This is a genomic window from Pseudomonas sp. GW821-FHT02B10 (assembly GCF_059421865.1).
The window spans coordinates 1-53,650 of sequence record NZ_JBWKVU010000018.1; the positions used below are offsets into that span (position 1 = coordinate 1).

At 64.8% G+C, this 53,650-nt stretch carries 57 protein-coding genes (1 of these 57 cut by a window edge); 21 read left to right on the top strand and 36 right to left on the bottom strand.

Translation table 11 applies throughout. From position 1 onward, the window contains the following. Positions 1 to 922: 922 nt before the first annotated feature. The 4 genes from AC07VU_RS28025 to AC07VU_RS28040 all read right to left on the bottom strand — a co-directional run bounded on the left by AC07VU_RS28025 (position 923) and on the right by AC07VU_RS28040 (position 4,339). Complete coding sequence (locus AC07VU_RS28025) at positions 923 to 1,429, bottom strand: HvfX family Cu-binding RiPP maturation protein (RefSeq protein ID WP_495030878.1); 507 nt, start codon at positions 1,427 to 1,429, stop codon at positions 923 to 925. A gap of 101 nt (positions 1,430 to 1,530) precedes the next feature. Then, a complete protein-coding gene (locus tag AC07VU_RS28030) occupies positions 1,531 to 2,166 on the bottom strand; it encodes a hypothetical protein (RefSeq protein WP_495030879.1) in 636 nt (211 codons plus the stop codon). A 116-nt stretch (positions 2,167 to 2,282) separates the two neighbouring features. Further along, the gene (locus AC07VU_RS28035; RefSeq protein WP_053260890.1) at positions 2,283 to 3,602 is read right to left on the bottom strand and encodes an ATP-binding protein; all 1,320 of its coding nucleotides are present in this window, start codon (positions 3,600 to 3,602) and stop codon (positions 2,283 to 2,285) included. Next, entirely contained in the window at positions 3,599 to 4,339 is a 741-nt protein-coding gene (locus AC07VU_RS28040; protein ID WP_023968023.1) for a response regulator, read from the bottom strand. Before AC07VU_RS28040 ends, AC07VU_RS28035 begins: the two co-directional genes overlap by 4 nt. Before the next feature lie 294 nt (positions 4,340 to 4,633). On the opposite strand from AC07VU_RS28040, the gene AC07VU_RS28045 reads away from it, so the two are divergent. From AC07VU_RS28045 to AC07VU_RS28055, 3 genes are all read left to right on the top strand, one after another. Continuing rightward, the gene (locus AC07VU_RS28045) at positions 4,634 to 4,897 is read left to right on the top strand and encodes a DUF2790 domain-containing protein (protein WP_495030880.1); all 264 of its coding nucleotides are present in this window, start codon (positions 4,634 to 4,636) and stop codon (positions 4,895 to 4,897) included. Between the two features lie 47 nt (positions 4,898 to 4,944). Further along, a complete protein-coding gene (locus tag AC07VU_RS28050) occupies positions 4,945 to 5,154 on the top strand; it encodes a hypothetical protein (RefSeq protein WP_053260892.1) in 210 nt (69 codons plus the stop codon). 72 nt (positions 5,155 to 5,226) lie between these two features. Then, a complete protein-coding gene (locus AC07VU_RS28055; protein ID WP_495030881.1) occupies positions 5,227 to 6,447 on the top strand; it encodes a cytochrome c biogenesis protein DipZ in 1,221 nt (406 codons plus the stop codon). A 73-nt stretch (positions 6,448 to 6,520) separates the two neighbouring features. On the opposite strand, the gene AC07VU_RS28060 is transcribed toward AC07VU_RS28055, so the two are convergent. Further along, positions 6,521 to 6,832 (bottom strand): AzlD domain-containing protein, encoded by a 312-nt coding sequence (locus AC07VU_RS28060; protein WP_009043562.1) that lies wholly within the window; start codon positions 6,830 to 6,832, stop codon positions 6,521 to 6,523. Further along, on the bottom strand, positions 6,832 to 7,530 hold the full coding sequence (locus AC07VU_RS28065) for an AzlC family ABC transporter permease (RefSeq protein WP_495030882.1): 699 nt from the start codon (positions 7,528 to 7,530) through the stop codon (positions 6,832 to 6,834). The genes AC07VU_RS28060 and AC07VU_RS28065 overlap by 1 nt, the downstream gene beginning before the upstream one ends. A 437-nt stretch (positions 7,531 to 7,967) precedes the next feature. On the opposite strand from AC07VU_RS28065, the gene AC07VU_RS28070 reads away from it, so the two are divergent. The 3 genes from AC07VU_RS28070 (at position 7,968) to AC07VU_RS28080 (ending at position 10,317) form a co-directional block, all read left to right on the top strand. Continuing rightward, positions 7,968 to 8,624: a ribonuclease T2 family protein gene (locus AC07VU_RS28070; RefSeq protein WP_053260895.1), complete on the top strand. Its 657-nt coding sequence runs from the start codon at positions 7,968 to 7,970 to the stop codon at positions 8,622 to 8,624. An 85-nt stretch (positions 8,625 to 8,709) separates the two neighbouring features. After that, positions 8,710 to 9,630, top strand: coding sequence for a pyridoxal-phosphate dependent enzyme (locus AC07VU_RS28075; protein WP_495030883.1), 921 nt, complete (start codon positions 8,710 to 8,712; stop codon positions 9,628 to 9,630). 57 nt (positions 9,631 to 9,687) lie between these two features. Further along, entirely contained in the window at positions 9,688 to 10,317 is a 630-nt protein-coding gene (locus AC07VU_RS28080; protein WP_007920992.1) for a LysE family translocator, read from the top strand. Between the two features lie 179 nt (positions 10,318 to 10,496). Here AC07VU_RS28080 and AC07VU_RS28085 read toward each other — a convergent pair whose 3' ends face one another. From AC07VU_RS28085 to AC07VU_RS28155, 15 genes are all read right to left on the bottom strand, one after another. Beyond that, entirely contained in the window at positions 10,497 to 11,282 is a 786-nt protein-coding gene (locus AC07VU_RS28085) for a PA4824 family protein (RefSeq protein ID WP_495030884.1), read from the bottom strand. A gap of 87 nt (positions 11,283 to 11,369) precedes the next feature. Next, positions 11,370 to 11,723: a DUF2493 domain-containing protein gene (locus AC07VU_RS28090; protein WP_274306634.1), complete on the bottom strand. Its 354-nt coding sequence runs from the start codon at positions 11,721 to 11,723 to the stop codon at positions 11,370 to 11,372. Next, positions 11,711 to 13,420: a Na/Pi cotransporter family protein gene (locus tag AC07VU_RS28095; protein WP_274306635.1), complete on the bottom strand. Its 1,710-nt coding sequence runs from the start codon at positions 13,418 to 13,420 to the stop codon at positions 11,711 to 11,713. The genes AC07VU_RS28090 and AC07VU_RS28095 overlap by 13 nt, the downstream gene beginning before the upstream one ends. Positions 13,421 to 13,441: 21 nt before the next feature. Continuing rightward, positions 13,442 to 13,657 carry a hypothetical protein gene (locus AC07VU_RS28100; RefSeq protein WP_007920984.1) on the bottom strand — a complete coding sequence of 72 codons (216 nt, stop codon included), beginning with the start codon at positions 13,655 to 13,657 and terminating at the stop codon, positions 13,442 to 13,444. A gap of 166 nt (positions 13,658 to 13,823) precedes the next feature. Then, positions 13,824 to 16,541 (bottom strand): magnesium-translocating P-type ATPase, encoded by a 2,718-nt coding sequence (gene mgtA, locus AC07VU_RS28105; protein ID WP_277588623.1) that lies wholly within the window; start codon positions 16,539 to 16,541, stop codon positions 13,824 to 13,826. Positions 16,542 to 16,830: 289 nt separating this feature from the next. After that, positions 16,831 to 17,115, bottom strand: coding sequence for a hypothetical protein (locus tag AC07VU_RS28110; protein ID WP_007920982.1), 285 nt, complete (start codon positions 17,113 to 17,115; stop codon positions 16,831 to 16,833). A 429-nt stretch (positions 17,116 to 17,544) separates the two neighbouring features. Next, positions 17,545 to 18,702, bottom strand: coding sequence for a glutathionylspermidine synthase family protein (locus AC07VU_RS28115; protein ID WP_495030885.1), 1,158 nt, complete (start codon positions 18,700 to 18,702; stop codon positions 17,545 to 17,547). Between the two features lie 11 nt (positions 18,703 to 18,713). Continuing rightward, the gene (locus tag AC07VU_RS28120; RefSeq protein ID WP_277588625.1) at positions 18,714 to 19,430 is read right to left on the bottom strand and encodes a DUF1190 domain-containing protein; all 717 of its coding nucleotides are present in this window, start codon (positions 19,428 to 19,430) and stop codon (positions 18,714 to 18,716) included. 20 nt (positions 19,431 to 19,450) lie between these two features. Beyond that, positions 19,451 to 19,879, bottom strand: a complete 429-nt coding sequence (locus AC07VU_RS28125) for a DUF350 domain-containing protein (RefSeq protein WP_009043573.1) — start codon at positions 19,877 to 19,879, stop codon at positions 19,451 to 19,453. A gap of 15 nt (positions 19,880 to 19,894) precedes the next feature. Next, a complete protein-coding gene (locus AC07VU_RS28130; RefSeq protein WP_053260903.1) occupies positions 19,895 to 20,545 on the bottom strand; it encodes a DUF2491 family protein in 651 nt (216 codons plus the stop codon). Further along, positions 20,532 to 21,566: a potassium channel family protein gene (locus tag AC07VU_RS28135; protein ID WP_007920975.1), complete on the bottom strand. Its 1,035-nt coding sequence runs from the start codon at positions 21,564 to 21,566 to the stop codon at positions 20,532 to 20,534. Before AC07VU_RS28135 ends, AC07VU_RS28130 begins: the two co-directional genes overlap by 14 nt. A gap of 69 nt (positions 21,567 to 21,635) precedes the next feature. Next, a complete protein-coding gene (locus tag AC07VU_RS28140; RefSeq protein ID WP_274306641.1) occupies positions 21,636 to 22,202 on the bottom strand; it encodes a rhomboid family intramembrane serine protease in 567 nt (188 codons plus the stop codon). A gap of 167 nt (positions 22,203 to 22,369) precedes the next feature. Beyond that, positions 22,370 to 23,071, bottom strand: a complete 702-nt coding sequence (locus AC07VU_RS28145) for a PspA/IM30 family protein (RefSeq protein ID WP_274306642.1) — start codon at positions 23,069 to 23,071, stop codon at positions 22,370 to 22,372. A gap of 26 nt (positions 23,072 to 23,097) precedes the next feature. Then, the gene (locus tag AC07VU_RS28150; protein WP_457276283.1) at positions 23,098 to 23,829 is read right to left on the bottom strand and encodes a YjfI family protein; all 732 of its coding nucleotides are present in this window, start codon (positions 23,827 to 23,829) and stop codon (positions 23,098 to 23,100) included. 206 nt (positions 23,830 to 24,035) lie between these two features. Then, a complete protein-coding gene (locus AC07VU_RS28155) occupies positions 24,036 to 24,542 on the bottom strand; it encodes a GNAT family N-acetyltransferase (protein ID WP_495030886.1) in 507 nt (168 codons plus the stop codon). A gap of 215 nt (positions 24,543 to 24,757) precedes the next feature. Between AC07VU_RS28155 and AC07VU_RS28160 the strand changes: the two genes are divergently transcribed. Continuing rightward, positions 24,758 to 25,345: a LysE family translocator gene (locus tag AC07VU_RS28160; RefSeq protein ID WP_007927362.1), complete on the top strand. Its 588-nt coding sequence runs from the start codon at positions 24,758 to 24,760 to the stop codon at positions 25,343 to 25,345. A gap of 97 nt (positions 25,346 to 25,442) precedes the next feature. Here the strand turns inward: AC07VU_RS28160 and AC07VU_RS28165 are convergent, their stop codons facing one another. The 3 genes from AC07VU_RS28165 to AC07VU_RS28175 all read right to left on the bottom strand — a co-directional run bounded on the left by AC07VU_RS28165 (position 25,443) and on the right by AC07VU_RS28175 (position 27,858). After that, positions 25,443 to 26,276, bottom strand: a complete 834-nt coding sequence (locus AC07VU_RS28165; protein WP_495030887.1) for an AraC family ligand binding domain-containing protein — start codon at positions 26,274 to 26,276, stop codon at positions 25,443 to 25,445. Between the two features lie 39 nt (positions 26,277 to 26,315). Next, complete coding sequence (locus AC07VU_RS28170) at positions 26,316 to 26,819, bottom strand: VOC family protein (protein WP_053260909.1); 504 nt, start codon at positions 26,817 to 26,819, stop codon at positions 26,316 to 26,318. A gap of 124 nt (positions 26,820 to 26,943) precedes the next feature. Then, positions 26,944 to 27,858: a LysR family transcriptional regulator gene (locus AC07VU_RS28175; RefSeq protein ID WP_274306647.1), complete on the bottom strand. Its 915-nt coding sequence runs from the start codon at positions 27,856 to 27,858 to the stop codon at positions 26,944 to 26,946. 110 nt (positions 27,859 to 27,968) lie between these two features. Between AC07VU_RS28175 and AC07VU_RS28180 the strand changes: the two genes are divergently transcribed. The 5 genes from AC07VU_RS28180 to AC07VU_RS28200 all read left to right on the top strand — a co-directional run bounded on the left by AC07VU_RS28180 (position 27,969) and on the right by AC07VU_RS28200 (position 32,908). Then, a complete protein-coding gene (locus AC07VU_RS28180) occupies positions 27,969 to 28,814 on the top strand; it encodes an oxidoreductase (protein ID WP_495030888.1) in 846 nt (281 codons plus the stop codon). Between the two features lie 187 nt (positions 28,815 to 29,001). After that, positions 29,002 to 29,457, top strand: a complete 456-nt coding sequence (locus AC07VU_RS28185; protein WP_009043583.1) for a (2Fe-2S)-binding protein — start codon at positions 29,002 to 29,004, stop codon at positions 29,455 to 29,457. Between the two features lie 23 nt (positions 29,458 to 29,480). After that, entirely contained in the window at positions 29,481 to 31,628 is a 2,148-nt protein-coding gene (locus AC07VU_RS28190) for a xanthine dehydrogenase family protein molybdopterin-binding subunit (protein ID WP_457276286.1), read from the top strand. Between the two features lies 1 nt (position 31,629). Beyond that, complete coding sequence (locus tag AC07VU_RS28195; RefSeq protein ID WP_277588632.1) at positions 31,630 to 32,208, top strand: hypothetical protein; 579 nt, start codon at positions 31,630 to 31,632, stop codon at positions 32,206 to 32,208. Positions 32,209 to 32,299: 91 nt separating this feature from the next. Then, complete coding sequence (locus AC07VU_RS28200) at positions 32,300 to 32,908, top strand: GGDEF domain-containing protein (RefSeq protein WP_495030889.1); 609 nt, start codon at positions 32,300 to 32,302, stop codon at positions 32,906 to 32,908. Positions 32,909 to 32,936: 28 nt separating this feature from the next. On the opposite strand, the gene AC07VU_RS28205 is transcribed toward AC07VU_RS28200, so the two are convergent. Further along, positions 32,937 to 33,407: a MarR family winged helix-turn-helix transcriptional regulator gene (locus AC07VU_RS28205; RefSeq protein WP_087092849.1), complete on the bottom strand. Its 471-nt coding sequence runs from the start codon at positions 33,405 to 33,407 to the stop codon at positions 32,937 to 32,939. 101 nt (positions 33,408 to 33,508) lie between these two features. Here AC07VU_RS28205 and AC07VU_RS28210 point away from each other — a divergent pair, with 101 nt between their 5' ends. Then, entirely contained in the window at positions 33,509 to 33,877 is a 369-nt protein-coding gene (locus tag AC07VU_RS28210; protein ID WP_007920961.1) for an antibiotic biosynthesis monooxygenase family protein, read from the top strand. 97 nt (positions 33,878 to 33,974) lie between these two features. Here the strand turns inward: AC07VU_RS28210 and AC07VU_RS28215 are convergent, their stop codons facing one another. The 7 genes from AC07VU_RS28215 to gloB form a co-directional block, all read right to left on the bottom strand. Continuing rightward, positions 33,975 to 35,585: an ABC transporter ATP-binding protein gene (locus AC07VU_RS28215; RefSeq protein ID WP_495030890.1), complete on the bottom strand. Its 1,611-nt coding sequence runs from the start codon at positions 35,583 to 35,585 to the stop codon at positions 33,975 to 33,977. A 1-nt stretch (position 35,586) separates the two neighbouring features. After that, a complete protein-coding gene (locus AC07VU_RS28220) occupies positions 35,587 to 36,606 on the bottom strand; it encodes an ABC transporter permease (RefSeq protein WP_009043588.1) in 1,020 nt (339 codons plus the stop codon). 1 nt (position 36,607) lies between these two features. Continuing rightward, a complete protein-coding gene (locus AC07VU_RS28225; RefSeq protein ID WP_007920957.1) occupies positions 36,608 to 37,681 on the bottom strand; it encodes a microcin C ABC transporter permease YejB in 1,074 nt (357 codons plus the stop codon). Position 37,682: 1 nt separating this feature from the next. Further along, complete coding sequence (locus AC07VU_RS28230) at positions 37,683 to 39,536, bottom strand: extracellular solute-binding protein (RefSeq protein WP_274306655.1); 1,854 nt, start codon at positions 39,534 to 39,536, stop codon at positions 37,683 to 37,685. Further along, complete coding sequence (locus AC07VU_RS28235; RefSeq protein WP_085531095.1) at positions 39,533 to 41,362, bottom strand: extracellular solute-binding protein; 1,830 nt, start codon at positions 41,360 to 41,362, stop codon at positions 39,533 to 39,535. The genes AC07VU_RS28230 and AC07VU_RS28235 overlap by 4 nt, the downstream gene beginning before the upstream one ends. A 355-nt stretch (positions 41,363 to 41,717) precedes the next feature. Further along, positions 41,718 to 43,172, bottom strand: a complete 1,455-nt coding sequence (locus tag AC07VU_RS28240; protein WP_087092858.1) for a transglycosylase SLT domain-containing protein — start codon at positions 43,170 to 43,172, stop codon at positions 41,718 to 41,720. Between the two features lie 99 nt (positions 43,173 to 43,271). Further along, a complete protein-coding gene (gene gloB, locus AC07VU_RS28245) occupies positions 43,272 to 44,039 on the bottom strand; it encodes a hydroxyacylglutathione hydrolase (protein WP_053260919.1) in 768 nt (255 codons plus the stop codon). A gap of 65 nt (positions 44,040 to 44,104) precedes the next feature. On the opposite strand from gloB, the gene AC07VU_RS28250 reads away from it, so the two are divergent. Further along, positions 44,105 to 44,869: a class I SAM-dependent methyltransferase gene (locus AC07VU_RS28250; RefSeq protein WP_009043593.1), complete on the top strand. Its 765-nt coding sequence runs from the start codon at positions 44,105 to 44,107 to the stop codon at positions 44,867 to 44,869. Between the two features lie 83 nt (positions 44,870 to 44,952). After that, on the top strand, positions 44,953 to 45,405 hold the full coding sequence (gene rnhA / locus AC07VU_RS28255; protein WP_007920943.1) for a ribonuclease HI: 453 nt from the start codon (positions 44,953 to 44,955) through the stop codon (positions 45,403 to 45,405). Positions 45,406 to 45,421: 16 nt separating this feature from the next. On the opposite strand, the gene AC07VU_RS28260 is transcribed toward rnhA, so the two are convergent. Together AC07VU_RS28260 and AC07VU_RS28265 are read right to left on the bottom strand one after the other, a co-directional pair. Then, positions 45,422 to 46,372, bottom strand: coding sequence for a glycerophosphodiester phosphodiesterase family protein (locus AC07VU_RS28260; protein WP_495030891.1), 951 nt, complete (start codon positions 46,370 to 46,372; stop codon positions 45,422 to 45,424). Between the two features lie 144 nt (positions 46,373 to 46,516). Continuing rightward, positions 46,517 to 46,840, bottom strand: coding sequence for a DUF2388 domain-containing protein (locus AC07VU_RS28265; RefSeq protein WP_007920935.1), 324 nt, complete (start codon positions 46,838 to 46,840; stop codon positions 46,517 to 46,519). Between the two features lie 195 nt (positions 46,841 to 47,035). On the opposite strand from AC07VU_RS28265, the gene dnaQ reads away from it, so the two are divergent. The 3 genes from dnaQ (at position 47,036) to AC07VU_RS28280 (ending at position 50,774) form a co-directional block, all read left to right on the top strand. Beyond that, positions 47,036 to 47,794 carry a DNA polymerase III subunit epsilon gene (gene dnaQ / locus AC07VU_RS28270; RefSeq protein ID WP_274306658.1) on the top strand — a complete coding sequence of 253 codons (759 nt, stop codon included), beginning with the start codon at positions 47,036 to 47,038 and terminating at the stop codon, positions 47,792 to 47,794. Between the two features lie 119 nt (positions 47,795 to 47,913). Beyond that, complete coding sequence (locus tag AC07VU_RS28275; protein ID WP_009043597.1) at positions 47,914 to 50,169, top strand: Orn/Lys/Arg family decarboxylase; 2,256 nt, start codon at positions 47,914 to 47,916, stop codon at positions 50,167 to 50,169. A 14-nt stretch (positions 50,170 to 50,183) separates the two neighbouring features. Continuing rightward, positions 50,184 to 50,774: a GNAT family N-acetyltransferase gene (locus tag AC07VU_RS28280; protein WP_150050820.1), complete on the top strand. Its 591-nt coding sequence runs from the start codon at positions 50,184 to 50,186 to the stop codon at positions 50,772 to 50,774. On the opposite strand, the gene AC07VU_RS28285 is transcribed toward AC07VU_RS28280, so the two are convergent. After that, positions 50,771 to 51,664 carry a LysR substrate-binding domain-containing protein gene (locus AC07VU_RS28285; protein ID WP_007920927.1) on the bottom strand — a complete coding sequence of 298 codons (894 nt, stop codon included), beginning with the start codon at positions 51,662 to 51,664 and terminating at the stop codon, positions 50,771 to 50,773. The two genes, AC07VU_RS28280 and AC07VU_RS28285, sit on opposite strands and share 4 nt — an antisense overlap. Before the next feature lie 86 nt (positions 51,665 to 51,750). Beyond that, a complete protein-coding gene (locus AC07VU_RS28290; RefSeq protein WP_025809195.1) occupies positions 51,751 to 51,987 on the bottom strand; it encodes a hypothetical protein in 237 nt (78 codons plus the stop codon). 226 nt (positions 51,988 to 52,213) lie between these two features. Here AC07VU_RS28290 and AC07VU_RS28295 point away from each other — a divergent pair, with 226 nt between their 5' ends. The 3 genes from AC07VU_RS28295 to AC07VU_RS28305 form a co-directional block, all read left to right on the top strand. Beyond that, positions 52,214 to 52,771, top strand: a complete 558-nt coding sequence (locus tag AC07VU_RS28295; protein WP_007920924.1) for an NADPH-dependent FMN reductase — start codon at positions 52,214 to 52,216, stop codon at positions 52,769 to 52,771. Positions 52,772 to 52,901: 130 nt separating this feature from the next. Continuing rightward, positions 52,902 to 53,249, top strand: a complete 348-nt coding sequence (locus AC07VU_RS28300; protein WP_277588636.1) for a metalloregulator ArsR/SmtB family transcription factor — start codon at positions 52,902 to 52,904, stop codon at positions 53,247 to 53,249. Between the two features lie 41 nt (positions 53,250 to 53,290). After that, positions 53,291 to 53,650 carry the start of an arsenic transporter gene (locus AC07VU_RS28305; RefSeq protein WP_274306662.1) on the top strand. 927 nt of this gene lie beyond the right edge of the window, so only the first 360 of its 1,287 coding nucleotides appear in the window; it begins with the start codon at positions 53,291 to 53,293; the stop codon falls past the right edge of the window.

The following is a 53,650-nucleotide window of genomic DNA, read 5'->3' on the forward strand; positions in this document are numbered from 1 at the left end:
GCAGCCGATCGCAGGCTGCGCCAGCGGCTACAGGGATATGCGTCTGTTATCGAACGTTGCCTGTGCAGAAACACCAACGCTGCGGCGCAAAGCTGCGGCTGTTTTGCAGCAATCGGCGGTGCAATCCGATAGGCGCTTGAACAGATGCCGGCTCCAGCCGTTATCGGCCCGATGTAGCCGCTGGCGCAGCCTGCGCTCGGCGGCGTAGCCGTCGTAAAACCCGATTGCATGTTCTCCCTGGTACACCGCGTTGCCTGGGTTTGCGTCTGCTGCGCAGCCGATCGCAGGCTGCGCCAGCGGCTACAGGGATATGCGTCTGTTATCGAACGTTGCCTGTGCAGAAACACCAAGGCTGCGGCGCAAAGCTGCGGCTGTTTTGCAGCAATCGGCGGTTCAATCCGATACGTGCTTGAACAGATGCCGGCTCCAGCCGTTATCGGCCCGATGTAGCCGCTGGCGCAGCCTGCGCTCGGCGGCGTAGCCGTCGTAAAACCCGATTGCATGTTCTCCCTGGTACACCGCGTTGCCTGGGTTTGCGTCTGCTGCGCAGCCGATCGCAGGCTGCGGGGATATGCGTCTGTTATCGAACGTTCCCTGTGCAGAAACACCAAAGCCGCAGCGCAAGCTGCGGCTGTTTTGCAGCAATCGGCGGTGCAATCCGATAGGTGCTTGAACAGATGCCGGCTCCAGCCGTTATTGGCCCGATGTAGCCGCTGGCGCAGCCTGCGCTCGGCGGCGTAGCCGTCGTAAAACCCGATTGCACGTTGTCCCTGGCACACCGCGTTGCCTGGGTTCGCGTCTGCTGCGCAGCCGATCGCAGGCTGCGCCAGCGGCTACGGGGATATGCGGCTGTTATCGAACTTTCCCTCGTAGAAACACCAAAGCCGCAGCTCAAGCTGCGGCTTTTTTCTGCCCCGAGGCATCAGCGTCCGTGGCGCAGGCGCCCGATCAATGCATCCAGGCTGAGTTTGCCCGGGCCCTGGAACAGCAGCGGCAGCAGCGCCGCCAGGTAGATCACCGGCAGTTTGAAGTTGCCGTGGCCCTTGTTGCTGATGGCGTAACCCTGGGCCAGTTCACTGAGGCTCGACCAGTCGGCCGGCCAGTGCACGGCGGCGGTGGCGACCACAGTGACCACGATCAGTACCAGCGCGGCGCAGCGGGTGCCCAGGCCCAGCAGCAACGCCAGGGGGCACAGCAGCTCGGCCCACATCGACAGCTGCCAGTTCAGGCTCGCCGGCAACTGGTCGAAGGGAAACGGGAAGGCGGACTGGATCTGCTGGAACCAGTTTTCCCCCCGCCATTTTTCCAGGCCCGACTCGAAGAACTCCCAGGCCAGCAACAGGCGCAGGCTGAGGAGCGCGACCCAGGGGGACAGGCGATTGAGCTGGCGTTGCAGCCCGTCGAGGGCGGACGACAGTGTGAGGATCATGAGGTGGATCTCCTGGGCAAAGTGGGGGGCATTACAAAAGCGGCGCCGCCTGCGACGTCGATCGCAGCGCCTGCGCCAGCGGCTACCGGGGCGGCATCAGCTCAGCGCGGGCTCAGGGCCTGGCGTTGCCGGCGTTTGTTGGCCTGGGCCAGCTTGCCCAGCAGGTTGATCGCCATGGCCGAGCAGGTGAGCGTGAAAGGCAGCAGGTACCAGGCGCTCAAGGGGATGCGTTTGAAATTGGAGAAAGCGAATATCGCGGCGATCACCCACATGCCGGTGGTGTGCAAGCGTTTCCAGGCCGTGCGGCTGAGCAGCGAGGCCGGGCCTTTGAACGAGGTCAGGGTCAGCAGCAGGATAAACAGGTAACCCACGGACCCGGGCAGGTTGCCCAGGGTGCTGCGGCCGGGCCAGAACTCCGGGTTCAGTTGCCCGTAGCTGTAGATCAGCAGCGCGTGGACCAGGTGCGAGAAGGCGAACGCCAGGCCGATGAAACGGCGCTCGCGCACCAGCGTCTGGCTCAGGGGAGAGGGCAGCAGCACGGCGAATGCCGAGGCAGTGAAGGCCAGCAGAAACAGCACGAAGGACGAACGCGCAGTGGCGCGGATGGCGCTGCGGGTGGCCTCGACCAGGTTCGGCTCGAGCAGCAGCACCAGCGCGGTCATCAGCAGCACGGCGGCGGCCAGTAGGCTGAACAGCCGCCAGCCGTGGAAACGCAAGGGGAGGGTTTGAGTGGGCATGAGAGGCTCCTTGAGGTTGGGCGCCGCTGTCGCGGCGCGTCCCAGGAGTTTTGCAAGGCCGTGTATCTCGGCTGTGTCGGCGAAGGGTGGTTATGTATGCCTGTGTAGCGAGGCGCTCAGAGGCTGGCCTTGTTGCTGACCAGGATCAGCTCCGCGCACAGGCCGCCGCCCTGGCGATTGCTCAGGCGCAGCGAACCACCCAGGGCCACCGCCAGTTGCTGGGCGATGGCCAGCCCCAGGCCGGTGCCGCCGGTGTCGCGATTGCGCGAGCTTTCCACCCGATAGAACGGCTTGAGCACTTCGGCCAGTTGCTCTTCGCTGATCCCCGGGCCGCGGTCCAGGACCTTGACCGACAGGCGATCGCCCGCTTCGGCCTGGACCTCGATCCGCGCCGCGCCAGAGAACTTCAGCGCGTTGTCCACCAGGTTCACCAGCACCCGGCGCAGGGCGTGGGGGCGGGTGTCGATCAGCGCGCCGTTCTTGCCGGCCAGCTCGACGTCCTGGCCGGTATCCTGGTAGTCGAACACCAGGCTGTCGAGAAACGCGTCCAGGTCGATGCGGCAACTGGCCTCGGTGGCGCCATGGATGCTGCGGGCATAGGCCACGCCTTCGCGCACCAGGTGCTCCATTTCGCTCAGGTCGTTCCACAGCTTGTCCTTCTCGGCGGAGTCGTCCATGAACTCGGCGCGCAGTTTCATGCGGGTGATCGGCGTCTGCAGGTCATGGGAGATCGCCGCCAGTAGTTGCATGCGTTCCTTGAGGTAGGCGCCGATCCGCGCCTGCAGGGCATTGAAGGCCTTGGCCGCGTGCACCACTTCGATCGGGCCTTTTTCGTCCAGGTGCACGCCGTGGGTGTTGGGGTCGAGGCTGTCCACCGCCTGGGCCAGCCGGGTCAGCGGGCGCACGGCGATACGTACTGCCAGCCAGGCGCAGAGGATCAGCACCAGCAACTGCCCCAACAGCACCGCCGGCAGCCAGGGCGACATCGGCGTCAGCGCCGGGCGCACGTCGATGGTCAGCGGGCTGCCGTCGGCCAGTTGCAGGTGGGCCTGATAGTGCTGGCGCGGTCCGGGGATGGTGTTGAATGTCAGGCGGTAGTCGCCGCCAATGGCGTTCTTGATCGAGTTCACCGAGACCGGTACATCGGCGCTGTCCATGGGCTGGCCGGGTTCGCCGGCGCTGAGCAGGTAGCCATAGTTGCGCCGTTGCAGGCGCGGCAGCCAGGCGGGGCGCTCGGCGGCGGGCAGGCGGTCGAGGATGGCGATGGAGGTGGCGACGTCGCTCTCCAGGTTGCCGAGCATGGTCATCTTCGCGCTCTGGTAGCGCTCGTAGGACTGCGCGGCGAACGACAGGCCCTGGGCCAGCGCCAGGCCGATCAGGAAAATCAGCGACAGTCGCGAGGCGAGGGTGCGCGGCCAGTGCAAGGCAAGCTTCATGACGCGGCCTCGAGGATCTCCACCGGCAGCGAGAACACATAACCCTCGCTGCGCACGGTCTTGATGTAGGCCGGTTCGCGAGCGTCGTCCAGCAGGCGCTGGCGCAGGCGGCTGACCAGCAGGTCGATGGAGCGGTCGAACAGGTCGGCGTCGCGGCCCTGGGTCAGGTTGAGCAACTGGTCGCGGTTGAGCACCCGTTGCGGGTGGTCGAGGAACACCCGCAGCAGCCGGTATTCGGCGCCGCTCAGGGCGACCAGGGTGCCGTCCTGGTCCAGCAGGTGGCGCGCGGTGGTGTCCAGGCGCCAGCGGCCGAAGCCCAGCAGGCGGCCGCTCTCGGTGACCACCAGATTCGGCGGCAGCATGCGCGTGCGCCGTAGCACGGCATTGATCCGCGCCAGCAGCTCGCGGGCGGCGAAGGGCTTGACCAGGTAATCGTCGGCGCCCATCTCCAGGCCGATGATACGGTCGGTCTCGTCGTTGCGCGCGGTGAGCATCAGCACCGGCGTGGCCTTGTGCTTGCCGGCGCGCAGCTCGCGGCACAGCAGCAGGCCGTCGTCGCCGGGCAGCATGATGTCGAGCACGATCAGGTCCACCGGGGTGGTTTCCAGGAAGCTGCGCATCTGCCTGCCGTCAGCCACTACCGTGGTGCGCAGGCCGTTCTTTTTCAGGTAGTTGCCTACCAGCTCTCTGATCTCGCGGTCGTCATCGACTATCAATACGTGATCGACATGATCCATGGGGTTGCCTCTGTATAGGGTCGTGCTGCCTAGTCTATAGGGCCCGTGCGGGCCTGCCTGCGGCGCTTTGTATTGCAGTGTATCTGGCGCCTGGCTGAATACACGGCGATGCAAAACAGGGTTTTTCCGACGCCTTTGTATCGCTGTGTATCCCCCGGCTGCATGGATACGCAGGGACACCGCAAGGGCGGTTTGCCGACACAGGCGCGATACCTTGCGCGCATTCAATGGGCTCCATCGAGGCACAGCCACTGGCCTCGCTGCCAAAACCCATTGTCGCCCGAGGAAACCATCATGCAACGCACTGCCCTCTACGCCGCCTGCCTGTTCGCCGCCCTGAATATCTGCACCCTGTCGGCCCGCGCCGAAAGCACGGTACAGGTCCAGACCTACAGCTACGGCACCCAGCTGGATATCCAGAAAGTCTTGTCGATGACCGAAGACGCCGAGCCGAGCTGCGGCGTGGTCAATGCCCACATGACTTACCTCGATTCCCAGGGCCGCACCCAGGCCCTGGATTACCGCAAGTTCGCCAACAACTGTAACGACGGCAACTGAGTGCACTCACTTGTCATGTAGTCCCTGTTGAACATGAGGATCAGCCCATGAACACCCTGAAAACCTGCCTGCTTACCCTGACCTTGACCCTGGCCGGCGTGGCCGTGGATGCCAGCGCCGCCGATGCGTCCTGCACGACCTGCTTCCAGCTCGCGCCCTTGAGCCAGGGCGGCCAGCCAGAGCGAGCGGCGCCGCTGCTCGCCGAAGGCGGCTACGAGCGCACCCCGCAAGGGATGCGCGCCGACAATCAGGCCTGAACCCGGCCTGCCACCCCTGGATACGCCCGCCATCGATGGCGGGCGGGACATTGACCGATCACAGGTGATGCCATGTTGCTCATAGCGTTTCTCGGCGGGGTCCTGACCATCCTCAGCCCCTGCATTCTTCCGGTGGTGCCGTTCCTGTTCGCCCGGGCCGACCGCTCGCGCGGCTCGGTGCTGCTGACCCTCGGCGGCATGGCGCTGACCTTTGCCCTGGTGTCGAGCCTGGCGGTGGTCGGCAGCGACTGGATCGTCCGGGCCAACGGCATCGGGCGCCAGCTGGCGCTGATTGTGCTGGGGCTGTTCGCCTTGTCGCTGATCTTTACCCGCTTCGGCAACTGGCTGGCGCGGCCCTGGGTCAGCCTGGGCAATCGCCTGGACGGCCTGCGCCTCGATCGGGCGCGCAAGGTCTCCGGGCCCTTGGCGGCGCTGTTGCTGGGGGTGGCCACCGGTCTGCTCTGGGCGCCCTGTGCCGGGCCGATTCTCGGGGTGATCCTGACCGGCGCCATGCTGCAAGGGGCGAGCGCCCAGACCAGCCTGTTGCTGCTGGCCTACGGCCTGGGCAGTGCCCTGTCCCTGGGGCTGCTGATCTTTGCCGGAAGAGGGCTGGTCAACCGGCTCAGGCCGTCCCTGCCGGCCACCGCCTGGCTGCGCCGCGCCGCCGGTTACCTGGCGTTGCTGGCGGCCGTGGCGATCGGCAGCGGGGTGGACGACCGCCTGCTGGCCAGCACCTCGTCCCAAGGCGGCGCGGCCCTCGAGCAAGGCCTGCTGAAGAGCGTGCCCAAGGCCCTGGACTACCTGATCGACAAGGCTGGCGCGGCACCCGCCGAGACGCTGCCGAGCAAGGGCCCGATGCCTTCGCTGAGTGGCGCGGTGCAATGGTTGAATTCGCCGCCGCTGGACGCCGAGGCCTTGCGCGGCAAGGTGGTGCTGGTGGACTTCTGGACCTACGACTGCATCAACTGCAAGCGCAGCCTGCCGTATGTGAACGCCTGGGCGAAAAAGTACGCCAAGGACGGGTTGGTGGTGATCGGCGTGCACACCCCGGAATACGCCTTTGAAAAGGTCATCGACAACGTCAAGGCCCAGGTGCGCAAGCTGGACATCGGCTACCCGGTGGCCATCGACAACAACTACGCGATCTGGCGTGCCTTCGACAACCAGTACTGGCCGGCCCACTATTTTGTCGACGCCCGCGGCCAGGTGCGCTACAGCCACTTTGGCGAAGGCCGTTACGAGACGCAGGAACAGGTGATCCAGCAGCTGTTGCGCGAAGCCAAGGCGTCTTGAGGGGCCGGGTTGCCGATTGGGGGGCCGGGCGGTGGGGCAGGCACACCGCGTTATTCAGAGCGCCAGCCAGCCTCTACAACCACCAGCGCAGCAGGAAAAAGAACGCCATGCTCAGCAGCATGCTGACCAGGGTGTTGCGGGTGTAGATCACCAGCACGATGGCCACCAGCGAGCTGATCAGGTACGGGTTGTCGTAGGCCAGGTTCAGCTGGTGCTCGGGCATGAACACGATCGGCCCGCAGATCGCGGTGAGCATGCCCGGTACGGCGAAACCGAGGAACTGCCGGGCGTTGCTGCTCAGGCGCACCGGCAGGCGCGGTTCGAGAAACACATAGCGGTTGAGAAATACCAGCAAGCCCATGCCGAAAATCACTGCCCAGACCATCATGTGCGCTCCCGGTAGAACTTGTTGCAGAGAAAACCCGCGGTCATGCCCATCAGGCCCGACAGCACCAGGGCCGAGCCCCATTGCCAGTAGCTGAACAGCACCGAGCAGAACAGCGACACCGCCACGCAGACCACGGTCGGCACGTTGCGCACCAGCGGCGTGATCAGGGCGATAAAGGTCGCGGCGATGGAGAAGTCCAGGCCCAGGTGTTCGAGCCCGGGAATGGCGCGCCCGAGCACGATGCCGGCCAGGGTGAACAGGTTCCAGGCGATGTAGAAGGTCAGGCCCACGCCGAGGGCGTACCAGCGGTCGAACTGCTGCTTGTCGTGCTGGCTGGTCAGGGCAAACAGCTCATCGGTGAGCAGGAACCCCAGGCCGACCCGCCAGCGCCCCGGCAGCGGCGCAATCACCGAACGCATGCTCATGCCGTACAGCAGGTGCTGGGAGGTCAGCAGCAGGGTGGTGAGCAGGATCGAGAAAATCCCCGCGCCGCCCTTGAGCATGCCGATCGCCACCAGCTGCGCGGCGCCGGCGAAGACGATGCTCGACAAACCCTGGCCTTGCAGGGGCGTGAGGTTGGCCTCGATGGCCATGGAACCCGCCAGCAGCCCCCAGGGCGCGGTGGCCAGGGACAGCGGCAGGATGGCAACGGCACCGCGCAGGAACGCGGTGCGGGGAAGAACAATGCTGGACATGACAGCCTGCAATCAAGGAACGGGAACCGACTGTGCCAGCCCGCGACGGAAATGGCTTGAACGATCTTGCGCACTTGGCGCCGATGGTCGTTATTTCGTTCACCCCGCAGATGCTTCTGTAGGAGCGGCCGGTCGACGCTCGATTGCCGGCGATTGGGGTAATGCTGTGTGCCTGATACGACGCCTCGCGAGCAAGCTTCGCTCCTACAGAGGCTAGTATTCACCGCGAGTCCATGACCGGTTCGTAATCTGTCGGCCATGGCGCCAACCCGATCTGTCTGCTACAACGCTTCGCTAGCATCGGCCGGCTTTTCCCGTGGGGGGAGGCGGCCTGTCATCTTCCTGCAACAGCCCCGTGCCAAGAAGAGTGTCTGGCCGCTACCGGCCAGGTCACTACGGGGCCGTTCATTCACTGCCCCATCCCAAGGAGAGGGTCTATGAGAAAACTGTTCGCAACCGCGGCACTGGCCGCGCTGATGATCTGCACCGTCGGGGTCAGCCAGGCACGAGAGGCGCGGCAGCAGCGCGACTCGGTCGCCGGGGTGTTCGACTACTACCTGCTGTCGCTGTCCTGGTCGCCGACCTTTTGCCTGACCCATCCGGAAAACGAGCAGTGCTCCGGCAAGGGCTACGGTTTTGTCCTGCATGGCCTGTGGCCGCAATACGCCAAGGGCGGCTGGCCGCAGTCCTGCCCGCCCTTGACGCAGCTGAACGCCGAAGAGCGGGCCAAGGGCCTGACCCTGTTCCCCACCGCCAAGCTGATGGAGCACGAATGGAGCAAGCACGGCACCTGCAGCGGGCTGGGCGCCATGGGCTACCTGGAGACCTCCGACCAGGCCCTGGGCAAGGTGAAGATTCCTCAGGTGCTGGAACCTTCGACCACCGTGCATTACTTCGAGGCCCGGGAGATCGAACAGTTGTTCCGCCAGGCCAACCCGGGCATTCCGGAGAAGGGCGTAGCGGTGTTGTGCAGCGGCCCGGAACTCTCCGAAGTGCGGGTCTGCCTGGACAAGAACCTGGGGTTCGGCGCCTGTGGCAAGGGTGTGCGCACCCAGTGCCGCCAAGGCGATATCCGCATACCGCCGATTCGCTGACCGGCGAGCGGCCAGGGGGAGGCGGCATAGGCTAGCCTGAGCATCTATGGTTGCAAGACGCCCGTCTTCGTCCAAGGAGCCCATGATGCTGCATATCCGCACCCCCCTGATCCTGCATCCCGGGTTGTCCACGGCCACCCGGCGTATCTGGCTCAAGCTGGAAAACCTGCAGCCCGGCGGCTCGTTCAAGATGCGCGGCCTGGGCCTGCTCTGTACCCAGGCGGCGCGGCAGGGCAAGCGCCGCGTGGTCTGTCCCTCCGGCGGCAATGCCGGGCTGGCCACGGCGATGGCGGCGGCCAGCCTTGGCCTGCAAGCCTGCATCGTGGTGCCGCAGACCACCGCGCAAACCACCCGCGAACGCATCGCCCGGACCGGCGCCGAGGTGCTGGTGCATGGCCAGGTCTGGGATGAAGCCAACGAACGCGCACTGCAACTGAGCAGCGCTGCCGACAGCGAATACGTGCCGGCCTTCGACCACCCGGTGCTGTGGCAAGGGCACAGCAGCATGGTCGATGAAATCCTCGAAGACTGTCCGCAGGTCGACACGATAGTGGCGTCGGTGGGCGGCGGAGGCTTGTTGGCCGGCATCCTCACCGGCCTGCTGCACCACCAGCGCCAGGACTGCCGGATCATCACCTGCGAAACCACCGGCAGCGCTTCCTTTGCTGCGGGGCTGGCGGCCGGGCACCCGGTCAAATTGGCGCAGATCGACACCGTCGCCAGTTCCCTCGGCGCGGCCCAGGTGGCGGCCTGGCCGTTGCAGCAGATCCAGGGTTTTCCCTATCAGTCGCTGGTGTTGTCGGATGCCGAGGCGATCCTCGGCGTGGTGCGTTATGCCGACGATCTGCGGCAATTGGTGGAGCCGGCCTGCGGCGTCTCGCTGGCGGTGGCCTACCTCGATCACCCGGCCATCGCCGCGGCGCGGGACGTGGTGATCGTGGTGTGCGGCGGCGTCAGCATCAGCGCCCGCCAGGTGGCGGACTGGGGCGCGTCACTGCCGGGCTGAAAGCGCCTGGTGTATGCTGGCCGACCTGTTGTACCTGTGGTTTTACGGAGGGTTCGGATGGACGCCACCACATTGTTTTTGTACGTCGTCACCGTCAGCGCGGTGATGATGACCCCGGGGCCGTCGATGCTGCTGGCTCTCAATAACGGTGCCACCCATGGCATGCGCATCGCCGGTTGCGGCATGGCTGGCGCGATGCTGTCCGACCTGCTGCTGATCGGTGCGGTGGGCTGCGGCCTGGGGGCGTTGCTGCAAGCCTCCGAGCAGCTGTTTTCCATCGTCAAGTGGGGCGGTGCGGCATACCTGTTGTACCTGGCGTGGGTGCTGTGGAAGGCGCCGACAACGGCGCTGGCCGCGCAGAGCAGCGGCGCTGCCAGCAGCGGGCGCGGGGCTTTCATGCGCTCATTACTGGTGGGGCTGTCGAACCCCAAGGGGTTGCTGTTTTTCTCGGCCTTCCTGCCGCAGTTCGTGCGCCCCGACCAGCCGGTGGCGCAGCAGTACCTGATCCTGGCGCTGGTCAGCACGGCGATCAATTGCGTGATGATGGCGACCTATGCTTTTGGCGGGCGCTATGCCATGCGCACCTTCTCCGCGCGGGCGATGCTGTGGATCAACCGCAGCTGCGCCGGCATGCTCGCGGTGCTGGCGCTGGGCCTGAGCCTGTATCGGCGCAGCGATATCCGTTGAGTCTGCATTAGTCTGACCTGCCGGCGCGCTGCGCCTATCGCCAGCAAGCTGGCTCCTACAGGCGTTGCGGCGAGCGCGGACTCGCGGCAGGCGCCGATCCTGTAGGAGCGCAGCTTGCTCGCGAGGCGGTGTGTCAGGCACACCGCGTTGTCCCTGGCGTGACCTTTCTGAAACAGCCTCTAGAACCTCAAGGTCGCGCCGCTGGTCAGCCAGCGGTCGCGGCCTTCGTTCAACTGGCCACCGAGCACTAGGTCGAGGTCCAGGTTCGCCCCCAGGTGCAGCCGTGGCCCGGCTTGCCAGGCCTGCTCGCCGCCGCGCTGGCCGTAACGCTCGGCGACCAGGGTCAGGCGTTCGCCCAGGTCGTATTCGAAGCCTCCGCCCCAGGTCCAGTGGTGGTTCTGCTGGCCGTCGTCATAGGCGTGGGCCCAGCCGGCGTTGAGGTTCAGGCGCAGGCTGTCCAGGGGCTGATAAGTCAGGGGCAGACTGATGTCGCCACCGTCGAACGAGTGGTTGCGGTTGAGGGCGAAATGCGCGGACGTCGCCAGCGCCAGTTGCAGGCCCAGGTCTTCGCGGTTCCACAGTTGCGCCTTGAGTTGCGGGCTCAGCTGGGTTTCGCCGTGGCCATCCTCACGGTTGCGCTCAATGGCGGCACCCACCTGCAACCAGGGCAGGCCGGCGAAGGTGCAGGCCGGGGAGATCACCGCGCCATGGTTGGAACCCTGGTGACGCAGGCTCTGGTACCAGATATCCAGGTTGCATTCTCCCGGGGAGTTGATCGCGCCATCGTCCACCACATAGGCGCCGCCCGCGGCGTTGGCCTTGGCGACCAGGGTCAGCAGGCCGATCAGGCTCAGGGTGATGGTGACGAACATCAGGTTGCGCCGCAGCATGCGCCGTTTCGCCGGGGGCAGGTCGCGGGTGAGGCTGGCGAAGCGGCTGTGGCGCGAAGGGCTGTATTTGGACATGTCGGTTCTCGCTAAGGCATGGGCAGCGGCCGCGCTGTGTGGGCCGCTGCGTAGTCGAGTGGGGAAGTAGTCGAGTGGGGAAAAGGGTCATTGCCAGTCGCTCACTGACAGGGTCTGGATGCCCGCGGCCCTGGCCAGGGCCACCAGCTCTTCGGTGTCGTCGCCGCCGGGCAGGGCGATCACCATGTCGGGCCGGCTGTCACGCAGCATGAAGGCGTTGCGCAGGCGTTCGGCGAGCTTGCCGTGCAGTTGCCAGTTGGCCGGGTAACGCACGATGTCGGCGCCGATTTCCCGGCCCCAGTCTTCTATTTCTGCGCCGAGGAACTGGTTGCCGCCGTGGATCAGCACCTGCACTTCATGCAGGCGCTGGAAGGCGTCGAGCACCCGCCGGCACAGCTGGACGTCGGCGCAGTGGCGCCCGGCGCAGATCAGGACACGCATCGTGCGGTCTCCTGCGCCGTCGGCTGGATGCTCAACGGGTTGTCCAGCAGCATTTCGCCCAGTTCGGCGTTATCCAGGTCGCGCTCGCCGGCCCGCTCCAGCGCCGGATAGGCCAGGGCCGCGATGTGGTGGTGCACGCGCCGGTAGTCGCGCAGCACCCGCTGGAAAATGTCGCCGGACTCGGCCCAGGCCGTGCGGTCTTCGCGCAGGCTGCGAAAGTGCTCGCGGCTGGCGTCGGCTTCCAGCCGCCTGACCAGTTCCTTGCGGTTCACCAGTTGGTGGGCGTTGGCCAGGTCTTCGCGCAGGAACACGGTGATCGCCAGGCTCAGGCTGTCGACCACGGCCTGGTGCAAAGGCTCGATGCAGTCCAGCTCGAACACCGAGAACTGCTCGCCACGCCGCAGCCGGCGCGCCGCCAGCTGGGTCAGGCTGCTGGAGAGGATGTCGCCGGCGTGTTCCAGGTTGATCACGAACAGCAGGATTTCCTGGGCACGGTCGGCGTCCTGGTCGCTGATGCCGTCCTGGCCGATATCCGCCAGGTAGGCGCGGATCGCGGCGCTGAGCAGGTCCAGCGACTGGTCGATGCGCCGCACCTCATCGGCGCCGGCCGGGGTCGAGGCCTGGAACAGGCGCAGCACCCGGTCGAGCATCAGCGACAGCATGTCGGCCAGGCGCAGGGCTTCGCGGGCGGCGTTGGACAGGCCGATATTGGCCACCGCCAGGCCGGCTTCGTCCAGGTAGTGCGGCATGCCCGGGTCGATGTCGCGCGGCGGCTCCGGCAGCAGGCGGCTGAGCAGCGTCGCCATGGGCCCGGTCAGGCCGATGAACAGCAGGGCCAGCACCAGGTTGAACAGGCTGTGCAGGTACACCACCTGCAGGCTGGCATCGAGGGCGGCGACCGGCGTGCTCTGGGCGATCCAGGGCAGGCACGGCAGCAGCACGGTGACACCGCACAGGCGCACCAGCAGATTGCCCAGGGGCAGGCGCCGGGCGACGCTGGAATCGGCGTTGAACAGCGACGGCAGGGCGCCGCCGATATTGATCCCCAGCACCAGGGCCATGGCGGTCACCGACGACAGCAGCCCGGTGGCGGCCAGGGACGCCACCAGCAGCACCACGGCGACGCTGGAATGGCACAGCCAGGTCAGCAGCGCCGCCGCCAGCAGGGCGATCAGCAGGTCGCCGTCGAGGCCACGCATCAGCGCGGCGAACACCGGCGTGCCTTCCACTTCGCCCAGGGTGCCGCCGAGCATGCGCAGGGCCAGCAGCATCAGCCCCAGGCCGATCAGCGCGCAGCCGAGGCTTTCAAAACGCGAGTCGTCGCGCAGGCGGAACACGATAAAGCCCGCCAGCAGCACCAGCGGCGTGAGGATCGAGATATCGACGCTGAGCAGTTGCACCACCAGGGTCGAGCCGATATTGGCCCCGAGCATCACCGCCAGCGCGGGGGCCAGGCCCAGGGTGCCGGTGGCGGTAAAGGAGCTGGCCATCAGGCTCACCGCGGTGCTGCTTTGCAGGACCCCGGTGATGGCGATGCCGGACAGCAGGGCCATCCAGCGGTTGTTCAGGTGCTGCCCCAGCCACTGGCGCAGCTGGGTGCCGAAGCCGCGCAGCAGCGCCGAGGAAATCATCTGGGTGCCCCACAGCAGCAGGGCGATGGAGCCAGCGAGGTTGATCAGCAGAGTAGTTCCCGACATGAGGACTCTCCCTTGTGTGTTTCATGGCTTGGCGGATCGCAGCAGGCGGATGCAGCGGCGATGAAGGGCGCTGGCAAAGCCCAGCAGCAGGCGGATCTCGACCCCGCTCAGCAGGCCCCGGGCATATAGCCGCACGCTGGCCTTGGTCAGTAGGGTGGCGATCCGCTCCAGGACGATCACCAGCAGCGCGCGCAAGGCGCGTTCGGCCGATGACAGCAGCTCGATGATCGGTTTCATGCTGGGTGCTCCACTTGGGCGGGGCCCGGTGTTTGCGATACCTGGATGGGCGGTGCCTGGGGTAGCGCCGCCTTGCGGCTATCGCGAGCAAGCTCGCTCCTACAAGGGGGTGTGTTCTGTAGGAGCGAGCTTGCTCGCGATGGCAGCAAAGCGGACCGTCAGGCCCTCAGAACCATTGCTTGAAGCGACGGATATAGAGGGTCTTCATGGTCTGGGCGACGACGCAGTAGCACAGCAGGGTGCCGACCAGCCAAGGGAAGTATTCCCACGGCAGCGGTACCAGGCCGACCATTGCACCCAGCGGCGAGAACGGCACGTAGATGCCCAGGGCCATCACCAGGCCGGTCATCAGCATCACCGGCAGCGCCGCGGTGCTCTGGATGAACGGGATCTTCTGGGTGCGCAGCATGTGCACCACCAGGGTCTGCGAGAGCAGGCCTTCGATAAACCAGCCGGACTGGAACAGGGCGGCCATTTCCACGCTGTTGGCGGCGAACACGAACCACATCAGGGCGAAGGTGGTGATGTCGAAGATCGACGAGGTCGGCCCGATCCACAGCATGAAGCGCCCGATGTTCTTGGCGTCCCACTTGCGCGGCTTGCGCAGGAACTCCTTGTCCATCTTGTCCCACGGCAGCGACAGCTGGGAGATGTCGTACATCAGGTTCTGCAGCAGCAGGTGGATCGCCAGCATCGGCAGGAACGGAATGAACGCACTGGCCACCAGCACCGAGAACACGTTGCCGAAGTTGGAACTGGCGGTCATGTTCAGGTACTTCATGATGTTGCCGAAGGTCTCGCGGCCCTTGATCACCCCTTCTTCGAGCACCATCAGGCTCTTTTCCAGGAGGATGATGTCCGCCGATTCCTTGGCGATGTCGGTGCCGCTGTCCACCGAGATACCGACGTCGGCGTCGCGCAGCGCCGGGGCGTCGTTGATGCCGTCGCCGAGGAAGCCCACGGTATGCCCGTTGGCCTGCAGGGCCTTGAGTACCCGGGATTTCTGCAGCGGGGTGAGCTTGGCGAACACCGTGCGTTCTTCCACCAGGCGCGCGAGCACCGCGTCGTCCATGTGCTCGATATCCCGTCCGAGCAGCGGTTGGCCGACTTCCAGGCCGACCTCGCGGCAGATCTTCGCGGTGACGATCGGGTTGTCGCCGGTCAGCACCTTCACCGTCACGCCGTTTTCGCGCAGCGCGGCGATGGCCGGGCCGGCGGTTTCCTTGGGCGGATCGAGGAAGGTCAGGAAGCCTTCGATGATCAGCTCGCGCTCATCGCTGGCGCTGTACTGCTGGCGGGTCTGCCCCGGCGCCAGGTCGCGGGTGCCGACCAGCAGCACGCGGAAACCGTCGCGGTTGTATTCCTCGGCCAGCTCCAGCAGCGCCGCCCGGCGCCCGGCGTCGAGGGCCACGGTGACGCCGTCCTGGCGCACCCGGGTGGCGGTGTCGAGCATTTCCTCGACCGCGCCCTTGCACACCAGCAGGTGATGGCCGCTGGCGTCGGCGAGGATCACCGAGAGGCGCCGGCGGACGAAATCGAACGGCAGTTCATCGACCTTGCTCCAGGCGTCGGGCGCGCTGAACTTCGGGTTGTTTTCGGCGTAGCTCACCACCGCGCGGTCCATCAGGTTCTTCATGCCGCTCTGGTGATAGCTGTTGAGCCAGGCCAGTTGCAGCACCTGGTCGCAGCGGCTGCCGCTGATATCGACGTGGTGCTCGAGGATGATCCGGTCCTGGGTCAGGGTGCCGGTCTTGTCGGTGCACAGCACGTCCATGGCGCCGAAGTTCTGGATCGCGTTGAGGCGCTTGACCACCACCTTGCGCTTGGCCATGGCCGCGGCGCCCTTGGCCAGGTTGGCGCTGACGATCATCGGCAGCATTTCCGGGGTCAGGCCGACGGCCACCGCCAGGGCGAACATGAAGGCTTCGGCCCAGTCACCCTTGGTGAAACCGTTGATCAGCAGCACCACCGGCACCATCACCAGCATGAAGCGGATCAGCAGCCAGCTGACGCTGTTCACCCCGCGGTCGAAGGCGGTCTGGGTCCGCGAGCCGACGATGGAACGCGCCAGGGAGCCGAAGTAGGTGCGCGACCCGGTGGCCACCACCACCGCGGTGGCGGTGCCGCTGACCACGTTGGTGCCCATGAAGCAGATGTTCGGCAGGTCGAGCAGGTCCTGCTGGTCAGCCGCTGCTGTGCGATGGGCGGATTTCTCCTGCACCGCGCCCAGGGTATCGTACTTCTCCACCGGCAGCGCCTCGCCGGTCAGCACCGCCTGGCTGATGAACAGGTCGCGGGATTCGATCAGGCGGATATCGGCGGGGATCATGTCGCCGGCCGACAACTGCACGATGTCGCCGACCACCAGGTCGCGCATCGGCACTTCGCGCAGCGCGGCTTTCATGCCCATCTGCTCGCGCCGCAGCACGGTGGCGGTGGTCCGCACCATGGCCTTGAGCGCCTCGGCGGCCTTGGCCGAGCGGTATTCCTGCCAGAAACGCATCAGGCCGCTGGCCAGGACCATGACCAGGACGATGATTACCCCGGTCAGGTCGGTTTCCTCGCCGGCTTGCAGGGGCAGCCAGAAGTCGGTGAAGAAGCTGATGGCGGTCAGCGTCATCAGCACATAGATGAACGGGTTGTTGAAGGCTTGCAGCAATTGCACCAGGGCATGAGGCGGCCGGTCGTGGGCCACTTCGTTGAAGCCGTCGCGCTGCAGGCGGCCTTCGGCGTCGAGCTCGGTCAGGCCGTTGGCGTTCGACTTGACGTTGTCCAGGGTCACGCCAAGGCTGTTCTGCGCTTCGCGGGCGGCGCGCATCGACAGCCGGGTGTCGTCGCGGGTGGAGTTTTGCGAGGAGGAGGTGCGGGTTTTTACCGTAGTCATTACGTGTGCTCCTGCCGCAGGCTTGCGGCACGACACACAGACCACTCACCTATTCAAAGACGAGCGAACGTATGTCGAGCCGCAAGTAAGCGATCGATTCAGGTAGTTGCGTTTTATTGGTTTTAACGTTCGCCGCCTATTCAATGAACATGAACAGGCGACGAACCTACTACTGGCTTCGTCCATAAAAATGGCCACCAACTTTTAGTTGTAAGCAGGCAATAGGAAGTTGCCGAATTCCTTATTAGGGAAAACGTTCAGGAAGGACTTGAAAGTGCCTTCGGTTGAACTAGAAGTGCGAGTCCCGGGACAGGCTCAGCAGCAGGCCGGCCTGCATGAGGAGTCCGGCCAGGCTCCGACTCTGAGGGTCCTGGCTGTCGTCGAAACTCCAGCGTTGCTGGAGCCGGCAGGTGACCGGGCAGACGCGCCAGTTGGCCCGCGGCCGGGTTTGCGAGGAGGGGGTGGAATACAGGGTACCGACCCGGGAAACGGCCGCGCGCTCAGCGCAGGGCTTGACCCGCATGGTCGATGCAAAGGCGCGTACGCCGGGCATTACAGTGGATTTGAAGTTCATAACAGTTGCCTCGCGACCGGACTGGCTCCGGTGAAGGCAAGTTACGAAGGAGCGTCAAGCTCTAGCGCAGCTCACCCGACCGAAAAGTCGAGTCCCGTCATGTTCTGGGTTAAGTGCCCAGCCCTGCGCAAGCGCATCGACCAGACAGCGTCTAGATACTGTGTCCATTGGCTTCTTTTGTGAGTTGAAAAAAGGCCGGTTTGGCCGGCCCGCGCAATTTACTCAGGGCCACCTGTCAAGTCAAGATTAAATTGCCACGAATCATATGTTCGTTCAGCTTTAAGTAAGGTCTGTAGCGGAACTCAGATAAATGATGGGCAAGTTATATAAGGCAGTTCTGAATGACGGCCATAACAATGCTGGAGATAGTTATTGTGCTGTAGCCGTTGAGAAACAGGCCGAGGCGCATTGCGCGCCCCGGCGGATATATCAGTCGAGGATCAGGTGCGGCAGGAAGCGGCTGGAGTCCTTGGTGATCAGGCTGTCGTCTTCACGCACGCCGATACCGGCGGCCTGGTCGCCGATGACCCAGGAGCCGATCAGGGTGTAGCTGTCGCCAAAGCGCGGCAGCGGGGCGAAGGACTGCAGGATGTAGGGCGCGTCGGTGTAGGGGCCGTCTTCCTTGACCACCTCGTCCTGCGGGGTGCGCAACTCGATGTTGGCGCCTTCGCGGGAAAAGAACGGCTTGCGCACCCAGCCCTTGGGCACCTCGCGTTGCGGGTGTGGGTCCAGGTGGGTTTCCAGCAGGTTCGGGTGGCCCGGGTGGGCTTCCCAGAGCAGCGGCAGGATGCCCTTGTTGGAGAGGATGGATTTCCACGCCGGCTCGAAGAACTGCGTGTCGCTGGCGGCGATAGCCGCGCCGAAGGGCTCGTGGAAGATGAACTCCCAGGCGTGCAGCTTGAACAGGTGCGGGATCCAGCGGTCCTGCAGGTCGACGAAGCGGCCTTCGGCGGTGAGGCCGATGTCTTCCACGTCGATATGCCGCGACTCGATGCCGGCCTTTTCCGCGATCAGGCGCAGGTAGTCGGTGGTGGCGCGGTCTTCCACCGAATCCTTCATCGAGGCGAAATAGAACGGGCGCTTGATCCCCAGCTGGGCGAAAGCCTGGTGCAGCCGGGTGTCGATGCTGTTGAACTGGTCGGCATGCCGCGGCAGCAGGCCGCGCTCGATGTTCTGCTCCAGCCAGCCCCATTGGAACGCCGCGGTTTCATAGAGACTGGTGGGGGTGTCGTAGTTGAGCTCCAGCAGTTTGGCCGGGCCCTGGCCGTCGTAGGAAAAATCCAGGCGGCCGTAGAGGTGCGGGTGACCCTCGAGCCATGAAGTGCGGATCATGTCGTAGAAGGCCGGCGGGATGCTCAGGCGATCGAGCAGGGCCTCGCTGCGCACCACCCGGTCCACCAGGTCCATGCACATCTCATGGATCTCGGTGGTCGGGTCTTCCAGGTCGTCCTCGATCTGCTTGAGGCTGAACTGGTAGTAGGCGCTTTCGTCCCAGTAGGCTTCGCCGTCGATGGTGTGGAACAGGAAGCCGAGTTTTTCCGCGGTCTGTCGCCAGTCCGGGCGTTCGTTGCAGGGGATCTTCTTCATGGCGCGCCTCCTTAGCTGCTCGAGCGTCCCGAACTCCAGCTCGAGGAGCTGGAGCCGCCCCAGCCGCTGCGGGCGCTGGCCTGGCTGCCGAAGCCGCCACGGGAGGTGGAGGAGGACACCGACATCGGCCGGGTGGTGGTCCGGAAACCGCTGCCCGACTGCGCCTGGCGTGACTTGGAGAAGGTCGAGCCGCTGGCGATGCGTTGGTTGAGCGTCGAGTTGGCGTAGCTGCCGCGGTCGTCGCGATAGCGGTAGACCGGCTCGGAGTAATAGTTGCGGTTGCCGCCGCTGAGCAGGTTGCCGATCAGCAGGCCGGTGAGCAGGCCGCTGTCATTGCTGCTGAACGACGAGCTGCGGCCAGCCTCGGGGCTGACCCCGGCTGCCGCCAGCTGTTCGCGGGTGAAGGCGCCCTGGGCGTTGATTTCAAAGCCGCCGAGCTTGGGCACGAACTTGCCGTTGGAATCTATCTGGCACCAGTTTTCGACGAAGTCGGCATCGCAGTCGGCCTGGTTGTCGTAGACCGGCGCTTGGGCGCGGTGCTCCGCCATGGCCTTGATATAGGCATCGGAGCAGACGTCCACGGCGATCTTGCCGTCCACGCATTCCTGCACCGACTGGAAGTTGAATTTCTGCTGGACCGCGAGGGTCTCCGGCTCCGAGTTGCAGCCCGAGATCGCCAGGGCCACCGAGGCGGCCAGGGAGAGCTGAACGTATTGGCTTCGTTTCATCGAGGGCTCCGTGCGGTCGATCAGTTCTGCGAAGGGGTCATGCAGGCGGCATTGAGCAGGCCGACGCTGATGGCCACGGCGGCGACATAGATACCGGCGGCGATTTCGCCGTTGCGGATGCGCTGCGAGGTGCCCTTGAGCACCAGGCTGGTCATCAGGAACGCCAGCAGTTGCACCACGGCGGCGATCAGCGCCCAGACGGCGAAGTCCAGCAGGCTGATGGAGTAGGCGATGACGTTGCTCGCCGGGATGGCAAAACCGATGATGGCGCCGCCCAGGGCGATGGCGGCGGAGACGTTGCCCTCGCGGATCAGCTGGAATTCCTTGTGTGGCGTCAGGCGGGTGTAGACGAACTGGAACAGGGCGAACAGCACGGCCGCGCCGAGGATGTAGGTCAGGAAACCGACCACGGCGAATTTGTTCAGGGAGATGGAAAGGGCTTCAAGCATGGGTTCTGGTCCTTGTCAGAGGGTTTGCAGGTCGGTCATGTACAGGGAAATGCCCAGTGAGGTCACCAGGCTGACGCTGCCGTCGGCGTATTGCTCCACGGAAAACAGCAGGAACTCGCGGCGATTGGTCAGGCCGGTGTCGCGGGCATAGAGCATCGAGTGGCTTTCGAAGGCGAAAGTCTCGTCCGGCTTGGACACCTGCTCGCGCAGCGGCACCAGCTCGGTCTGCCCGGCTTCGGTGCCCCATTCGCGCAGGTACTCGACGCCGTCGAGGCTGTAGGTGGGCTGGCCGATCAGGCTGTTCGGACCGGCCAGGCGCCGCAGCTCGGCTTCGCTGTTGACGGCCTGGTTGCTCAGGTAGTTGAACAGGATGATCGATTTGACCTGGCCGTCGATGCCGCCGCTGGTGTGCACCTGCAGCCAGTAGTCTTCGTCGTCCAGGTAGTAGCGCGACAGCCATTCGGACTGGCCCAGGTCCACCAGGCCTTCGCTGTAGACCGCCTGGTCGCCGGGAATCGCCACGCGGCTGTTGTCGGCGAGCAGCAGCTTGAGGCTGGCATCGAAGCGGATGCCCGCGCCCATGCTCAGGCCCAGTGGCCCGGTGGCGAAACTCGAGCTTGTGGTGGCCGGGGCCTGGAGCCCCAGAAAGCGTTTAAACCATCCCATTGTCGATGTCCTTGAGGCGGCTGGAAGCGATGTAGAAGAGTTCGCCGCCCTGGATCCGCGTATCGCTGTGCGGGTTGATCTGCGGGTGTTGCGCGCCGCGGGCGCGGTAGCCGATCAGGGTGGCGTTGTAGCGTTCCTTGAGGTGTACGTAGAGCTCGGCGAAACGGCCTTCGTAAGTCTCGGGCAGGCGCATGACGTATTGGGTGGCGCCCTGGCCGACGCACAGCAGTTCGTTGATCACCACCGAGGAGCCCGGGTCCTGGGAGGAGCGCACCAGCATCTCGATGGCCATGCTCGAGGTGCACTCCAGCTTGGGTGCGTAGGAGGCGGCCAGGGTGGCGATTTCGCTGTCGTTGAAGTGGGCGACCACGTGGCCGCTGGGGCGCAGCTGGTTGATCGCCAGCACGCTGGCCAGGGTCAGGTCGTCGGAACTGGTGCGCACCAGTACCCGTTCGGCGCCGGGCACCCCGGCGCGCAACAGCAGGGCCGCGGACGACAGGCTTTCGCCCTTGACGAAGGCGGCCTTGCCCTGCATCGGGTTCTCGTCGAGGCTGGCGTCGCAGATGACGATCAGGTTGTCGTTGGAGGTTTCGTCCTGCAGCAGCAATTCGATCACCCGCTCGCTGGACGCGCCTTCCCAGCCGACCAGTACGGTATGCCCGGTCTGGCCGGTGAAGTCGCCTTTGCCTTTCATGCCTTTTCTCCATAGGTCCATAACGCTGCTGGTGGTCTTGCCGATGGCCGCGGTCAGCAGCGCGATGCCGCCGAGCATCACCCACACGGCGACGAACACCCGGCCGGCGGCGGATTGCGGCGACAGGTCGCCATAACCCACAGTCAGGGTGGTGGTGAAATAGAAATAGATGAAGGTCGCGGGCGCGGTGAGGTGCTGCTCGCCCAAGGCCACCAGGCCGAGATAGGAGGTCGCGGCATGCACGCCGAGCGCGATGGCCAGGCCCATCCAGCCGAAGCGCTGGAAGAAGGTGGCCGCGTATACCCGAAGCAAGATGAAAATCGACATCGAATCCCTGATTTCCTGATGAGCAGATCTATCCGTGATGCAGCGTGCCGTGCCCGGGCAAGGCATGGCTCATTGCCGCGCGGCATTAGACATCGGCTTGGCGCCGGATAAAAGCACTTTTGCTGCGATAAACCCCGCGAAGGCGCCAAAGATGTGCCCTTCGAAGGACACCCCGGCCCGTGGCAGGAACCCCAGGACCAGGCCGGAATACAGGAACATCGTCACCGCGGCGGCCAGCAGGCTGCTCCAGCTGCGCAGCAGCCAGGCGCGGGTGAGGATGTAGGCCCACAGGCCGAAGACCCAGGCGCTGGCGCCGACGTGGATGCCCCTGAAGCCGAACAGCCAGACCAGCGCGCCGCCGAACAGGATGATGATCAGGCTGACCACCACGAAGCGCCGCTGGCCTTCGGCGATCACCATGGCGCCGAGGATCAGGAAGGGCACCAGGTTGGCGGTCAGGTGGGTAAAGGAGCCGTGGAGAAAGGGCGAGGCGAGTATCCCCGGCAAGCCCTGCAGGGTGCGCGGGATCAGGCCGAAGAGATTCAGGCTGTAGCCGCTCAGGCTGTTGAGCACCTGTGCGGCGATCATTACCAGGGCCAGGCCCGCCAGGGTCTTGAAACCATTTGCAACGGCCATTGAGGCCCTCCAAGAGGCCGAAAAAAACACAGGCGATTCACTGTAGGAGCGCAGCTTGCTCGCGATGGACTGGAGGGCGCCGCGCTCATCCAGGCAGTACGCGACATCGTTAACGACCATCGCGAGCAAGCTGCGCTCCTACAGGTTGAGTGGTGCAACAGCGCTGTTTACTCGGTCGACTTCTGCTTTTTCAGGCGCTCGAGGATGGCGTTGGCGCTGCCCTGGTCCGGCACGATGTTGGCTTCGCGCAGGCGACGTTCCAGGTCGTTGCCGTTGCTCGAGTCGGCCAGTTGCTCCTGGGCTTCCATTTCCGCCGCGCGCTGGTCTTGCTTGGCTTGCAGGCGGTTCAGGGTGTTGACCGCGGTTTCCAGCTTGCCGTTGGCGCCGCCGCTGGCGATCGAGGCGCTGACCTGGGCTTTCTGCACGCTCTCGCGGGCCTTGGCCATGTCCACTTGCTGGCGCAGGCTGCGGATGCGCGCTTCGGCCTTGCCGATGTCCTTGCGCATATTCTCGGCGTAGGCGCCGAATTCGCTGGCTTGCTTCTGCTCCGCTTCCAGGCCGGTGGTCAGGGTCGAGATGGCTTCGGCGACTTCCAGGGCCAGGTCTTCGCGGTTGGCCTGCAGCGAGGCGAGGGCCTTGGATTCCAGGTCGGCGATCTTCGCGGTGAATTCGCTGACCCGCTCAGTGGACAGCTTGTGCTTGGCCATGATGGTGACCAGCTCGCGCTTGGCGTTGGACAGGGCGTTGTCGGCGTCGCGGATTTCCTGGTCGAGGATGCGCAGGGCCTGCTGGTCGGCGATGCTTTCGCCGACTTCGTTGGCGCCGCCGCGCAGGGCAGTGAACAGTTTGTTCCAGATGGACTGAGTCATGTAGGTGTACTCCGGATTCTCGGCAATCAGTTGAAGAAGCTTTCGAAGGCTTCGGTGGCGCGTTGGACGTTGTCCACCAGGGTCTTGACCTCGGTCACCACGTTGGTCAGGTTCGAGCTGGCGCTCAGGGCGCCGAACATGTTGTAGACGGTCTGGCCGTTGGGCATGGACTCGATGCCGATCGAGGACAGGGGGAACATCTCCCGGCTGCGCAGCACCGCGTCATTGAAGCGGGCGACGTCGTTGATCGACTCCAGGTCCACCAGCACGGTGTCGACGATGATCTGCTCGCCGACCACCGCGATGTAGATCGGCAGGCCGCCGAAGTCGTGCATTTCCAGCTTGATACTTTGCTCGGCGCCTTGAATCAGGCTCAGGCCGATTTCGTTCGAGGTCACTTCGTCCAGGGCCTGCAAGGCGCCGAAGAGGCGGTCGATGGTCCAGTTCTCACCTGCGATCATGTCATTCTCCAATACCGGTGCGCCGCCGATCAGGGGTTGGCGCAGCTTCTTCTCAATGTGCTTGAGCACGCTCCGGTTTTCCGGAAGTACCCAGGTTTCGTGTTTCACATAACCAGCGGCACTCAGGCCCGCGCGCATCTGCTTCATGTAGAAGCTCGACGGCTTCTTGGCGGAAGCCTTGCTAGGGGCCTTGTTGCTGGAGGCCTTACTGCTGGAAGCTTTCGAGCGCTCTCCTTGTCGACTCTCTGAGGAAGCCGGTAGGTCAGCAGGCTGCCTGGCCGGGAGGGTCTTTTTCATGGGGTGACTCCGTTGTGCACGTATCACGCGTGAGAACATTACAGGGGATTTTGTTACGGCTCAATGACTCACGCGTGATATTTTTTTAGCTCGGCGAAACAACGGTCGCAAGGCTCTGGAGTGGCATTTTGCGTTAATCAGCCGACTGCCGTGGCTCAGGGGGCATGCCGGTGCCTGGGTGCTGGGCGAGGCTTTTCGGGCCTCGATCATTGCCCGGGCGATGTCGGGGTGTGGAATTTATACAGGGTGCAGGGGTAGCCGTCTGCCGTGATTGGATGACAGCTGTAGGCGTCGCCGACGAGCGTGGGAATGACCCGGGCCCAGAAATCCCGGGCCGGCCGGTTGTCATCGATGTGGAAGATCTGCCAGTGCCCGGGCAGCAGTTCCAGCAGTTGCCTCACCACCTGCCGGCCGATGCCGCGACCGCGAAAGCGCCGGGCCACGAAGAAGTAGGCGAGGTTGTACTGCACCTCGGCCAGTTTCACCTTGTCGTCCACCGTGGCGAAACCTGCCAGTTCGCCATCGACCCGGATCAGGTAGGGGCGCGTGGCCGCCTGGCGCCAGTATTCGAGCAACGGACGGATCTCGAACAGACCGTGGCGGCCGAACTTGAGCGGCAGCCACTCGCTGAGTTCGTACAGGTAGAACTGCATCAGGTTTTCCAGGCATTCCAGCTCGTCGCGCTGGGCCGGGTGCAGTTCGATCTGGCTCATGGTTCCAGGCTCCGGGCAGGTTCGTCGGGCGACGCAGCCTGGGCCGCGAACGGGTACGGGGCGCCAAGGCTGTAGCGCGGGCGGGCGTCGAGGGTGAGCGCGTCGGGCATGGGATTCGTCCGTGAGCGAGGGGGGTGTTTTTCTTCAATACAGGGGGCGGCCTGCGCACTTACCTTGGTCACCGGACTCTCCGATTGATCCTTTGAAGGTGTGTGATGAGCGTAGTGTTTTCCATGGCGGCCTTCGCGCTAGCCTCTTCGATTACCCCCGGCCCGGTCAATATCGTGGCCCTGAGTTCCGGCGCGCAGTTCGGCTTTCGCGCCAGCCTGCGGCATGTCGGTGGCGCGACCCTGGGCTTTGTCCTGTTGCTGGTGCTGATCGGCCTGGGTTTGCATGAGCTGTTGCGGCTATGGCCGTTCCTCACCCGGGGCATCCAGCTGTTCGGGGTGGCCTTCCTGCTGTTCATGGCCTGGAAGCTGGCGGTGGACGACGGCCGGCTGAACAGCGATGGCCAGGCCAAGGCGCCGTCGGCCTGGTACGGCGCGATCATGCAATGGCTCAACCCCAAGGCCTGGCTGGCCTGCGTCGCCGGCATGGGCGCCTTTGCCGCCAATGGCGAGGCGCTGTTGGTGTGGCAGTTCGCGCTGGTGTACTTCGTGATCTGCTACCTGTCGATTGCCTGCTGGGCCTACGCCGGGACTTTTTTGCGCCAGTACCTGAGCAACCCGAAGGGCATGCGCCTGTTCAACCGCAGCATGGCGGCGCTGCTGGCGGCGAGCGCGGTGTATCTGTTGTTGCCTTGAATCGGCGTTGGCTTTATCGCGAGCAAGCTCGCTCCTACAGAGATCGCGTCCTCTGTAGGAGCGAGCTTGCTCGCGATGAGGGCCTCAGGTCTGCCAATCACCCGCGATACTGCCCCGGCGTCGCCGCCAGGTGCTGCTTGAAGGCGCGCTGGAAATGCGCCTGGTCGGCGAAGCCGGCTTCCAGGGCCACATCGGCGATCGGCTCGCCGTCACGCAGCCGGCTTTGGGCGAACTGCACCCGCTGGTTGACCACGAAGGCGTGGGGTGTCATGCCGTAATGCTGCTTGAAGGCGCGGATCAGGTAGGACGGCGACAGCTCGGCGGCCTGGCAGATTTCCTCGAGCTTCAGCGAACGGGTGCAGTGTTGGCGAATGTAGTCGGCGGCCCGTTGCAGTTTCTGGTTGCTCTCGCGCGGCGGTCGGCTGGCCGGGTTCAGGCGCTGCTGCAGGTCGCTGAAAAACGCCACTGCGGTGCTGTGCTTGTGCAGCGTCTCGGCCTGTTCGTCCACCAGCACCTCATACAGGCGGTTGAGCCCGGCATAGAGTTCGGGATCGTCGCTGTGGGGCGTGGAAAAGGCGCGAAAGCCCAGGTCCTGGCTGAACCCCAGTTGATGCTGCAGGTCGGTCAGCCAGGAGGTATCGACATAGAGCATGAGATACGACCAGGGCTGGTCGTCGATGGGGTTGCAGGCGTGCACTTCGCCGGGGTTCATCAGCACCACGGTGCCGGCGCCGATGCGAAATTGCGCTTGCTCGTGCAGGTAGGTGCTGTGCCCGGCGGTGATGGCGCCGATGGAAAAATGCTCGTGGGCATGCCGGGCGTAACAGACCTTGCGCCCGTCGGCGATCGAGCGGGCCTCGATAAAGGGCAGCGCCGCATCGCGCCAGAACTGCGGGGCGGTATCGAGGCTATGGCTCAAGCTCGGCTTCATCAAAGGCATCCCATCGGCAAGCGTCGGCCACCGAGTGTATTAGCTCTCGCCGGCGAAGGCTCGTTCCAGCGCGGCGATATCGAGTTTTTTCATCTGCAGCAGGGCCTGCATCACCCGCTGCGACTTGGCCGTGTCGGGGTCGGTCATCCAGTGGTTGAGCGCGCAAGGCACGATCTGCCAGGACAGCCCGAACTTGTCCTTGAGCCAGCCGCACTGCTGGGCCTGGGGATCGCCGCCGTAGGACAGGGCGCTCCAGAAATGATCGATTTCGCCCTGGTTCTGGCAGTTGACCTGCAGCGAGACTGCTTCGTTGAACTGGAACACCGGGCCGCCGTTGAGGCCGGTGAAGGTCTGCCCGTCGAGCTCGAAGGACACGGTCATCACCGAGCCTTCGGGGCGGCCGTGGAACTCGAAGCCGGCCTTGCCGTAGTGGGTGAGGGCGGTGATGCGCGAGTGCTCGAAGACCGAACAGTAGAACTGGGCGGCGGCTTCGGCCTGGTGGTCGAACCACAGGCAGGGCGTGATGCGATGAATGAGCGACATGACGGTTCTCCTCGGCGGATGGTCCACGCTTGAGCAAGCGTAGCCAGCCCGGGGGCGGCCGGGACTGCCGTAGATCGACAAAGCGCAGCCGGGCGAGGAGCGGTATCGAGCCCGCGCATCCGGCTCAGGATCGCCGCCCTTGCTCGGCTACCCAGGCGTTGGCCATGTCGATGAAGGCGCGCAGTTTCGGCTGGCTCTGGGTGCGGCTGGGAAAGTACAGATACAGGCCCGAGCTCAGCGGGACGAACGGTTGCAGCACAGACTCCAGGCGCCCGCTGGCCAGGTCGTCGGCCACCTCGAAGTCGCAGGCGTAGGCCAGCCCCTGTCCGTCCCGCGCCATGGCGACCAGCAAGTGCCGATCGTTGACCACCAGCGCACCCTCGACGCCGACGGTGAAGTCCCGCCCATTGCGCCGGAACTCCCAGCGATGGGTCGTGCCCGAGGTGAGGAAGCGAAAGCCGATGCCCTGGTGCCGGGTCAGTTCTTCCGGGGTCTGCGGCCTGCCGGCCCGGGCGAAATAGTCCGGGGAGCCCACCACCGACCATTGCAGGTCCGGGGTCAGGCGCACGGCGACCATGTCCTTTTCGATCGACTCGCCCAGGCGCATACCGGCATCGAAACCCTCGCTGACCAGGTCGACCGCGGCATCGTCCAGGGAAATCTCCAGCCTGACGTCGGGATAGGCCGCGCGATAGCGCGAGACCAGGGGTTCGATCAGCAGCTTGGCGGACAGCCGTGGCGCGGTGAGGCGCAAGGTGCCCATCGGCCGGTCGCGATAGCTGCCCAGCACTGCCAGGGCGTCGCCGATTTCACTGGCGGCCGGGCGCAGGCGGATGAACAGGCTGCTGCCGGCTTCCGTCAGGGCCACGCGGCGGGTGGTGCGCTGGAACAGCAGCACCCCGGTACGCCGTTCCAGGGTCTTTACCGCATGGCTCACGGCGGTCGGGGTCACCCCCAACTGGGTAGCGGCGAGGGTGAAGCTCTTGTGTTCGGCGACGGCGAGAAACTCGGTCAGGCCGTCGAAAGGGTCCTGGTTCATTGCAAGGCCATTATGAAAGAGAGATTCATAGTGCTTGTAGCACAAGGCCATTTTTCCAGCTAATGCGCTTGCGTACCTTGTGTTCACCCACTTCTCACAAGGTATCGATCATGACTTTGCAAACGACTTTCAAACGTGTCTGGCTGATCACTGGGGCTTCCCGTGGCATCGGCGCGAAAATCACCGCCGCGGCCCTGGCCCACGGCGATGCGGTGGTGGCCACCGCGCGCAATGCCCAGTCGATCAGCGAGCGTTTCGGCGCGCAGCCGGGCCTGCTGGCGGCGCAGCTGGATGTCACCGACGAGGCCCAGGCCCGCGACGTGGCGCAGATGGCTGTCGAGCATTTCGGCCGGATCGATGTGCTGGTCAACAACGCCGGTTTCGGCCTGCTCGGCGCGGTGGAGGAGGCCAGCGGCGACGAGATCCGCCGGGTCTATGAAACCAACGTGTTCAGCCTGCTCAACGTCACCCGCGGGGTGCTGCCGCACATGCGCGCCGCCCGCAGCGGCCATGTGATCAATATCTCGTCGATCGGCGGCTATCAGTCGGGGCCGGGCTACGGCGTCTACTGCTCGACCAAGTTCGCCGTCGAAGGTTTGAGCGAGGCCCTGCACAGCGAGCTGGCGCCTTTGGGCGTGAAGGTCACGGTGGTCGAGCCGGGCTTTTTCCGCACCGATTTTCTCGATGGCAATTCGTTGCTGGAGTCGCCGGCCTCGATCGCCGACTACACCGCCACCGTTGGTGAGGTACGCCAGCAGGCCAAGGCCTATAACCAGCAGCAGCCGGGCGACCCGGACAAACTGGCGCAGGCGATGATCGCCCTGGTCGAAGCCAGGCAACCGCCGCTGCGCCTGCCCCTGGGCACTGACACCCTGGGCGCCATCGCGGCGAAGAACGCCTACGTCGAGCAGGAAACCGCGACCTGGCGGGCGCTGTCGGCCTCCACCGATTTCTGATGCTGCGCTCATGGCCTGGCCGCCCGTTCAGGGCGGTTGGGCGTGACCGGTGGTCGCAGAATCCGGCCTGTTCGGCAAACTGCGCTTAGCTGTATGGAAAACCTCGCGGCGCGCGTAGGCCTTCGGCCACAGCGACGCCGCTCCAGGATCCCGTGAATCCTGTCCCCCTCGGCCTGAGGAGTTGCGCATGTTGACACTCAATATCAATGGCAAGGACCAGCAGCTCGAGGTGCCCGCGGACATGCCGCTGCTCTGGGTGCTGCGCGATGTGGCGCACCTGACCGGCACCAAGTTCGGCTGCGGCATGGCGCAATGCGGCGCCTGCACCGTGCATGTCGACGGCGCGCCGCTGCGTTCCTGTGTGACCCCGGCCGCGACAGTGGCCAACGGGCAGAAGATCCTCACCATCGAAGGCCTGTCGGCGGACGGCTCGCACCCGGTGCAGCGCGCCTGGGCCGAGCTGGACGTGGTGCAGTGCGGTTACTGCCAGTCCGGGCAGATCATGTCGGCCGCGGCCTTGCTGGCGAAGATCCCGTCGCCCACCGACAGCGATATCGACCAGGCGTTGTCCGGCAATATCTGCCGCTGCGGCACCTACCCAAGGATCCGCGCGGCGGTCAAGCGCGCCGCTGAAATCGGCTGAGTCGGCATTAAGAGGGGCAAGGCATGATCACTGCATCGCGTCGTGGATTTCTCAAAGGTGGCGCGCTGCTCGGCGGCGGGCTGGTGGTGGCGTTCGTCATCCCGGGAGCCAATCGTTTTGCCCGGGCGGCGAGCGAAGAATTCGTGCCCAATGCGTTCTTGCGCATCGCTCCGGACGGGGTGGTCACCGTGGTGCTCGGCCATTCGGAAATGGGCCAGGGCATCTGGACCGGGCTGTCGATGCTGATCGCCGAGGAGCTGGATGCCGACTGGTCGAAGATTCGCGTCGAGCACGCGCCGGCCGCTGCGGTGTATGGCTTGCCGGCGTTCGGCGGGATGCAGATTACCGGCGGCTCGACCTCGACCTGGATGGAGTTCGACCGCTATCGCCAGGCCGGCGCCGCGGCCCGGCAGATGCTGATCGAGGCGGCGGCCAAGCGCCTGCAGGTGGCGCCCTCGACCCTGCGCACCGAGCAGGGCTGGGTGGTGGCCGGCGACCAGCGCCTGAGCTACGGCGACCTGGCCAACGACGCCGGGCAACTGCCGGTGCCGGAGCCGGCCTCGCTGCGCTTGAAGGAGGCCAAGGACTGGCGGCTGATCGGCAAGCCGACCCCGCGCCTGGACACCCCGGAGAAAATTACCGGCCGCGCGCAGTTCGGCATGGACATGTATTTCGATGGCCTGCTGACCGCCGTGGTCCTGCGTTCGCCGGTGTTCGGCGGCACGCTCAAGTCGTTCGATCCCCAGGCGGCGCTGGCGGTGCCCGGGGTGATCAAGGTGCTCCAGGTGCCCACGGGCGTGGCGGTGGTCGCTGAGCATTACTGGGCGGCCAAGCAGGGGCGCGATGCGCTCAAGGCCGAATGGGACCTGGGGCCGAACGCCAACATGAGCAGCGAAAGCCTGATGCAGAGCTTTCGCAAACTGGCGCTGACCCCCGGGACCAAGGCCGCCGAGGCCGGCGATGCGGCCGGGAGCATGGCTAAGGCGACGCAGGTGATCAAGGCCGAATACAGCGTGCCGTACCTGGCCCATGCGCCGATGGAACCGCTCAACTGCACGGTGCGCATCGGCGCCGACAAGTGCGAGATCTGGACCGGCACCCAGTTCCAGACCCTGGACCAGATGGTCGCGGCGAAGATCACCGGGCTCAAGCCGGAGCAGGTACAGATCCACACACAATTTCTGGGCGGCGGTTTCGGCCGCCGGGCCAACCCGACCTCGGACTTCGTCAGCGAAGCAGTGGAGGTGGCCAAGGCCGCCGCAGCCCCAGTGAAAACCGTCTGGTCGCGGGAAGACGACGTGCGCGGCGGCTATTTCCGTTCAGCGTTCCTGCATCAGGCGCAGGTCGGCCTGGATGCCAAGGGCCTGCCGCTGGCCTGGCAGCATGTGCTGGTGGGGCAGTCGATCATGGCCGGTACCTCGTTTGAGGCCAGCTTCGTCAAGAACGGCATCGACAACACCTCGGTCGAGGGCCTGGCGGATGGGCCTTACCTGAAGGGCACGCCGAACCACCGGGTCGACCTGCATTCGCCGATGACCGGCATCACCGTGCTGTGGATGCGTTCCGTGGGCCATACCCACACCGCGTTCGTCGTCGAATCGTTGATCGACGAGATGGCCGCCGCGGTGGGCAAGGACCCGGTGGAATACCGCCGCACCCTGCTCAAGGATCACCCACGGCACCTGGGCGTGCTCAACCTGGCGGTGGAGAAGGCCGGCTGGGGCAAGCCCGTGCCCAATGGCCATGCCCTGGGCGTGGCGGTGCACGAGTCCTTCGGCAGCTATGTGGCGCAGGTGGCCGAGGTGTCCCAGGAGGCCGAGCGGATTCGCGTGCACCGCGTGGTCTGTGCGGTGGATTGCGGTATCGCGGTGAACCCGCAAAGCATCGCCGCGCAGATGGAGTCGGGCATCACCTTCGGCCTGGGCATGGCCCTGCACAGCCGCATTTCCTTCAAGGACGGCCGGGTGGTGCAGTCCAACTATCACGACTTCCAGGTGTTGCGCCTGAACGAGATGCCCGAGGTCGAGGTGCACATAGTCGCCAGCAGCGAGAAACCCGGCGGTATCGGCGAGGCAGGCGTGCCGCCCACGACGCCGGCGGTGGCCAACGCGGTGTTCGCCCTGACCGGCCAGCGCCTGCGCGAGCTGCCGCTGCAACTGGCGGGGGTGTGAGATGAAACGCCACCTGCTCCTCGGTTCGCTGATCCTGGTCGGCCTTGGCGGTTATGCCTCGGACCTGTTCGCCGCCGATGACCCAGCGCTGGCGGCGTTCGCGACGGTGCAGAAGGTGTTCCAGAGCCCGCGCTGCCAGAATTGCCATATTCCCGGGGATGCGCCCTTGCAGTTCGACGCCGGCACGCCCCATGCCATGGCCGTGGTCCGTGGCCTGGACGGCAAGGGCGCGGCGGGGCTGCCGTGCGCCACCTGCCATGGCGCAAGCAACCCGCCGGCCAGCTACGGCCCGCACATGCCACCGGGGGCGCCGCACTGGAGCCTGCCGCCGGCGGCGCACAAGATGGCCTGGATTGGCCTGCCGACCGACCGCCTGTGCCAGGTGATCAAGGACAAGGCCAGCAACGGCGACCGCGACTTTGCCGCGCTGATCAAGCATGTCAGCGAAGACAAGCTGGTGCTCTGGGGCTGGAACCCCGGTGGCAACCGCGCGCCGGTACCGGTGCCCCACGACGTGTTCGTCAGCCAGTTCAAGCTCTGGGCCGAGGCGGGCGGACCCTGCCCGGCGGTCGGAAGTTGACGCCAGGGGCCCCCAGCGAGGGCTGGTTGCGGGGCAGTCGCAGGCCTCGGCAACTAAGCTCTATAGGTGATACCCGCCAATGGAGTGTGCGATGTTTTCCCCAGACAAGCCTGTCCAGGCACCGAACCAGGTGCCAGCCCCGGAGGCGGACGACCCGTCCCGGCAACTGTTGCGCGATCAGAACCGCCGGGCCGAGCAGGAGCTGGCCGCGGTGCAGGTAGCCAACCTCGATAAACTGACCCTGCTGCCCAACTCGCACGGCTTTGCGGTGCTGGCCGGCGATGCGCTGCAGGCCTGCAAGGACCTGAACTGCCCGGCGACCTTGCTGCTGTTCGATCTTGACGATATCTACCGTATCGCCCGCGCTTATGGGTCGGAAGAAGGCGAGGCGGCGCTCAAGACCTTCGCCGACGGCCTGCGCATCGCCTTTCGCGAAAGCGACGTGGTCGGGCATCTGGAATACCAGCGTTTCGCGGTGCTGCTGACCGGCTCGGAACGGATGGAAAAGCTGGCGATCATCACCCGCCTGCAGGCCATCCTCGACGAGCGCACCGCCACCCAGCAGTGCATTTACGACATCTGCTTCAGCATCGGCCAGATCGAGTTCGATCCGGCCCGGCCGGCCGATGTGGAAACCTTGCTGGCGGATGCCGACCAGACCATGAGCAGGCCGGGCCTCGGGCCGCTGTTCAAGGCGTGAATGTTGGGCCGAGACGCAATACGGTGGGTTATTGCTCGGTGCCAGCCTGCCCTTGGAGCCTGTTTCGCAACTCGGTGATCACGCGCAGGGCCGTTTGAATGTCTTCAACTTCAAGTCCGGCCGACAAATCGTTGACCAGCGGGGTGTACAGGCGGATGGCCTCATTGAAGGCTGCCGTACCCTTGTCTGTCAGCGTCACGAGCTGCGCGCGCCGGTGATGCGGGTTGGGCTGGAAGGTCACCAGTCCTTCCTTCTCCAGATCGTTGACGATGCGCTGGACATTCTGTCGGTTGGCCTCCAGGTCCCGAGCGAGCCAGGCGACCGGCTGCGGGCGCTCTGCCGCCACGATCGCGCCCAGAATCTGCCAGCGGGCGCTGGTCAGCCCGAGGGGGGCGACTATCCGGTCGCCCCAGGCCAGCGTCAGGTTGCTGGCCCGGAACATACTCAGAATGAAGTCGGTCAGGGCAGCCCCGGCGGGGGTGGGTTCAGGTTCGTGCATAACGTCGTTATCCAGACAAAATGATTCTTCAGGGATATTGACATCATGATGTCAATATAGCAATTTGATTTCGAATTCAGCCCTCACACCTGGAGCCTGCCATGTCTCTCATTCGCCCTATGGACCCCGCCTTTCCGATCGACCGCCAGATTACGCTCGAAGCCGCGCCGGTCATCCTGATCAACGTCTTCACCCTGGACCAGGCCGACGAGCCGACCTTCCTGCAGGCCTGGCAAGACGATGCCAGTTTTATGAAGCAACAGCCGGGGTTCATTTCCACCCAGCTGCATCGCGCCATCGGCGAAAGCCCGACCTATCTCAATTACGCGGTCTGGGAGTCCAACGCGCATTTCCGGGCGGCCTTCGTGCATCCGGAGTTCAGGGCCAAGCTTTCGCACTATCCGTCCTCGGCGGTCGCTTCCCCGCATCTGTTCCAGAAGGTCGCGGTACCGGGCATCTGCGTCGCCTAGGCAGCCGATACCTGGCCCAGGTGGTTGCGGCCGTGAGGTGCCTGCCGGTCACTGCTGCATCCGCGCTCGCCGGCCGGTACAGCAGGCCAGCGAGCGCTCATGCCTCGCTGGCCGGCACCAGGAACGCGGCCTCCAGCAACTGCCGGGTGTAGGGATGCTGCGGCGCGGCGAAGATACCTTGCGCGTCGCCCTGTTCCACCACCTGGCCATGCTTGACCACCATCAACTGGTGGCTCAGGGCCTTGACCACCGCCAGGTCGTGACTGATGAACAGGTAAGTCAGGTTGTACTTGGCCTGCAGCTTGCGCAGCAGCTCCACCACCTGGCGCTGCACGGTGCGGTCGAGGGCCGAGGTCGGCTCGTCCAGCAGGATCAGCGCCGGCTTGAGCACCAGGGCGCGGGCGATGGCGATGCGCTGGCGCTGGCCGCCGGAGAACTCGTGGGGGTAGCGGTGCCGGGTTTCCGGATCCAGCCCCACTTCCTTGAGCGCTTCGATGATCGCCTGTTCCTGTTCGGCGGCGCTGCCGATCTTGTGGATGCGCAGGCCTTCGCCGACGATCTGGCTCACGCACATGCGCGGGCTGAGGCTGCCGAAGGGGTCCTGGAACACCACCTGCATCTCCCGGCGCAACGGCCGCACCTGCTGCTGCGACAGGCCGTCCAGCTGCTGGCCTTCGAAGCGGATGGCGCCCTTGCTGGCGATCAGGCGCAGGATCGCCAGGCCCAGGGTGGATTTGCCCGAGCCGCTTTCGCCGACGATGCCCAGGGTCTGGCCCTGGGGCAGGCTGAAGTTGATGCCATCCACCGCCTTCACATGGTCGACGGTGTGGCGCAGCAGGCCTTTTTTGATCGGGAACCAGACCTTCAGGTCCTCGACCTGCAACAGCGGCGGGCCGACCACGTTGCTCGCCGGCTTGCCGCTGGGTTCGGCCGCCAGCAGTTCGCGGGTGTAGGGATGCTGTGGCGCGCGGAACAGTTCTTCGCAGGACGCCTGTTCGACGATGCAGCCGCGCTGCATCACGCAGACGCGGTGGGCGATGCGCCGGACCAGGTTGAGGTCGTGGCTGATCAGCAGCAAGGCCATGCCCAGGCGCGCTTGCAGCTCCTTGAGCAGTTCGAGGATCTTCAGTTGCACGGTGACGTCGAGGGCGGTGGTCGGCTCGTCGGCGATCAGCAGTTCCGGTTCGTTGGCCAGGGCCATGGCGATCATCACCCGTTGCCGCTGGCCGCCGGACAGCTCGTGGGGCAGGGCCTTGAGGCGCTTGTGCGGCTTGGGGATACCCACCAGCTCCAGCAGCTCCAGGGTGCGCCGGGTGGCGACCTTGCCGATCAGGCCCTTGTGCAGGCCCAGCACCTCGTTGATCTGCTTCTCGATGCTGTGCAGGGGGTTGAGCGAGGTCATCGGCTCCTGGAAGATCATGGCGATGCGGTTGCCGCGAATATGCCGGATGGTTTTTTCTTTCTGGGTCAGCAAATCCTGGCCGGCGTACTGGATGGTCCCGGACGGATGGCGGGCCAGCGGGTAGGGCAAGAGGCGCAGGATCGAGTGCGCGGTCACCGATTTTCCAGAGCCGCTTTCGCCCACCAGGGCCAGGGTTTCGCCGCGCTTGATGTCGAAGCTGATGCCCTCGACCACCCGTTGCGTGTGGGCGCCGACGCCAAATTCGACGGCGAGGTCGCGGACTTCGATCAGATTGTCCTGATTCATCTCATTTCCTCGGGTCGAAGGCATCGCGAGCGGACTCGCCGATAAATACCAGCAGGCTCAACATGATCGCCAGCACGGCAAAGGCGCTGATGCCCAGCCACGGCGCCTGCAGGTTGGATTTGCCCTGGGCCACCAGTTCGCCCAGGGACGGCGCACCGGGGGGCAGGCCGAAACCGAGGAAGTCGAGGGCGGTCAGGGTGCCGATGGCGCCGGTGAGGATGAACGGCATGAAGGTCATGGTCGAGACCATGGCGTTGGGCAGGATATGGCGGAACATGATCGCGCCGTTCTGCATGCCCAGGGCGCGGGCGGCGCGCACGTATTCCAGGTTGCGCCCGCGCAGGAACTCGGCGCGCACCACGTCCACCAGGCTCATCCAGGAAAACAGCAGCATGATCCCCAGCAGCCACCAGAAGTTCGGCTGCACGAAGCTGGCGAGGATGATCAGCAGGTAGAGCACCGGCAGCCCGGACCAGATCTCCAGGAAGCGCTGCCCGGCCAGGTCGACCCAGCCGCCATAGAAGCCCTGCAGCGCCCCGGCGATCACGCCGATGATCGAACTGAGGATGGTCAGGGTCAGGGCGAACAGCACCGAGACCCGGAAGCCGTAGATCACCCGCGCCAGCACGTCGCGGCCCTGGTCATCGGTGCCCAGCAGGTTGTCCGCCGAGGGCGGCGCGGGGGCCGGGACTTTCAGGTCGTAGTTGATGCTCTGGTAGCTGAACGGGATCGGCGCCCACAGCACCCAGGCGTCCTTGGCCGCCAGCAGTTCGCGGATGTATGGGCTCTTGTAGTTGGCCTCCAGCGGGAACTCGCCGCCGAAGGTGGTTTCCGGGTAACGCTTGAGTGCCGGGAAGTACCAGCCGTCGTCGTAGTGCACCACCAGCGGCTTGTCGTTGGCGATCAGCTCGGCGCCAAGGCTTGCGCCAAACAGGATCAGGAACAGCCACAGCGACCACCAGCCGCGCTTGTTGGCCTTGAACAGTTCGAAGCGCCGGCGATTGAGGGGGGACAGGTTCATCTCAATGCTCCCGGCTTTCGAAGTCGATGCGTGGGTCGACCAGGGTGTAGGTCAGGTCGCCGATCAGTTTCACCACCAGCCCCAGCAGGGTGAAGATGAACAGGGTGCCGAACACCACCGGGTAATCGCGGTTGATCGCCGCCTCGAAGCTCATCAGGCCCAGGCCGTCGAGGGAGAAGATCACCTCCACCAGCAAGGATCCGGTAAAGAAGATGCCGATGAAGGCCGAGGGGAAACCGGCGATCACCAACAGCATGGCGTTGCGGAACACATGGCCGTACAGCACGCGGCGTCTGGTCAGGCCCTTGGCCCGGGCGGTGACCACGTACTGCTTGTTGATCTCGTCGAGGAAGCTGTTCTTGGTCAGCAGGGTCATGGTGGCGAAGTTGCCGATCACCAGCGCGGTCACTGGCAGCGCCAGGTGCCAGAAGTAGTCGAGGATCTTGCCGCCCCAGCTCAGCTGGTCGAAGTTGTTCGAGGTCAGGCCGCGCAGCGGGAACCAGTCGAAATAACTGCCGCCGGCGAACATCACGATCAGCAGGATGGCGAACAGGAACGCCGGGATCGCATAGCCGACGATGATCGCCGAGCTGGTCCAGACGTCGAAGTGGCTGCCGTGGCGGGTGGCCTTGGCGATCCCCAGGGGGATCGACACCAGGTACATGATCAGGGTGCTCCACAGCCCCAGGGAGATCGACACCGGGAGCTTTTCGCGGATCAGGTCGACCACCTTGGCGTCGCGAAAGAAGCTGTCGCCGAAATCCAGGGTCGCGTAGTTCTTGATCATGATCCACAGGCGTTCCGGCGCCGACTTGTCGAAGCCGTACATCTTCTCGATTTCCTTGACCAGGGCCGGGTCCAGGCCCTGGGCCCCGCGGTAGCTGGACCCGGCCACCGAGACTTCGGCGCCGCCGCCGGCGATCCGGCTGGTGGCGCCTTCGAAACCCTCGAGCTTGGCGATCATCTGTTCCACCGGGCCGCCGGGCGCGGCCTGGATGATCACGAAATTGATCAGCAGGATGCCGAACAGCGTGGGGATGATCAGCAGCAGGCGTCGCAGAATGTAGGCCAGCATCTTATTGCTCCACGCCGTCGGGGGCGGCCTGCGAGTGGGTGTCCGGGGTCACGGCCGGCTTGGCGTCGGGCTTGATCCACCAGGTCTGGATGCCAACGTCGTACTTGGGCGAGACGCTCGGGTGGCCTATGTGATCCCAATAGGCCACGCGCCAGGTCTTGATGTGCCAGTTGGGAATCACGTAGTAGCCCCATTGCAGCACCCGGTCGAGGGCGCGGGCATGGGCCACCAGGCTCTTGCGCGAGTCAGCGTTGATCAGGTCTTCCACCAGGGTGTCGATGGTCGGGTCCTTGAGGCCGATGAAGTTGCGGCTGCCGGGGTTGTCGGCGCTGGAGGACTTCCAGTATTCGCGCTGCTCGTTGCCCGGCGAACTCGATTGCGGGAAGCCGCCGACCACCATGTCGAAGTCCCGCGAGCGCAGGCGGTTGATGTACTGGGAAACGTCGACCCGGCGGATCACCAGGTCGATCCCCAGGTCCGCGAGGTTGCGCTTGAACGGCAGCAGCACGCGCTCGAACTCGGTCTGGGCCAGCAGGAACTCGATCACCACCGGCTTGCCCTGGGCGTCGACCATCTTGTCGTCGACGATGCGCCAGCCGGCTTCCTGCAGCAGCTGGTAGGCATGGCGCTGCTGGGCGCGGATCATGCCGCTGCCGTCGCACACCGAAGGCTGGAAGGCTTCAGTGAAGACCTGGTCGGGGATCTTGCCGCGCAGCGGTTCGAGGATCTGCAGCTCGTCGGCGTCGGGCAAGCCGGTGGCGGCCATTTCCGAGTTCTCGAAGTAGCTGCGGGTGCGGGTGTAGGCGCCGTTGAACAGTTGCTTGTTGGTCCACTCGAAGTCCAGCAGCAGGCTCAGGGCCTTGCGCACCCGCACATCCTGGAACAGCGGACGGCGGATGTTGTAGACGAAGCCCTGCATGCCGGTGGGGTTGCCGTTGGGGATCTGTTCCTTGATCAGCCGGCCTTCGGCTACGGCCGGGATGTTGTAGGCGTTGGCCCAGTTTTTCGCGCTGGTCTCCAGCCAGTAGTCGAACTGGCCGGCCTTGAGGGCTTCCAGGGCCACGGTGTTGTCGCGGAAATAGTCGGTGGCCATGACGTCGAAGTTGAACTGGCCGCGGTTGATCGGTAGGTCCTTGCCCCAGTAATCCTTGACCCGCTCATAACGCACCGAGCGTCCGGCCTTGACCTCGACCACCTTGTACGGGCCGCTGCCGAGGGGGATTTCCAGGTTGCCCTTGGAAAAGTCGCGGTGTTCCCACCAGTGCTTGGGCAGTATCGACAGCTGCCCGAGAATCAGCGGCAGTTCGCGATTGTTGGTGTGCTTGAACTTGAACAGCACCTTGAGCGGGTCTTCGGCGATCACGTCCTCGACGTCGGCGTAGTAGCCGCGGTACATCGGCGCGCCGGCCTGCATCAGGGTCTGGAAGCTGAACACCACGTCTTCGGCGCGGATCGGATGGCCGTCGTGGAAGCGCGCCTCGGGGCGCAGGTAGAAACGCACCCAGCTGTTGTCCGGGGCTTTCTCGATCTGCCCGGCAATCAGGCCGTACTCGGTGAAGGGTTCGTCCAGGCTCTGGCGCATCAGGGTGTCGTAGATCAGGCCGATATTGTCCGCCGGCACGCCTTTGTTGATGAACGGGTTGAGGCTGTCGAAGCCGCCGAAGCCGGACTCGCGGAAGGTGCCGCCCTTGGGCGCGTCCGGGTTGACGTAGGCGAAGTGCTTGAAGTTCGCCGGGTACTTCGGCGGTTCGTTGTACAGGGTCAGGGCGTGTTGCGGGGCGGCCTGGGCGAGGCAGGCGATCCCCGCCAGCAGCACGCCGCCGGCCCACGGGAGCAGGGCACGCAGGGGCATCATTGGGCTTTCTCCAGAGACTTCAGCCACCAGGCGCTCAGGCCCAGTTGGTAGGGCGGCGTGGTGACGAAGGCGAACCGGTTGCGGTACGCCAGGCGATGATAGTTGAGGTACCAGTTGGGGATGATGTAGTGCTGCCACAGCAGCACCCGATCCAGGGCCCGACCGGCGGCCAGTTGCTCGTCGCGGCTCTGCGCGGCGAGCAGGTGTTCCAGCAGGTGATCGACGATGGGATTGTCGATGCCCGCATAGTTCTTGCTGCCCTTGACCCCGACCTGGCTGGAGTGGAAGTACTGCCATTGCTCCAGGCCCGGGCTCAGGGTCTGGTTCAGGGTCATGAGGATCATGTCGAAATCGAACTGGTCCAGGCGCTGCTTGTACTGCGCCCGGTCCACGGTGCGCAGGCGCGCGTCGATGCCGATGCTGGCCAGGTTCTCGACGTAGGGCTGGAGGATCCGTTCCAGGTTCGGGTTGACCAACAGCAGCTCGAAACGCAGCGGCTGCCCGTTGCTGTCGAGCAGGCGCTGGCCGTTGAGCTTCCAGCCAGCTTCGGCGAGCAGGCCCAGGGCCCGGCGCAGGGTCGCCCGCGGGATGCCGCGGCCGTCGGTCTGCGGCAGGCTGAAGGGCTGGGTGAACAGGCTGGCGGGCAACTGCTCGCGGTAGGGCGAGAGCAGCAGCCATTCATGGCCGACCGGCAGGCCCGTGGCGGAGAACTCGCTGTTAGGGTAGTAGCTGGTCGCGCGCTTGTAGGCGCCGCTGAACAGGGTGCGGTTGGTCCACTCGAAATCGAACATCAGGCCCAGGGCTTCGCGCACCTTGCGCTCGGCGAAGATCGCCCGGCGGCTGTTCATGAACAGGCCCTGGGTCTGGGTCGGGATCTGGTGCGCCACCTGGGCCTTGATGATGTCGCCGCGATTGACCGCGGGGAAGTTGTAGCCGTTGGCCCAGTTCTTCGCCTGGTGTTCGATATAGATGTCGAACTCGCCGGCCTTGAAGGCTTCGAAGGCGACGTCGCTGTCGCGGTAGAACTCCACCGCGACCTTGTTGAAATTGTTGAAGCCGCGATTGACCGGCAGGTCCTTGCCCCAGTAGTCCTTGACCCGTTCGAACAGCAGCGAGCGCCCCGGTTGCACCCGGGTGATGCGGTAGGGGCCGCTGCCCAGCGGCGGCTCGAAGGTAGTGGCCTTGAAATCGCGGTCTTTCCAGTAGTGCTGCGGCAGCACCGGCAACTCGCCCAGGCGCAGGATCAGCAGCGGGTTGCCGGAGCGCTTGAAGACAAAACGAATGCGCTGCGGGCCGAGGATGTCCACCCGCTGCACTTCCTGCAGGTTGGTGCGGTATTGCGGGTGGCCTTCCTTGAGCAGCAGCCGATAGGAAAACGCCACATCGTAGGCGGTGATCGGCTGGCCATCGTGGAAGCGCGCCTCGGGGCGCAGGTTGAACACCACCCAGCTGCGGTCTTCGCTGTATTCGACGGAACGGGCGATCAGGCCGTAGCTGGAAGTCGGCTCGTCGCCGGACGGCGCGTACTGGCCGGTGCCGACCATCAGCGGCTCGTTCAGCTCGTTGACCCCGTATTGCAGGAAGTTGGGCGTGGAAACCGGGCTGCTGCCCTTGAAGGTGTAGGGGTTGAGGGTGTCGAAGGTGCCAAACGCCATGACCCGCAAGGTCCCGCCTTTGGGCGCGGCGGGGTTGACCCAGTCGTAATGGGTGAATTTGGCGGGGTACTTGAGCGTGCCGAACTGCGCGTAACCATGACTTTCAGTGATCGTTGCGCTTGCGGGAAAGCTCAAGGCCAGACTGATTAGGGACAGGAGGAGGGGACGCATCAAGTCAGAGATCCGATCCAGGCGGCTTGGGCTTTGTGCTCCGTACAGTAACAGCTTGTATCGACAGGAAAAAGGCCGCCCCGGGCTGGTCACGACATTTGCTTGTCGCCGCTGGATACAGCGCAATCCGTAGCCGCTGCCGCAGGCTGCGATCGACCGGTACGGTCGCGGCGATCGTCCTGGCGCAGGAGGGCCTGCGGCCCTATCGCAGCCTGCGGCAGCGGCTACACCGGAAGAGTCGTCGGATACATCGCGATTTCAAGGCAGCCTTGTAGCCGCTGCCGAAGGCTGCGAACGACCGGCACGGTCGCGGCGATCTTGCTGGCGCAGGAGGGCCTGCGCCAGGAGCTGCAGATCAGTGAGGCAGGTAGACGGTCAGCATCTGGCCTGGCTTGAGGGCTTGGCCGGCGCGGGGATTCCAGCGCTTGAGGTGCTGCATCTCGACGTTGAAGCGCTTGGCCACCATGTACAGCGAATCGCCTTGCTTGACCTTGTACTGGGTCGACTTCTTGTCGGCGCGGGCGACCAGGGTCTTCTTGCCGGAAGCCTTGGCGCTGGTCTTGCTGCTGGCCTTGGCCCGGGTGTCCTGCATGACCAGGGTCTGGCCGACCTTGAGCTGCTTGCCGCTGAGTTTGTTCCAGCGTTGCAGGTCCTTGACGTCGACCTTGTTGGCCTTGGCGATCTGCGACAGGTTATCGCCACGCTTGACCCGGTAGTTGCGCTTGGCCTGGGCCATTTCGCGACTGTCGGCACCCTCGAACACCGGCTTGAACGAACGCTGGCTGATCAGCTCTTCGGGTTTCATGGTCGACAGGCTGGCGCTCAGCAGTTGCGCCTTGGACGTCGGCACCAGCAGATGCTGGGGACCGTCGATGGTGGTGCGCTGCTTGAAGGCCGGGTTGAGCTGGAACAGCTCGTCTTCGTCGATATTGGCCACCGCGGCGACCTTGGACAGGTCCATGCGCTGGTTGATCTCGACGACCTGGAAGTAGGGTTCGTTGGCGATCGGGTTCAGGTTCACGCCATAGGCTTCCGGCGCCAGCACCACCTGGGACAGGGCCAGCAGCTTGGGCACGTAGGCCTGGGTTTCCGACGGCAGCGGCAGGTTCCAGTAGTCGGTGGGCAGGCCGAGTTTCTCGTTGCGCTCGATGGCGCGGCTGACCGTGCCTTCGCCGGCGTTGTAGGCCGCCAGGGCCAGCAGCCAGTCGCCGTTGAACATGTCGTGCAGGCGGGTCAGGTAATCCATGGCCGCGGTGGTCGAGGCGGTGATGTCGCGACGGCCATCGTAGAAGCGGGTCTGGCGCAGGTTGAAGGAACGACCGGTGGACGGGATGAACTGCCAGAGGCCCACCGCGTCGGCCCGGGAATAGGCCATCGGGTTGTAGGCGCTCTCGATCACTGGCAGCAGGGCCAGCTCCAGTGGCATGTTGCGTTCTTCAAGGCGTTCGACGATGTAGTGGATATAGAGACTGCCGCGTTCGCTGGCATTCTCGAGAAACGAGGGGTTGCTGGCGAACCACAGGCGCTGCTGTTCGATGCGCGGGTTGACGCCGATGCCTTCCTGCAACTGGAAACCTTCGCGCATGCGCTCCCAGACGTCCTGGGGCAATTGCGGGCTGGGTTTCTCATTCAGCCAGATGGGTTTCTGCTTGATGCGGGCGTTGAAATTCTGGGTGTGCGAAGCGTCGGTTTGCGGGACGTGGCTCGTGCTTTGGCAGCCCGCCAGGGTGGCGGACACAGCCACCGCGATGGCTTGAGCCAACCGCGTCAATGCGTCTGAATTGATGGATTTACGAATAGATGACGACATTGGCTGGAAGTAAGTTCCGGGCAAAAATGTCGGGCGATTCTAGAAAGCGCACCCGGTGCGGTCAACCATTCAGAATTTTCGTACCAACCCGCAACCTGCTTAGAACTTATCTTTCCAAGCCCGCAAGGCAGCAAAAACCGCACTCTGAGCCCGGTTATCGAGGCCATTCCGTTCGTCCGCTTTTTGTTTAACGGATGTTTCACCGGTACGCAGGAAAGGATTGGTGAGCTTTTCCAGGGCCAGGGTGGAGGGCAGGGTCATGCGGCCATTTTCCCGCAGTTCGCTGACTTTGCGCAGGCGCTCGGCGATGTCCGGGTTATCCGGTTCCACCGCCTGGGCAAAACGCAGGTTGCTCAAGGTGTATTCGTGAGTGCAGTACACCAGGGTGTCCGCGGGCAACGCGGCCAGGCGGCTCAGCGAATGGTGCATCTGCTCCGGCGTGCCCTCGAACAGGCGCCCGCAACCGGCGGCGAACAGGGTGTCGCCGCAAAACAGCAGGCCGTGATGATAGTAGGCAATATGCCCCAGGGTGTGCCCGGGCACCGCGTAGATGTCGAAGTCCCAGCCAAGGATGCTGGCGCGGTCGTTGTCGTTCAGGGCCACGTCGCGCCCCGGGATGTTTTCGTTGGCCGGGCCCCAGACCTTGGCGCCGCTGGCTTTTTTCAGCTGTTCGACACCGCCGACATGGTCGTGGTGGTGATGGGTCACCAGGATATCGCTCAGCACCCAGCCCGGATGCTCGGCGAGCCAGGCCTGCACCGGCGCGGCGTCACCCGGGTCGACCACTGCGCAACGCTGATGGCTGTGGTCCTGTAACAACCAGATGTAGTTATCGGTGAACGCGGGCAGGGCACTGATCTGTATCATCGTTGGAGTCGCCAAGCGGAAAACATTGGCGCATCTTAGAACTTCTTGGCGGGTTGGAGAATGCAATGACCGATAAAGCGTTCGCTCAGGCCGATCCTGACTGGCTGGCCCTGATCAGTGCCGCCCGTGAGTGGCTGTCCGGGCCACTGGGGCAATTTCTGCTGGATGAAGAACGGCGCATGCTCGACGACGAGCTGGGACGCTTCTTCGGCGGCTACCTGGTGCATTACGGCCCGTCGGCGCAAACCCCGCCGGCGGCGCCCCAGGTGCAGCGCAATGTCCGCCTGGGCGCGCCGCTGCCCGGTGTCGAGATCGTCTGCGAGGAGCAGGCCTGGCCGCTCAGCGAGCATGCTGCCGATGTGGTGGTGCTGCAGCACGGCCTGGATTTCTGCCTGTCACCCCACGGCCTGCTGCGCGAAGCCGCCAGCGCCGTGCGACCGGGCGGGCATCTGTTGATCGTAGGTATCAATCCCTGGAGCAGCTGGGGCCTGCGGCATGTGTTCGCCCATGACGCCTTGCGCAAGGCGCGCTGCATTTCCCCATCGCGGGTCGCCGACTGGTTGAACCTGCTGGGCTTCGCGCTGGAGAAACGCCGCTTCGGGTGCTATCGTCCGCCGCTTGCCTCGGCGGCCTGGCAGGCTCGGTTGGCCGGCTGGGAGCGCAAGGCCGGCGACTGGCAACTGTCCGGCGGCGGCTTCTACCTGCTGGTGGCGCGCAAGATAGTGGTCGGCCTGCGCCCGGTGCGCCAGGTACGCCGCGAGCCGATGGGCAAGCTGGTGCCGCTGCCGATGGCCAAGGTCAACCGCCGGCACAGCGAACCCCCTCTTTAATTCAGCCGGGCCGAACCTGCCCGGCTTGGGCGTTGTCGATCGACGATCGGCAAGCCACAGGTATTTTCGATTGGAAGTCTGGCATGAGCGATAGCGTAGAAATCTTCACCGACGGCGCCTGCAAGGGCAATCCTGGCCCGGGAGGCTGGGGCGCACTGCTGGTGTTCAAGGGCGTGGAGAAGGAACTCTGGGGCGGCGAGGCCAACACCACCAACAACCGCATGGAGCTGATGGCGGCGATCCGCGGCCTGGAAGAGCTCAAGCGCGAGTGCCAGGTGGTGCTGGTCACCGACTCGCAGTACGTGATGAAGGGCATCAACGAGTGGATGGCCAACTGGAAAAAGCGCGGCTGGAAAACCGCGGCCAAGGAGCCGGTGAAAAACGCCGACCTGTGGCAGCAGCTCGATGAGCAGGTCAACCGTCACCAGGTCACCTGGAAATGGGTGCGCGGCCATACCGGCCACCACGGCAACGAACGGGCCGACCAACTGGCCAACCGCGGCGTCGACGAGGTGCGCGGTTACAAGCAGGCCTGATGCGTTGAGCTTGTAGTCAGTTGCAGCGCAGCGGCCGTTCGAGCCGCTGCTTCACTTCCCGCATCGCGCGGGGCGAATCCACCAGCACCGCGTCCATCTTCAGGCAGGCGGCCGCCTGGTAATCCTCGGTCGTATTGATCCCGATCGCCAGCATCCGCACCTTGCCCCGGGACTGGAAGCAATCCACCGCGGCGGGCGTCCACAGCCGGGCATCGACCTTGGAGCGGGCCTCGCCCAGGGTGAAGGCCTCAACCAGTTGCACCGGGCGCCGGTACTCAAAGGCCACCCAACTGTCTGGCGCCGGCGGCGCCGTGCAGCTGTGGGCCAGGGCGATGCTGGCCAGTCGATCCCGGGTGTTGTCCCGGGACTCGAACAGCCGCGCCTGCGGATAGTGCGCGAACGCCTGCTGGTAGCTGGCATCGGTGGAGTAGATCAGCACCCGGTTCCAGGCATGCAGCTGCTCCAGCACCTGGGCGACCGCCTTGGCCTGGGGCGCGGCGGGCAGGGCCTTCATGTCAAGAATGACTGGCACCGAGCCGGGGATCGCCGCCAGCGCCTGCTGCAATGAGGGGATGGTCGCCGCCTGGGAGCGATAGGGAAAGGTCACCTGGCCATCGGCCGCGGTCTGCTTGAAGTTCCAGCCGGCATTCAGTGTTTGCAACTGCGCCAGGGTTTTCTCGCTGACCGTGCCGGACGCCGGGGTATTGGCGCTCAGGTCCGCCGGTCGATACAGCACCGGCACGCCGTCGCGGCTCAGTTGCACCGTCAGCCAGAGCATGTCGACGCCGTTGCGCAGGGCGTTGTCGATGGCCAGCAGGGTGTTCTCGGGAAAGTCCGCGGCGCCGGCGCGATGGGCGACGATCAACGGTCGTGGCCCGGCGTCGCTGTCGGTTGCCGGAAGGGAAGAACAGCCACTGATGAAGGCCGCGGCCAGCAGCAGTGGGAGCATCTGTCGAGTCTCGAGCATGGGAGGGCGGTTTCCTGGAAATGAGCGCAAGGCCGGGGGCCAGCCCCCGCCCGCCTGAGTGGGCCGTACGGTAGCGCAATGACCTCGCTCAGTTAAAGAAACGCGTAATGCGCGGGGTGAATTAGTGATCCTGTTCCGGGACGGTCAAAGGGTAAGGATGGCGCTGGCCAGTTGCAGGTCGGAGTATCGTGGGTTGCCGAGTGTCTGGCGAATGTGCCGCATGGCCGCTTCCAGCTGGGCGCCGCGGATCTCGCCGGCGCTGGCGACAAAGGCCGCGGCATCGGTCCTGGCGGCGAGCACGAGTTTGTCGTCCTTGAAGGAACTGGTGGCTTTCGAACTGCCTTCGGTTGTGCTCAAGGCCAGGCTCATGGTGATGTCGGTGCTGATCACCAGGCTGGTGGCCTGGCCGATGTCGGCGAACAGGCAGGCGCAGAGCAGCAAGGTCAGGCGGGTTTTGCAGGGGGTCATAACAGGGCGAGGTCCGCTGAAAATAGGGTCGGGCACCCTAACAAGCCGCCACGCGGCGAACTGCATGGGCTTTGCGAATGATTGTTAAAAACTGCGCACGCCGGGGCCAGGCGAATCCGCCATGCGTGCCATGCCGCGAGAGCGTGCTAAAATCCCGCGCCTTGAAAGACTTCCACCGTTGAGAACTGACCCCTGATGGCCAACAGATCTGTTGTACTCGATACCGAAACCACCGGCATGCCGGTGACCGACGGCCACCGGATCATTGAAATCGGTTGCGTCGAGTTGATGGGACGGCGCCTGACCGGTCGGCATTTCCACGTCTACCTGCAGCCGGATCGCGAGAGCGACGAGGGCGCGATCGGCGTCCACGGCATCACCAACGAGTTCCTGGTGGGCAAGCCGCGCTTCGCCGAAGTCGCCGACGAGTTCTTCGAGTTCATCCAGGGCGCGCAGCTGATCATCCACAACGCGGCGTTCGACGTTGGCTTCATCAACAACGAATTCGCCCTGATGGGCCGGCACGACCGCGCCGACATCACCCAGCACTGCACCATCCTCGACACCCTGTTGATGGCCCGGGAACGCCACCCCGGCCAGCGCAACAGCCTCGATGCCTTGTGCAAGCGCTATGACGTCGACAACTCCGGTCGTGAGCTGCACGGCGCCTTGCTCGACTCGGAGATTCTCGCCGACGTCTACCTGACCATGACCGGCGGCCAGACCAGCCTGTCCCTGGCCGGCAACGCCTCGGATGGCAACGGCAGCGAAGGCTCGGGCAACCGCGCCAGCGAAATCCGGCGTCTGTCGGCGGATCGCCAGCGCGGGCGGATCATTCGCGCCAGCGAAGCCGAACTGGCCGAGCACCAGGTGCGTCTCGAGATCATCGCCAAATCCGCCGGTGCCCCGGCGCTCTGGACCCAGCTGGCCGAAGCCAAGGCCCAGCAGCAGTAGTTGTTCGTGGGCGACCTTTTGTTACAGGAGGTCGTTGACGGGGTTACGCGCCGGCCCCCGAGCTTCTACCCTGAGGTGATTGGCGGACCCTTGTCCGCCGCCTCAGGATGCCTGGTGCCATGTACAAAGACCTGAAATTCCCCGTCCTTATCGTGCATCGCGACATCAAGGCCGACACCGTCGCCGGCGACCGGGTACGGGGGATCGCCAGGGAACTGGAGCAGGAAGGCTTCAGCATCTTTTCCGCGGTGGACTACGCCGAAGGGCGCCTGGTGGCCTCGACCCATCACGGCCTGGCCTGCATGCTGATCGCCGCCGAAGGCGCCGGGGAAAACACCCACTTGCTGCAGAACATGGTGGAGCTGATCCGCCTGGCCCGGGTGCGCGCGCCGAACCTGCCGATCTTCGCCCTGGGCGAGCAGGTGACCCTGGAAAACGCCCCGGCCGACGCCATGAGCGAGCTCAATCAACTGCGCGGCATTCTTTACCTGTTCGAAGACACCGTACCGTTCCTGGCGCGCCAGGTGGCGCGGGCGGCGCGCAATTACCTCGATGGCCTGTTGCCGCCATTTTTCAAGGCGCTGGTGCAACATACGGCGGACTCCAACTATTCCTGGCACACCCCGGGGCACGGCGGTGGCGTGGCCTATCGCAAAAGCCCGGTGGGGCAGGCGTTCCACCAGTTCTTCGGTGAGAACACCCTGCGTTCGGACCTGTCGGTGTCGGTCCCGGAGCTGGGTTCGCTGCTCGATCATACCGGCCCCCTGGCGGAAGCCGAGGCGCGGGCGGCGCGCAATTTCGGCGCCGACCACACCTTCTTCGTGATCAACGGCACCTCGACCGCCAACAAGATCGTCTGGCACTCCATGGTCGGTCGCGATGACCTGGTGCTGGTGGATCGCAACTGCCACAAGTCGGTGCTGCACTCGATCATCATGACCGGCGCCATCCCGCTGTTCCTCTGTCCGGAGCGCAACGAACTGGGGATCATCGGCCCGATCCCCCTGAGCGAGTTCAGCCGCGAGTCGATCCAGGCGAAGATCGACGCCAACCCGCTGACCCAGGGGCGGCCGCCCAAGGTCAAGCTGGCGGTGGTCACCAACTCGACCTACGACGGCCTTTGCTACAACGCCGAGCTGATCAAGCAGAGCCTGGGCAACAGCGTCGAGGTGCTGCATTTCGACGAGGCCTGGTACGCCTACGCGGCCTTCCATGAGTTCTTCGAGGGGCGTTACGGCATGGGCACCTCGCGCAGCGCCGACAGCCCGCTGGTGTTCACCACCCATTCCACCCACAAGCTGCTGGCGGCCTTCAGCCAGGCCTCGATGATCCATGTGCAGGACGGCGGCGCCCGGCAGCTGGACCGCGACCGCTTCAACGAAGCCTTCATGATGCACATTTCCACCTCGCCGCAGTACAGCATCATCGCCTCGCTGGACGTGGCCTCGGCGATGATGGAGGGGCCGGCGGGGCGTTCGCTGCTGCAGGAAATGTTCGACGAGGCCCTGAGCTTTCGCCGGGCCCTGGCCAACCTGCGCCAGCACATTGCCGCGGACGATTGGTGGTTCTCCATCTGGCAGCCAGAGCGGGTGGAAGGTATCGACCGGGTCAGCACCGCGGACTGGCTGCTGGAGCCGGAAGGCGAGTGGCACGGGTTCGCCGGGGTCACCGACGACTATGTGCTGCTGGACCCGATCAAGGTCACCCTGGTAATGCCCGGGCTCACCGCCGGCGGTGCCCTGAGCGAGCGCGGGATCCCGGCGGCGGTGGTCAGCAAGTTTCTCTGGGAGCGCGGTCTGGTGGTGGAAAAGACCGGCCTGTATTCGTTCCTGGTGCTGTTTTCCATGGGCATCACCAAAGGCAAGTGGAGCACCCTGCTGACCGAGTTGCTGGAGTTCAAGCGCAACTACGACGCCAACGTCAGCCTCGCCGCCTGCCTGCCGAGCATCGCCCAGCAGGACATGGCGCGCTACCAGGGCATGGGCTTGCGCGATTTGTGCGATCAGTTGCATGCCTGCTACCGCAGCAATGCCACGGCCAAGCACCTCAAGCGCATGTACACCGTGCTGCCGGAGGTGGCGATGAAGCCCGCCGACGCCTACGATCAGTTGGTGCGGGGCGAGGTCGAGGCCGTGTCCATCGATGCCCTCGCCGGGCGAGTGGCGGCGGTGATGCTGGTGCCGTACCCGCCGGGTATTCCCCTGATCATGCCGGGCGAGCGCTTCACCGAGTCGACTCGCTCGATCATCGATTACCTGGCTTTCGCCCGTACGTTCGATAGCAGCTTTCCCGGCTTTGTCGCGGATGTGCATGGATTGCAGCATGAAGACGAAGGCAATGGGCGGCAGTACACCGTCGATTGCATCAAGGTTTGAGGACGTTTCCCGCTATGCAGCCAATGATCAATCCCAAGTACCCCGGCCTGTCGGTGCGCGTTGCCGACGACGGTTTCGCCGCGTATGTCTGGGGCAGCGATTTCAGCTTCGAAGTCAGCGCCTATGCCCAGGCACAGAGCGAGCAGGTGGTGGCCAAGTGGCCGTTGCACCCCATCACCCCGTACCGCAAGTGTTACGGCATCGACCCCGAAGAGTTCAGCAGCTATCGCGATGCCGCCGACAGCGCGGTGTTCATGGCCTACCTGGACGACGAACCGGTCGGCCATGTGGTGGTCAGCACCAACTGGAACGGCTACGCCCATATCGACGAGTTGGCGGTGCATGCGCCGGCGCGACGCCACGGGGTGGCCAAGGCCTTGCTGGATGTGGCGCAGTTCTGGAGCCGCAAGAAAAAACTGCCGGGCATCATGCTCGAGACCCAGAACAACAACCTGGGGGCCTGCCGCTTGTATGAGCGCTGCGGTTATGTGGTGGGTGGCATCGATCACCTGCGTTACCGCGGGATTGATCCAACCACGGCCGAGGTGGCGATTTTCTGGTATCGGCTGTTCAACGACGAGCTGGCTCGGGAAACCGGGGTCTAGCCGGCCAGCATGCCTTCAGCCTTTTCCGTGAGGGTTTCCAGCAGCGCTTCCAGGGTTGGCGAGGATGGACTGCCGCCGCGGGTCAGGGCATAGAGGGTGACCGGGATCGGCGGCGACAGCGGGCAGACGTCCAGCCCGCCTTCGCGCGCCCCGAGGGCGGTGAAGGGGTCGACAATGGCCAGGCCTTCGCCGGCCTCGACCATGCTGCGCATCATCTGGTGGGTTTGCACCCGGGTGTGGATGGTCGGGCTCGGGCGCAGGTTCTGCAGCTTGCTGTCGAGGGCCACGCTCAGCGGGTCCTGGCCTTCCAGGCCGACCATGGCCTGGCCCGCCAGGTCCTGCAGGGAAATGTACTTCTGCTTCGGTTGCAGCCAGCCGTGGGGCGCCAGCAATTGCAGCTTGCCCTGGGCCAGGGCCACGCACTGGATATCGGGGTGGTCGGGGTTGTGCAGGCTCAGGCCCAGGTCGCCTTCGCGCAGCAACAGGCTCTTGACCATGTCGCGGGTGGCCTGGCTGGCGAGGTGGCACGGGGTGTCGGGAAAGCGCCGGCGCAGGGCGGCGATGCTCTGCGGCAACAGTTGCTGGGCCAGGGGCGGGGTGCCGATGATGCGCAAGGGCGGCGCCTGGTATTGCTTCAGGCTGTCGGCCAGGCGTTGCACGGGTTCGAAGGCGTCATACAGGGTGGCGATCGCCGGTTGTAGCTCGCGGGCCTCGCGGGTGGCTTGCAGGCGTCCGCGAACACTGGCGAAGAGCATGAAGCCCGATTGGCTTTCGGCGTCGCGCAGGATCGTTTCCACCTCGGCCACCGGCAATTGCAGCAGCTCGGCGGCCGTGCCCAGGTGTCCGGTTTGCAGGAGCGCCTGAATCACTTCGATATGACGTAAACGCATGCTTGAAGTCCATGTCCAGCTGGTGGGGGATTCACACTGAATCCTAACCCATGTCCGCGCCTATGACTTCTGCTCATAACGGTACGTTATGAAGGAAGGATGGTCTCGGGTTCGCGAATGAGGGTGATGCCCGACTGCACGAGGAGGAATTGGTTGTCGTCCATTTTGTTGACGCGATCGCCAATGGCCAGGCGATAGGTGGTGACAGGCTCCGAGCCGGCGATGCCCTCTGGCGAGGGGGTGGATTCCTGGAACTCATGCACCGAATAGACACGGCCTTCCGCGTCCCTTGCATGAAATTGTCCGACGAGTACTGCTGCCATCTTTAGAGCCTCTGGAGATAAAACACTCAATTTGCGGTCCTGTAGACCGTGCCTGGGCGAACTAAGTTTAGCGGCGGAAAAAAAATAGTCCGCGGCCCTGATTGCAGCTGGCGTACAGCGGCGTGAAGCCTGGAAAAGCTCACGGAACTTCTTTCGGCGGGTGGCTGTGGGCGGGGTGGATCATCTATAACTACCAGCCTCCTCAACCAGAAGTCGGGAATTCGCTATGAGCAACGTCTACACGATTGCAGTGCTGGTGGGCAGCCTGAGAAAGGCCTCGATCAACCGGAAAGTGGCGCTGGCCCTGGCGGAACTGGCGCCGGCCAACCTGCGGCTGAAGATTGTCGAGATCGGCGATCTGCCGCTTTACAACGAAGACATCGATGTGGATCCACCGGCAGCCTACAGGACTTTCCGTGAACAGGTGAGTGCAGCCGACGCCGTGCTGTTCGTCACTCCGGAATACAACCGCTCGGTTCCCGCACCGATGAAAAACGCCATCGACGTGGGGTCGCGCCCCTACGGCAAGAGCGCCTGGAGCGGCAAGCCGGGGGCAGTGATCAGCGCATCCCCGGGCGCCATCGGCGGTTTTGGCGCCAACCATCATCTGCGCCAGTCCCTGGTGTTCCTCAATGTGCCATGCATGCAGCAGCCGGAAGCCTACCTGAGCGGCGCCGGTTCGGCCTTCGACGAGGCGGGCAAGCTGTCCGAGTCGGTCAAGCCGTTCCTGCAGAACTTCATCAATGCCTACGCCCAGTGGGTCGAGCAGCACAAAAAGCTCTGATCCTGCTACCGCGGGAGTCGGCCGACCGGCTCCCGTGGGTGATGGATATTCCGCTTGCCACGGTAAAAGCGCTTTACCGCATATCTGAATATTCATATATTCGCCACTCCCAATGCCTGGAGTGGCCCTGGTGTCCGACTCTCTCAACCCCGCCGAGCTGTTCAAGGCGCTTGCCGACGAAACCCGCAGCCGCATCGCCTTGCTCGTGACCCGCGAAGGCGAGTTGTGTGTCTGCGAACTGACCGCCGCCCTGGGCCAGAGCCAGCCGAAGATCTCCCGGCACCTGGCGCTGTTGCGCAGCTGCGGCCTGCTGGCCGACCGCCGCCAGGGGCAATGGATCTACTACCGGCTGCACCCGCAGTTGGCCCCCTGGGTGACCACCCTGCTGCACGACACGCTGCAGGCCAACAGCCCCTGGCTGCAGGCTGACCTGCAACGCCTGCAGACCATGATCGATCGCCCCGTGCGCTGCTGCTGAATTCTCATCACCTTCACTTTTCCTGCTCAAGGCTGCCCGGCATGCTGACTGCTTCATTGATTTTCCTGCTGACCATTACCCTGGTGATCTGGCAGCCCAAGGGCCTCGGCGTGGGCTGGAGCGCGGTGTTCGGCGCGGTGCTGGCACTGCTGTTCGGGGTGGTGCAACTGACGGATATCCCGGTGGTCTGGCAGATCATCTGGAACGCCACCGGCACCTTCGTCGCCTTGATCATCATCAGCCTGCTGCTCGACGAGGCCGGGTTTTTCGCCTGGGCCGCCTTGCATGTGGCGCGCTGGGGTCAGGGCAGCGGACGCAAGCTGTTTGCCTTCATGGTGTTGCTGGGGGCGCTGGTGTCGGCGCTGTTCGCCAACGACGGGGCGGCGCTGATTCTCACGCCG

Excerpts from the sequence above, each read along its gene's own strand:
- AC07VU_RS28185 (WP_009043583.1), top strand. The coding sequence starts at position 29,002 with ATGTTGACACTCAATATCAATGGCAAGGACCAGCAGCTCGAGGTGCCC.
- AC07VU_RS28040 (WP_023968023.1), bottom strand. The coding sequence starts at position 4,339 with ATGGATCATGTCGATCACGTATTGATAGTCGATGACGACCGCGAGATC.
- AC07VU_RS28120 (WP_277588625.1), bottom strand. The coding sequence starts at position 19,430 with ATGAAACGAAGCCAATACGTTCAGCTCTCCCTGGCCGCCTCGGTGGCC.
- AC07VU_RS28285 (WP_007920927.1), bottom strand. The coding sequence starts at position 51,664 with ATGCGTTTACGTCATATCGAAGTGATTCAGGCGCTCCTGCAAACCGGA.
- AC07VU_RS28210 (WP_007920961.1), top strand. The coding sequence starts at position 33,509 with ATGTCTCTCATTCGCCCTATGGACCCCGCCTTTCCGATCGACCGCCAG.
- AC07VU_RS28090 (WP_274306634.1), bottom strand. The coding sequence starts at position 11,723 with ATGCGTGTCCTGATCTGCGCCGGGCGCCACTGCGCCGACGTCCAGCTG.
- AC07VU_RS28080 (WP_007920992.1), top strand. The coding sequence starts at position 9,688 with ATGGACGCCACCACATTGTTTTTGTACGTCGTCACCGTCAGCGCGGTG.
- AC07VU_RS28035 (WP_053260890.1), bottom strand. The coding sequence starts at position 3,602 with ATGAAGCTTGCCTTGCACTGGCCGCGCACCCTCGCCTCGCGACTGTCG.
- AC07VU_RS28115 (WP_495030885.1), bottom strand. The coding sequence starts at position 18,702 with ATGAAGAAGATCCCCTGCAACGAACGCCCGGACTGGCGACAGACCGCG.
- AC07VU_RS28225 (WP_007920957.1), bottom strand. The coding sequence starts at position 37,681 with ATGCTGGCCTACATTCTGCGACGCCTGCTGCTGATCATCCCCACGCTG.
- AC07VU_RS28150 (WP_457276283.1), bottom strand. The coding sequence starts at position 23,829 with ATGAAAAAGACCCTCCCGGCCAGGCAGCCTGCTGACCTACCGGCTTCC.
- AC07VU_RS28145 (WP_274306642.1), bottom strand. The coding sequence starts at position 23,071 with ATGACTCAGTCCATCTGGAACAAACTGTTCACTGCCCTGCGCGGCGGC.
- AC07VU_RS28025 (WP_495030878.1), bottom strand. The coding sequence starts at position 1,429 with ATGATCCTCACACTGTCGTCCGCCCTCGACGGGCTGCAACGCCAGCTC.
- AC07VU_RS28045 (WP_495030880.1), top strand. The coding sequence starts at position 4,634 with ATGCAACGCACTGCCCTCTACGCCGCCTGCCTGTTCGCCGCCCTGAAT.
- AC07VU_RS28220 (WP_009043588.1), bottom strand. The coding sequence starts at position 36,606 with ATGAACCTGTCCCCCCTCAATCGCCGGCGCTTCGAACTGTTCAAGGCC.
- AC07VU_RS28095 (WP_274306635.1), bottom strand. The coding sequence starts at position 13,420 with ATGTCGGGAACTACTCTGCTGATCAACCTCGCTGGCTCCATCGCCCTG.
- AC07VU_RS28250 (WP_009043593.1), top strand. The coding sequence starts at position 44,105 with ATGACCGATAAAGCGTTCGCTCAGGCCGATCCTGACTGGCTGGCCCTG.
- AC07VU_RS28180 (WP_495030888.1), top strand. The coding sequence starts at position 27,969 with ATGACTTTGCAAACGACTTTCAAACGTGTCTGGCTGATCACTGGGGCT.
- AC07VU_RS28170 (WP_053260909.1), bottom strand. The coding sequence starts at position 26,819 with ATGTCGCTCATTCATCGCATCACGCCCTGCCTGTGGTTCGACCACCAG.
- AC07VU_RS28165 (WP_495030887.1), bottom strand. The coding sequence starts at position 26,276 with ATGAAGCCGAGCTTGAGCCATAGCCTCGATACCGCCCCGCAGTTCTGG.
- AC07VU_RS28125 (WP_009043573.1), bottom strand. The coding sequence starts at position 19,879 with ATGCTTGAAGCCCTTTCCATCTCCCTGAACAAATTCGCCGTGGTCGGT.
- AC07VU_RS28110 (WP_007920982.1), bottom strand. The coding sequence starts at position 17,115 with ATGAACTTCAAATCCACTGTAATGCCCGGCGTACGCGCCTTTGCATCG.
- AC07VU_RS28200 (WP_495030889.1), top strand. The coding sequence starts at position 32,300 with ATGTTTTCCCCAGACAAGCCTGTCCAGGCACCGAACCAGGTGCCAGCC.
- dnaQ (WP_274306658.1), top strand. The coding sequence starts at position 47,036 with ATGGCCAACAGATCTGTTGTACTCGATACCGAAACCACCGGCATGCCG.
- AC07VU_RS28030 (WP_495030879.1), bottom strand. The coding sequence starts at position 2,166 with ATGCCCACTCAAACCCTCCCCTTGCGTTTCCACGGCTGGCGGCTGTTC.
- AC07VU_RS28100 (WP_007920984.1), bottom strand. The coding sequence starts at position 13,657 with ATGAAACCGATCATCGAGCTGCTGTCATCGGCCGAACGCGCCTTGCGC.
- AC07VU_RS28055 (WP_495030881.1), top strand. The coding sequence starts at position 5,227 with ATGTTGCTCATAGCGTTTCTCGGCGGGGTCCTGACCATCCTCAGCCCC.
- AC07VU_RS28215 (WP_495030890.1), bottom strand. The coding sequence starts at position 35,585 with ATGAATCAGGACAATCTGATCGAAGTCCGCGACCTCGCCGTCGAATTT.
- AC07VU_RS28235 (WP_085531095.1), bottom strand. The coding sequence starts at position 41,362 with ATGCGTCCCCTCCTCCTGTCCCTAATCAGTCTGGCCTTGAGCTTTCCC.
- AC07VU_RS28290 (WP_025809195.1), bottom strand. The coding sequence starts at position 51,987 with ATGGCAGCAGTACTCGTCGGACAATTTCATGCAAGGGACGCGGAAGGC.
- AC07VU_RS28240 (WP_087092858.1), bottom strand. The coding sequence starts at position 43,172 with ATGTCGTCATCTATTCGTAAATCCATCAATTCAGACGCATTGACGCGG.
- AC07VU_RS28190 (WP_457276286.1), top strand. The coding sequence starts at position 29,481 with ATGATCACTGCATCGCGTCGTGGATTTCTCAAAGGTGGCGCGCTGCTC.
- rnhA (WP_007920943.1), top strand. The coding sequence starts at position 44,953 with ATGAGCGATAGCGTAGAAATCTTCACCGACGGCGCCTGCAAGGGCAAT.
- AC07VU_RS28050 (WP_053260892.1), top strand. The coding sequence starts at position 4,945 with ATGAACACCCTGAAAACCTGCCTGCTTACCCTGACCTTGACCCTGGCC.
- AC07VU_RS28295 (WP_007920924.1), top strand. The coding sequence starts at position 52,214 with ATGAGCAACGTCTACACGATTGCAGTGCTGGTGGGCAGCCTGAGAAAG.
- AC07VU_RS28135 (WP_007920975.1), bottom strand. The coding sequence starts at position 21,566 with ATGTCGATTTTCATCTTGCTTCGGGTATACGCGGCCACCTTCTTCCAG.
- gloB (WP_053260919.1), bottom strand. The coding sequence starts at position 44,039 with ATGATACAGATCAGTGCCCTGCCCGCGTTCACCGATAACTACATCTGG.
- AC07VU_RS28060 (WP_009043562.1), bottom strand. The coding sequence starts at position 6,832 with ATGGTCTGGGCAGTGATTTTCGGCATGGGCTTGCTGGTATTTCTCAAC.
- AC07VU_RS28265 (WP_007920935.1), bottom strand. The coding sequence starts at position 46,840 with ATGACCCCCTGCAAAACCCGCCTGACCTTGCTGCTCTGCGCCTGCCTG.
- AC07VU_RS28140 (WP_274306641.1), bottom strand. The coding sequence starts at position 22,202 with ATGGCCGTTGCAAATGGTTTCAAGACCCTGGCGGGCCTGGCCCTGGTA.
- AC07VU_RS28075 (WP_495030883.1), top strand. The coding sequence starts at position 8,710 with ATGCTGCATATCCGCACCCCCCTGATCCTGCATCCCGGGTTGTCCACG.
- AC07VU_RS28230 (WP_274306655.1), bottom strand. The coding sequence starts at position 39,536 with ATGATGCCCCTGCGTGCCCTGCTCCCGTGGGCCGGCGGCGTGCTGCTG.
- AC07VU_RS28130 (WP_053260903.1), bottom strand. The coding sequence starts at position 20,545 with ATGGGATGGTTTAAACGCTTTCTGGGGCTCCAGGCCCCGGCCACCACA.
- mgtA (WP_277588623.1), bottom strand. The coding sequence starts at position 16,541 with ATGACTACGGTAAAAACCCGCACCTCCTCCTCGCAAAACTCCACCCGC.
- AC07VU_RS28160 (WP_007927362.1), top strand. The coding sequence starts at position 24,758 with ATGAGCGTAGTGTTTTCCATGGCGGCCTTCGCGCTAGCCTCTTCGATT.
- AC07VU_RS28275 (WP_009043597.1), top strand. The coding sequence starts at position 47,914 with ATGTACAAAGACCTGAAATTCCCCGTCCTTATCGTGCATCGCGACATC.
- AC07VU_RS28065 (WP_495030882.1), bottom strand. The coding sequence starts at position 7,530 with ATGTCCAGCATTGTTCTTCCCCGCACCGCGTTCCTGCGCGGTGCCGTT.
- AC07VU_RS28205 (WP_087092849.1), bottom strand. The coding sequence starts at position 33,407 with ATGCACGAACCTGAACCCACCCCCGCCGGGGCTGCCCTGACCGACTTC.
- AC07VU_RS28155 (WP_495030886.1), bottom strand. The coding sequence starts at position 24,542 with ATGAGCCAGATCGAACTGCACCCGGCCCAGCGCGACGAGCTGGAATGC.
- AC07VU_RS28070 (WP_053260895.1), top strand. The coding sequence starts at position 7,968 with ATGAGAAAACTGTTCGCAACCGCGGCACTGGCCGCGCTGATGATCTGC.
- AC07VU_RS28280 (WP_150050820.1), top strand. The coding sequence starts at position 50,184 with ATGCAGCCAATGATCAATCCCAAGTACCCCGGCCTGTCGGTGCGCGTT.
- AC07VU_RS28085 (WP_495030884.1), bottom strand. The coding sequence starts at position 11,282 with ATGTCCAAATACAGCCCTTCGCGCCACAGCCGCTTCGCCAGCCTCACC.
- AC07VU_RS28260 (WP_495030891.1), bottom strand. The coding sequence starts at position 46,372 with ATGCTCGAGACTCGACAGATGCTCCCACTGCTGCTGGCCGCGGCCTTC.
- AC07VU_RS28175 (WP_274306647.1), bottom strand. The coding sequence starts at position 27,858 with ATGAACCAGGACCCTTTCGACGGCCTGACCGAGTTTCTCGCCGTCGCC.
- AC07VU_RS28195 (WP_277588632.1), top strand. The coding sequence starts at position 31,630 with ATGAAACGCCACCTGCTCCTCGGTTCGCTGATCCTGGTCGGCCTTGGC.